The sequence below is a fragment of the Streptomyces sp. NBC_01454 genome (genome assembly GCF_036227565.1).
In the GTDB taxonomy this organism is placed as follows: domain Bacteria; phylum Actinomycetota; class Actinomycetes; order Streptomycetales; family Streptomycetaceae; genus Streptomyces.
This window is the reverse complement of the sequence record NZ_CP109460.1, coordinates 514,489-570,411: the sequence shown is the minus strand read 5'-3', so window position 1 is coordinate 570,411 and position 55,923 is coordinate 514,489. Positions and strand designations below refer to the sequence as shown.

Genomic DNA, 55,923 nt, shown 5'->3' with positions numbered 1-55,923 from the left:
GGGGCTCTTGATGGCCAAGTGCTGGAAGTCGGTTTGCTCCTCCTTTAATTGCTGCGTGGTACATCTATCGACACGGGTGTGTCCACGCCTGTGACCTGGGCGGATGTGTCCGGGCAGGAAGACCGTGAGGTGGAACGTATGCAACTGACCCCGCATGAACAGGAGCGCCTGATGATTCATGTGGCGGCCGACGTGGCTGAAAAGCGCCGCTTGCGGGGAGTCAAGCTGAACCACCCGGAGTCGATCGCGCTGCTGACCGTGCACATCCTCGAAGGTGCCCGGGACGGCCGTACGGTCGCCGAGCTCATGTCCTCCGGCCGCAAGGTGCTCACCCGCGACGAGGTCATGGAGGGCGTCCCCGAGATGATCCACGACGTGCAGGTCGAGGCCACCTTCCCCGACGGCACCAAGCTCGTCACCGTTCACGAACCCATCAACTGACTGCGGGAGAGCCGAAGATGATCCCGGGACAGATCCTGCACGCCGACGAGCCGGTGCGCCTCAACGAAGGCCTCCCCCGCACGCGGATGACCGTCCTCAACGCCGCCGACCGCCCCGTGCAGGTCGGCTCCCACTACCACTTCGCCGAGGCCAATCCCGGACTCGACTTCGACCGTGCGGCCGCGCACGGCAAGCGGCTGAACGTCGCGGCCGGCTCCGCCGTGCGCTTCGAACCCGGCATCCCCACCGAGGTCGAACTCGTTCCCCTCGGGGGCAAGCGGATCGTCGAGGGCCTGCGCGGCGAGACCGGAGGCATTCTCGATGGCGTCTGAGCTGACCCGTCAGGCGTACGCCGACCTCTTCGGCCCCACCGCCGGCGACCGGATCCGGCTCGCCGACACCGACCTGCTCATCGAGATCACCGAGGACCGCTCGGGCGGGCCCGGCCGGGCCGGTGACGAGGCGGTCTTCGGCGGCGGCAAGGTGATCCGTGAGTCGATGGGGCAGTCGTGCGCCACCCGAGCCGAGGGCACCCCCGACACCGTGATCACCGGCGCGGTCGTGCTGGACCACTGGGGCATCGTCAAGGCCGACGTCGGCATCCGCGACGGGCGGATCACCGCCCTGGGCAAGGCCGGCAACCCCGACACCATGGACGGCGTCCACCCCGACCTGGTCATCGGCCCCGAGACCGAGATCATCGCCGGCAACGGAAAGATCCTGACGGCCGGCGCCATCGACACCCACGTCCACTTCATCTGCCCCCAGCAGGTGGACGAGGCGCTGGCCTCCGGAGTCACCACGCTCATCGGCGGCGGCACCGGACCGGCCGAGGGCAGCAAGGCCACCACCATCACCCCCGGTGCCTGGCACGTGGCCCGGATGTTCGAGGCGATGGACTCCCTGCCGGTCAACGTCGGGCTGCTCGGCAAGGGCAACACCACCTCGCTCGCCTCGATGCGCGACCAGCTGCGGGCCGGCATCCTGGGCTTCAAGATCCACGAGGACTGGGGCGCGACCCCCGCCGTCATCGACGCCTGTCTGACCGTCTGCGAGGAGAGCGGCGCCCAGCTCGCGATCCACACCGACACCCTGAACGAGGCGGGCTTCCTCGGCGACACCCTCGCCGCCATCGCCGGTCGCTCGATCCACGCCTTCCACGTCGAAGGCGCCGGCGGCGGCCACGCGCCCGACATGATCGCGATGGTCTCCGAGCCGAACGTGCTGCCCGCGTCCACCAACCCCACGCGGCCGCACACCGTCAACACCGTCGAGGAACACCTCGACATGCTGATGGTCTGCCACCACCTCAATCCCGCCGTCCCGGAGGACCTGGCCTTCGCCGAGTCCCGGATCCGGCCCTCCACCATCGCCGCCGAGGACATCCTGCACGACCTCGGCGCCATCTCGATCATGGCCTCCGACGCCCAGGCCATGGGCCGGATCGGCGAGGTCGTGCTGCGTACCTGGCAGACCGCGCACGTCATGAAGCGCCGCCGCGGCAGCCTGCCCGGGGACGGCCGTGCGGACAACCACCGCGCCCGCCGCTACGTCGCGAAGTACACCGTCAACGCGGCCCTCGCCCAGGGCATCGACCACCTCGTCGGCTCCGTCGAGGACGGCAAGCTCGCCGACCTCGTGCTGTGGGACCCGGCGTTCTTCGGCGTCAAACCGCAGCTGGTCCTCAAGGGCGGCCAGATCGCGTACGCGCAGATGGGCGACGCCAACGCGTCCATCCCCACGCCGCAGCCGGTCCTGCCGCGCCCGATGTTCGGCGCCACCGGCAAGGCGCCCGGCAGCAACTCGGTCAACTTCGTCTCCCCGCAGGCCCTCGAGGACGATCTCCCCGGGCGCCTTCCGCTGGCGAAGCGCTACGAGGCGATCCGTTCCACCCGTGGCGTCACCAAGTCCGAGATGCGGAACAACGACGCCCTGCCGCGGGTCCAGGTCGACCCCGACACCTTCACGGTGACCATCGACGGCGAGGTGGTCGAACCCTCCCCGGCCGCCGAACTCCCCATGGCCCAGCGGTATTTCCTCTTCTGATAGGGCGCCGATGAACCTCCCCGTACCCGCCCCGGAGCACCGATGAGCCGCGCCGCGCTGATGGTCCTCGCCGACGGCCGGTTCCCCGCCGGCGGGCACGCCCACTCCGGCGGCGCCGAAGCGGCCGTCGCCGCGGGGCGCCTGACCGACGCCGCCACCCTGGAGACGTTCTGCCGGGGCCGGCTGCACACCGCCGGCCTGGTCGCCGCCGGGCTGGCCGCCGCGGCCGCCGCCGGCCATGACCCGCTCCTCCTGGACGACGCCGCCGACGCCCGGACCCCCGTACCGGCGCTGCGGCACACCGCCCGGCGGCTCGGCCGGCAGATGATGCGGGCCGCCCGGGCGACCTGGCCCGCTGCCGCCCTCGACGCGCTCGCCGCGGCCCGTCCCCGCGGCGCCCACCAGCCCGTCGTGCTGGGTCTGGCGGCCCGGTCCGCGGGCCTGACGCCGCTGGACGCCGCGCACGCCGTGGCCTACGAGAGCATCAGCGGTCCGGCCACCGCGGCCGTCCGGCTGCTGAGCCTGGACCCCTTCGACGCCACCGCCGTGCTCGCCCGCCTCGCCGACGACCTCGACCGGGTCGCCCAGCGGGGCGCCGACGCCGCGGAGCGGGTCACCGCCGAAGGGACCGATGCCCTGCCCGCCGCCTCCGCGCCGCTGCTCGACATCACCGCCCAGCAGCACGCCGCCTGGCCGGTACGGCTCTTCGCGTCCTGACCCGCCGGCCCCACCCCACCGCACCCGCGCGCCCCCGGCCGTACGAATCACGGAGTGACCATGCACCTCGACCACCCGGAAACCTTCCCGGAGCGCCACACCTACGGCGCCGCCCGGGCCGCGCGCCCCGACGGCACCCGGCGCGCGCTGCGCATCGGCCTGGGCGGACCGGTCGGCACCGGCAAGACCGCCACCGTCGCCGCCCTCTGCCGTGCCCTGCGCGACGAACTGTCCATCGCCGTGGTCACCAACGACATCTACACCCGTGAGGACGCCGAGTTCCTGCTCCGTGAGGCCGTCCTGCCCGCCGAACGGATCGCCGCCGTCGAGACCGGAGCCTGCCCGCACACCGCCATCCGCGACGACATCTCCGCCAACCTGGAGGCGGTGGAGGACCTGGAGGACGCGGTCGGCCCCCTCGACCTGGTGCTGGTCGAGTCCGGCGGGGACAACCTGACGGCCACCTTCTCCAAGGGCCTGGTCGATGCGCAGATCTTCGTCATCGACGTGGCCGGCGGCGATGACATCCCCCGCAAGGGCGGCCCCGGCGTCACCACCTCCGACCTGCTCGTCATCAACAAGACCGACCTCGCGCCGTACGTCGGTGTCGACCTGGCGGGCATGGCCCGCGACGCCAAGGCGCAGCGCGGGGAGCTGCCGGTGGCCTTCACCGCGCTGAAGACCGAGAACGGTGTCCAGCCGGTCTCCGACTGGGTCCGCGGGATGCTGGCGGACTGGACCGCGGGCCGCGCATGACTCTCGCACCGCCCCCACCGGCCCACCACGAGCGGGTGCCCGCCCCGTCGGCCGCCGGGCTGCGCGCCACCGCCCGTATCCTCGCGCGGGCCGGTGCCGACGGCGTGACCCGGCTGCCGGTCCTCGACGGCGACGGCCCGTTCGCGCTGCGCCGCGTCGGCGCGCACGGCCGGCAGGCCCGGGTCTGCGTGGTGAGCGCGATGAGCGCCCCGCTCGGCGGCGACCGGCTGGGCATCGAGGCCACCGTCGAGGCGGGCGCCGCACTGCGCCTCACGGCCGCCGCCGCGACCGTCGCGCTGCCCGGCCGTACCGGCGAACCCGCCCACTACGACGTGCGGTTGACGGTGGGCGACGGCGCACGGCTGGACTGGCTGCCGGAACCGCTGATCTCCGCCGCGGGCAGCGACCTGCGGATGACCACCACGGTCGAACTCGCCCCCACCGCCCACCTGGTGCTCCGCGAGGAGCAGGTCCTGGGACGCAGCGGCGAGGAGACCGGTGCGCTGCGCAGCCGGCTCACCGTCCGCCGGGCCGGCCGGACCCTGCTCGACCAGGAGACGGCCTACGGGCCCGGCGCCCCTGGCTGGGACAGCTCCGCCGTCCTGAACGGACACCGGGCGCTCGGTCAACTCCTCGTCGTCTCACCGGACTTCGGGGAAGTCGCTGCGGAGGTGCGGTTGCTCGGAGGTGCGGCGGGCGAACGGTCCGCGGCGGACGAGGGGCAGGGTGTGCTCGCGCCGCTCGCCGGTCCCGCGGCGCTGGCCACGGTCGTCGCCCCGGACGCGCTGCGGCTGCGGTGCCTCCTGGACGAGGCCGTGCGGAGCGCCGCCGCCGGGTGACGGCGGCGCCCCTCGTCAGACCTCCAGGTCGGCCTCGACCTTGGCGAGGCGGTGGCGGGCCAGCGCGAGGTTGGCGCGCTTGCGGTCCAGCACCAGATAAAGGAAGAGGCCCTGCCCGCTCTTTCCCGTCACCGGGCGGATGATGTGGTACTGCCCGGTCAGGGTGATGAGCATGTCCTCGATGGAGCCCTGGAGTTCCAGCATCTCCATGGTGCGCATTTTGGCGCGTACGACATCGGTGTTGCCGGCCGCCGCGACATTGAGATCCAGCGCCTGGTTGTCGCCCAGTGCGGCCAGGGCCATCCCGCTGGTGTAGTCGACCAGGGCGACGCCGACGGCGCCCTCGATGCCGGACATCGCGTCGGAGAGGGCGTTTTCCATTTGAGCCATGAGGGGTCAGACCTTTCGATTCTTTGACGGTATTGCCGGGTTCTGGGGAGTACGGGCCGGGTGCCGGTGCCGGTGCGGGGGGCGTTATCGGCGGGGCGGTGCGTCCACGAGGGCGCCGATGCGTTCCGCGGCCTTCCTGGCCTGGAAATGGAGCCGCCCCACATTGGTGGCCGGGCTCGCCACGGCCGTGAGGACCGCGCGGCGTCCGGCCGAATAGGCCGCGATATAGCCGTCGGCGCCCCTGGTCAGGGATTCCTCGAAGGCACCCTGTCCGGTCGCCTCGGTGAGGCGCTGGGCGACCCCGATCGCCGCGGCGGTGAGCGCGGCCAGGCCGTCCGGTTCGATATCCGGCAGATCATGGGCGATGACCATGCCGTCCACGCTCGCCACCATTCCGCCCTGGAAATGGCGGACCTGATCGCGCAACGTATGCAATTCCTCCCGTATCCGGGGTTCGATCGTCATCAGTCTCCTTTTCGTGACGCGCCCTCTGATGACGCGCCTCATGGGGTGCACCGGATTCGCGCGGAAAGGCTCACAGTTCTTCCTCCAGCGCCGTACGCAGTCGGACAAGGAGGGCGATGTTCGGATCGGCGGTGTCGAAGACGTCCGGCACCGGTTGCTGCCAGGCGGGGGCCGGGTGGGCCGCGGCGGCCGGCGCGGGCGGGGCGTCCGGCGCGGGCGGGGCGTCCAGGCAGGCGCCCGGGCGGCGCCGGGGCAGCGGTGCCGGCGGCGGGGGGATCCGGACCAGGCCGGCCGCGGCGAGCAGGCGGATGTCGAGCAGCGTGGCGAACGCCGACTCACCCAGGACACGGGCCAGTTCGTACGGGGTGTGCCGGCCGTCGGCCCGGTCGAGCAGCCGCCGCTGGCGGCGCGTGGTGGCGACCGGTATGCGGGTGCCGGCGGGTATGACGGGGGAGGTGTCGGCCGCCGCCCAGGGCTGCAGCCGGTCGAGCAGCGCCCGGCGGCGGGCCGTCGCCTGCTGGAGCGCGGTGATGCTGACGGGGCGTATGACGCCCAGCCAGTGCGCCGTCCCTGGGGTGAAGGAGGTGGCCTCGGGCGGCAGCGGCAGGGCGAAGAACGCCGCGTCGAGCAGGGCGGCGAGATGGCAGATCTCCAGTTCGCCCTGGGTCAGCCAGCCCTCTTCGACCAGGAACCGGCCGCCGGTCCGCCGGTCCCCGGCCGCCTCGGCGGCGTACTCCCAGCCCTGCGGCGGGACCTTGCCGGCCGCGGTGAGGCGGCTGCCGAGCCCGGGGGCGGCGGTGCTCTCTATGCAGTAGACCGCGCCGTCGAGGAAGTAGAAGCAGCCGTGCGGACCGGAGAGGGCGCCGGTGACGCGTTCGGCGGCGAACCGGTCGAGCAGCCCGGCCGGCGCGGGCGGGGGAGGAGATATGGGCAGGCCCATGGTGGTTCCCTTACCGTTCGTACGAGGTGGCGGAGCGCGCCGTCAGGACGCGACCAGCTCCGCCGCCAGATCGCGCAGCCGTATCCGGGCCACGGCGAGATTGGCCTGGGCGCGGTCCAGCCAGAGGTAGAGGTAGGTCTGGCTGTCGAAGGCCGTGTGCACGAAGCGGATGAGGTGGTAGCTGCCCGCGGCCGTGATGATGAGGTCCTCCAGAGCCGGACCGCCGGCGCCCGCGGTGTCGAAGGTGGCGTTGCGCGTCACGGCCTGCACCACATCGGCGGTGTCGGCGGCGGCCGCGTCGTGGTCACCGTGCGGCGCCTGCCCCGCCGTGCCGAGTGTCAGCCCGCTGGTCCAGTCGATCAGTCCGGCGCCGAGAACGCCCGGGATCCCCATGGCCTGGGACAACACCTGATCGATACCCGGCACTTCGGATCTCCTTCTGGACGACTCGGCTGCGGGGCGAAAACGCCGAAGCCCTCCCGTGGCGGTGAGTGGGAGAGCCTTCACGGAAGGTTACTGAAGGTGTGCGCCTGGCACATGCCTGATGGGCAGGTCTACGGCAATTGACGTATTCTCGCCCCTGCGCGCCCCCTCCGGCAGCCCCCGCGCCGGACGACAACCGGCCAGGTCAGTACGGAGGTTGACGCCCTCCCCCCGCTGTCGACCTTGGTGGCTGCACTGGCGTCGCTCGGTCAATTGCGCGATATTCCCCTCAAGTTGGCGGCTGAGCTGGTAGAGCGCGAGCGCCGGAGGAGTGGGCGCCCTCGGCCGGCGATTCTGGCCGGAAGGGGGAGGTTCCCCCGCGCTGTTCCGGTCGTTCGGCAGCACTCTTCCAGCCGCTCGGGGGCGTATCCCGGTGCGCAGGGGCCCGCCGCCCGCAGTCCGTCGGGGAGTCCACCGGGGAGCCGGTCGGGGAGATATGCGCGGCGCCGAGCGCCCCCGGCGTACACCGGCGGAACGGCTCGCGGGCGGCCGGATACCTACAGCTTGGTAAAGAAATGTGGGTCCAACCTGTTCAACCGGGGACGGCACACGTCAGGATCCCTCTGTAAGCCTGTGATCAACGCCGCCACGAGTGGCGCACCATGCAGGGGGAATTGACCACGTGAGAAAATCAGCAGCGCTCGGCGCCGCCGGCACCCTGGTGACCGGAGCGCTCCTCGCCGGAGCGATATCCGCCACGCCCGCCACCGCGGGTGAGCGGCACCGCAGCGGCTCGGCCGAGTCGCGCGGCGTACAGACCGCCGCCGCGCGCGCCGCCAAGAAGGGCATCAACTGGCAGGAGTGCCCCGCCGACTGGGGCCTCAAGTCACCCGTCCAGTGTGGCTATGTGGCGGTCCCCGTCGACTACGCCAAGCCCAACGGCCGCACCATCAAGATCGCCGTCGACCGGGCCGTCAGCACCGGCGACAAGAAGGAGCGACAGGGCTCCCTCCTGTACAACCCCGGTGGTCCCGGCGGCTCGGGCATGAGGTTCCCGACCCGCATCACCACCAAGAACCCGCTCTGGGCCAAGACCGCGAAGGCCTACGACTTCGTGGGCTTCGACCCCCGCGGCGTGGGGCACTCCGCGCCGATCTCCTGCATGGACCCGCAGGAGTTCGTCAAGGCACCCAAGGCCGACCCGGTGCCGGCCGGCGAGGCCGACAAGCGCGCCCAGCGCAAGCTCGCCAAGGAGTACGCCGAGGGCTGTGCCGAGCGCAGCCGCGGCCTGCTGCCGTACATGACGACCCCGAACACCGCCCGCGACATGGACGTGATCCGCGCCGCGCTCGGTGAGAAGAAGCTCAACTACCTGGGCGTCTCCTACGGCACCTACCTGGGCGCCGTGTACGGGACGCTCTTCCCGGGCCATGTCCGCCGGATGCTCGTCGACAGCGTCGTCGATCCCTCCCGCGAGAAGGTCTGGTACCAGGCCAACCTCGACCAGGACATCGCCTTCGAGACCCGCTGGGGCGACTGGAAGAAGTGGGTCGCCAAGAACGACGCCGCCTACCACATCGGGGACACCCCCCAGAAGGTCCAGGCGGCCTGGGAGAAGCTGCGGGCGACCGCGAAGAAGAACCCCATCGGTGGCGTCGTCGGCCCCGCCGAGCTGACCGGCTTCTTCCAGAACGCGCCGTACTACGACTCGATGTGGACCACGGTCGCCGAGGTCTGGAGCTCCTACCGCTCCGGTGACAGCAAGCCGCTGGTCGAGAACGCCGGTCCGAACCTCAAGGACACGGCGGGCAACATCGCCTCGGAGAACGGCAACGCCGTTTACACGGCCGTCGAGTGCACCGACACCAAGTGGCCCACCAGCTGGCAGAAGTGGGACCGCGACAACACCCGCATCCACGCCAAGGCGCCGTTCATGACCTGGGCCAACGCCTGGATGAACCTGCCCTGCGCCACCTGGCCGGCCAAGCAGCAGCGCGCGATCGACGTCAAGACGGGCAAGGGCCTGCCGAGCGTGCTGATCGTGCAGAGCACCCGTGACGCGGCCACGCCCTACGGCGGCGCCGTGGAGCTGCACCACCGCTTCAAGGGCTCCCGCCTGATCACCGAGCGGGACGCCGGTTCGCACGGTGTCACCGGCCAGGTCAACCCCTGCATCAACGACCGGGTCGACGCGTACTTCCTGGAGGGGAAGACCGACGCCAAGGACGTGACCTGCGCTCCGCACGCCACGCCCCAGCCGGGCAAGGCGACGGCCAAGGCCGCCGCCAAGGGTGCCGCCGACCTTCCGGCCGCTCCCTGATCCCGCACGGCAGAGAGGGGCGGCCGGGATCTTCCCGGCCGCCCCTGTCGCGTCCGCGGACGGCGGCCCGGCCGTCCGCGCCGCTCACACGGCGGCTCCCCCGCACCGCCCCCGCCGCTCACACGGCGAACACCTCGGAGAACGCCGCCCTGGTGGGGGAGTCCTCGCGGCGGTCCAGTACGGCGAACACGATGTGGTCGAACCAGCCGGCGAAGCGGCCACCGGCCAGCAGGGCCCCCGCGAACGCCCCGGCCACCGCGGCAGGATCATTACGGAAGACCCCGCAGCCCCAGGCACCCAGCACCAGCTGACGGTGCCCGCCGGCCGCCGCCACCTCCAGCACCCGCTCCGCACGCGCCGCCAGCGCCGCCGCCACCCGGCCCGTCGCGGCGGGCTGCTGCCTGGCGATCACCCCGGCATTCGGCGCGGCGGCCGTCAGGAATCCGGCCTCGTACGGCACATCGAGCAGCGTGCCGCGGTCGTCGCGGAACACCGGCACACCGGGGGAGAGGATGACCCGGTCGCTGTAGAACGGGCTGGGATCGGCCCGGTGCGCGGCGTAGAACTCCGGGGCCTCGCGCACACAGGTGTACAGCGCCGACCCCCGGCACAGCGCCTCCTCCTGGGCCTGCGCACCGTTGAGATAGCCGCCGCCGGGATTGCGTGCGGAGGCGAAGTTCAGCACGCCGAGCGGGCCCCGGCCCGCCGCGGCCAGCCGCCGCCCCGCCGTGAGGCTGCCTTCCGCCGTCACCTCGAACACCGTGCGCACGTCCGGTGGCGGGCCCGGCACGGCGACCGGCTCCGGCCCGTACAGCCGGGTCCCGGCCCGGGCCCGGGCGACCGCGTCCGCGATCTCCACCCGTCGGCCGTCCGGCGCGCGGTACGCACCCGCCGCGACGATCCGCTCCGTCTCCTGTGCCATGCCACGCAGCCGGGCGCTCATCGTCGGCACCCCCGTATCCGAGTCCACATGGCGATCAAGGTACGGGCGGGGAGCCCGCCCGGCCAGGGAATTCCGGCGCCCCGGCGGGTCCGCCGGTGCCCTCAGCCCTGCCCGCCGCGCCCGGCCAGCCAGCGGTCCTCGGCCGCATAGCCGAACAACTCCTCGTCCGGATAGCGGCGGGCCATGGTCGGGAACGCCTCCCACCAGTTCCGTCCCCGGATCTCGTCGGCCAGCCACGCCACCGTCTCCGGCAGCGACTCCTCGTACGTCGTCACCGCCCGGTAGCCCAACTCCCGCTCCGCCGCCGCCATGTCGTACACGATGGGGTGCGGGGTCGACCACGGTGTGGTGCCGACGCCGGACGGCGCCGGGGCACCGGCCGGCCCCACGATCTCGCTCGGGGGTGCGCCCATCGCCGCATCCACCGCCGCCGAGATCTCGGCGACCGTCGGGGCCTGCGGATCGCCCGCGTTGAGCACCCGCGAACCCGGACGGCGCGCCGCCAGCCGGATCAGCTCGGCGAGGTTGGCCACATGCACCGGATGGAAACGGCTGCTGCCGCCGTAGGCGAGCACCCGCACCCGCCGTCCGTCCAGCACCCGCTTGACGAAGTACAGCTCACGCGGCAGCGGGCTGTAGGGGCCGTGAATCGCACCGGCCCGCAGCAGCGTCACCGGCAGCCGGCCGCCCGGCGCCAGCAGCGCCCGCTCCAGGGCGACCTTGCGGGTGGCGTAGTCCCCGTCGCCGGGAGGCACGGTCGGCTGGGACTCCGGGAGGGGTACCGGATAGTCCGGGTGGCCGCCGGGATCGCCCATGGTGGCGAAGCTGCGCCCCCGGTCGTCCTCGTACACCGCGCCGCTGGAGATCACCACGGCCGAACCGATCCGGTCCGCCAGGCCGGTCAACTGCCGGGCGTGCGCGGCACCGTAGGCCACACAGTCGAGCAGCACCTCACAGCCCTCGCCGACCAGCCCGGCCAGCGCGGCGTCGTCCTCCCGGTCCACCGCCACCGAACGGACCTCCGCGGGCCAGGAGTCGGCACGCCCGCCGCGCCGGGACGCGGCCGTCACCTCCCAGCCGTCCCGCGCCAGGGCCCGCACCGCCGCGCGCCCGATCTGTCCACTCGCCCCGACCACCACTGCCCTGCCTGATGTCATACGGCGACCCTACGAACGGCCGGACGGCGGCCGCGGCACGGTTCGCCCTCGGCGCAAGGTTTCGCGGGGGCGGGACCGGCCGGCCGCTGCGCCTATCCCTTGTCCGTACCCGCGCTCTTCCCCTGCCCCTGCCCCTGGCCCTGCCCCTGGCCCTGCCCCTGGCCCTTCCCCTGCCCCCGCCGCCCCTGTGCGCGCGCCTGGGCCTGTGCCTCGGCCTTGGCCTCGCCCGCGTACCGGTCGACGTACTCCTGCCCGGACAGCGAGAGGATCGCGTACATGATCTCGTCGGTGACGGCGCGCAGGATGAAGCGTTCGTCCTCCATGCCCTCGTATCGCGCGAACTCCAGCGGTGCGCCGAAGCGGATGGTGATCCGCCGCGCGCGCGGCAGCCGCCGGCCCGTCGGCTGTGCCTCGAAGGTGCCGATCATCGCGCACGGCACCACCGGCACACCCGCGATGACGGCCATCGAGGCGACCCCGGTACGCCCCTTGTAGAGCCGTCCGTCGTGCGAGCGGGTGCCCTCCGGGTAGATCCCCAGGAGGTGGCCCTTGCGCAGGACGGAGAGCCCCGAGGACAGGGCCGCCCGTGAAGCGCGGCCCCCGGAACGGTCCACCGGAATCTGCCCCACCCCGCGGAAGAACGCCGCGGTCAGCCGCCCCTTGAGGCCAGGGCCGGTGAAGTACTCGGCTTTGGCCAGAAAGGTCACCCGGCGCGGCACGATCGCGGGCATCACGAAGTGGTCCGCGAACGACAGATGATTGCCCGCGATGATCGCTCCACCCTCTTCCGGGATGTGCTCCAGTCCCTCGATCCGTGGTCGGAACACCAGCCGCAGCAGCGGTCCGAGGAGGAGGTACTTCAGCACCTGGTAGAGCACGGAGCAGCTCCCTCTTTCGGTCGGGTTGCCAAGCGATGAGGCCGCTCAAGGTCACGAGGGCCCGGGACAGTCAGTGAGTTTATGAGCACATGCCGCTACTTGTAACCACCTTCGGCCGGATCGATGCTGACGCCCGCCCGGGTCCGGCGCCCACACCGGAAGGCGTGTCGGCCACACCCCGCCGCCTGGACGCCGGGGCCCTGGTGGACAGCCCAGGGCCCCGGCGGGAACCTGAGGGGAGATACGGACCGATGTGCACGCCCATCTGTGGAGCGAGGGCAACCTCCGGCGTGTGAAGTCGTACGGGCGCCGGGAAGCCGCCGCGCACCGCGGGCCGGCGGAGACGGCCCTTCCCCTACCAGAGCGGTCAGCAGCTGGGCCGGGCGGTCTCGTTCCTCGCCGAGGCCCTCCCGCCGGAGCGGGCGGAAGAGGTCCTGACGGCGGGCGCCCGGCTGATCCTGCGACGCGACGCATGGACCTGCCGCAGTCCGCGGTCCCCAGCCCGCAGCGCGCAGACACGCCGGCCGGAAGGCGTCCCAGGCGCACCCCCGGCCGGCGCCCCGCATCCCCGCACCCTCGCAGACGTACCCGCCGTCCGGAATCCCCTTTGGCATCCGCGGACAACTTTCAACTCCTGCTGAACGACGCCCGGTTGGCGCGTCGTACTGTCCGGCAACCGCGCCTGAATCCACGGTTCCAGGCCGAGAACAGGAGTGCAGAGATGTCCCGGAAGAAAAAAGTCGGCCGGCGCCAGAAGATCGTCGTCTGCGTCAGTGCCGCGGCGCTGGTCGGCGGCATCGCCATCGCCACCACGGGCACCAGCCAGGCATCGGTGGCCTGTGACGGCCTGTCCACCGCCCTGAGCAACAACCAGAAGTTCATCGCCGACCAGCGGGCCCACCCGGACGCCCAGTCGGCGGCACGGATCGCCAACCGGGAAGCCGTGATCAAGGAGATCCAGGTCAAGCAGAAGGCCGCCGGCTGCTCCGCGGAAGGGGGCGGGGACGCGGCCGCCGGCGCTCCGCCGGCGCAGCAACCACCCGCCGGCGACGCCCCGCCCGCCTCCTCGACGGCGCCGCCCGGCTCGGCGGACCCCTCCGCCTCGGGCGACCCCTCCGCCTCCGCGGCCCCGCCCGCCGCGGGTGGTTCGTCGGGCGGCGGTGGCGATGTGGTCTGCCCCGGCTCGACGGTGACCCTGTCCGGCGACGGCGGCGCACCGGCGGCGTCCAGCGGCCAGTTCCCCGCCGGAACCAAGCTGAAGGTGACCAACCTGGACAACGACAAGTCGACGACCGTCTCCGTGACCTCCCCCTCGGGCAGCTGTGTGCTGCTGAACAACGCGGCCTTCGAGCAGGTCCGTGAGGAGGGGAAGAACCTGATCCGGCACGCCCGGATCGAGCGCGTGGGGTGACCCCGGTCCGGTGACCGGCAACGGAGCCGCCTCCTTCGTTGCCGGTCACCTTTTTGTCTCCTGGGCGTGGATCCAGGGCCCGTACGGGCGACTTCACGGCGTGGCCGCTTGCCCGCCGGCGTCCGGCGAGGTGGCCTGAAGCCGCCGGGCGCCACGTCCCTGTCGGGCCCCGCATTCGATCCCGCCGACGTTCCAGGAGACCTCGATGTCCGTGAGCCGTGGACGCCGATCCGCCCGTACCGCCGTGCTCGCCGCCCTCTCCACGGCCCTGCTGGGCATGCTCTGCGCCGGCCCGGCCGGCGCCGATGAGCCGCCCGTGGACCAGGGCCTGCAGCTCACCGTGTCGGGATCCGCCAACACCTGGGTCCGCGGGGTACGGCTCAGCTGCCCCGACGCCTACCGCCGGCATCCGCACGCGCGCGGCGCCTGTGAAGCGCTGACCTGGGCGCACGGGGACCTGGACGCCCTGCCCGGTGAGCCGCACAGCTGCACCCGGGAGTTCGACCCGGTCACCGTCACCGCGACCGGCACCTGGCACGGCAGCCCGGTGAACTGGCGCAAGGAGTTCCCCAACGCCTGCACGATGGACTCCGCCACCGGGCCCGTCTTCCGCTTCTGAGCCGGGCAGCGCTCGGCCCGCCCGGCGCACCGCTCGCCGTCCCGTACGCCGGCCGGGCGGGGCGCTCAGACGGGTCGCGCGGCCACCATCCCGATCGTCACCAGCGCCAGCACCACCCAGGAGAACCAGAGCCAGCCATTGGCGCCCAACGCCACGGTGTAGGCGGTCGCCACCACCAGCCCGCCCACCGTGCACACGGCCATCGTCCTAGCAGATCCGGGCATACCCGCAACCTCCTCACGGCGGTCCGGGCGTCCATGCCACGGGCCGCGGCCATGGGACCATCGTCCCCGGCCGCGGCCCGTACCGCCAGAGTGGCGACCTGCCGTCAACGCCCCCGTGCGTGGAGCGAGGCGAGATAGGCGTTGTACTCGACCAGATCCTTGTCGCCGTTGCGGTCGGCGGCCCGGTCCGCGCGCTGCGACTGCCGCTCGTCGGACCGGTACCACTGGAAGACCAGCGCGATCAGCACCACGACGGACGGGATCTCGCTGAAGGCCCAGGCGATGCCGCCGGCGGCCGTCTGGTCCGACAGCGCCTCGATCCCGAGCGAGGCCGGCGGGTGCACGAAGGTGTCGACCATCGGCTCCGAGGCCATCATCAGCGCGATCCCGAAGAACGCGTGGAACGGCATGCCCGCGAACAGCTCCAGAATCCGCATCACATGGCCCGGCCGGTGCGGCCCCGGGTCGACGCCCATGATCGGCCAGAAGAACACCAGGCCGACCGCGAGGAAGTGCACCATCATCCCGATGTGCCCGGCCCGCGATTCCATCAGGAAGTCGAACAGCGGGGAGAAGTAGAGCCCGTAGAGGCTCGCGATGAAGAGGGGGATGGTGAAGGCGGGGTGCGTGATGATCCGCATGTAGCGGCTGTGCAGCAGCGCCACCAGCAGCTCGCGCGGGCCCTTGCGGCCGCGCCCGGCGGTCGGCAGCGCCCGCAGTGCCAGCGTCACCGGCGCCCCGAGCAGCAGCAGGATCGGCGAGAGCATGCTGATGATCATGTGCTGGACCATGTGGACGCTGAACATCGCCATGCCATAGTCGTTCAGCTTGGTGCACATCACCAGCGCCACCGTCAGGATGCCCAGTGTCCAGGCGACGGTCCGGCCCACCGGCCAGGCATCGCCCCGCCGCCGCAGCCGGAACACCGCCCAGCCGTACAGCCCGAGTCCCAGCAGGCAGCCGACGAGAAAGAACGGATCACCACCGAACTCCAGGCCCCGCCCCAGCGTGAACGGCGGCAGATCCATGTTCATGCCGTCCATGCCGTGCCCGCTGTGATCCATCCGCTCGCTCCTGATTCGTACCGATACTCCGGCCACAAGACTAGAACCGCCCCCGGCCGGAACATCGGCCGGGGGCGGTTCGTGCGACAGGGCGTTGCGGACCCTGCCTAACGTGCAGGGGGTGCGGTGCTCACAGCACGCACTCGGCCTCGTCATAGCGTTCCACGGGCACCGTCTTGAGCGTCTCGACCGCCTCGGCCAGCGGCACCAGGGTGATGTCCGTGCCGCGCAGCGCGGTCATCATCCCGAAGTCGCCGCGGTGCGCGGCCTCGACGGCGTGCCAGCCGAAGCGGGTGGCGAGCACCCGGTCGTAGGCGGTCGGCGTCCCGCCGCGCTGGACATGGCCGAGGATGACCGGGCGGGCCTCCTTGCCGAGGCGGTCCTCCAGCTCCACGGAGAGCTGCCGGGCGACACCGGCGAAGCGCTCGTGGCCGTACATGTCCTTGCCGCCGATGTCGAAGGACATGCTGCCCTCGCGCGGCTTGGCGCCCTCGGCGACCACCACGATCGCGAACTTCTTGCCGGCCTCGAACCGCTCGGCCACCCGTGCGGTCAGCTCGTCGATGTCGAAGGGCCGCTCCGGCACCACGATGGCGTGCGCACCGGCCGCCATCCCCGAGTGCAGCGCGATCCAGCCGGTGTGCCGCCCCATCACCTCGACGATCATCACCCGCTGATGGGACTCCGCGGTGGTCTTGAGCCGGTCCAGCGCCTCGGTGGCAACGCCCACCGCGGTGTCGAAGCCGAACGTCACGTCCGTGACCGCGATGTCGTTGTCGATGGTCTTCGGTACGCCGACGATCGGCAGCCCCGCGTCCGACAGCAGCCGCGCCGCCTTCAGCGTGCCCTCGCCGCCGATCGGGATGATCGCGTCCAGGCCCAGCTCGGCGACGTGGCCGCGGGCCCGCTCCACGCCGTCCCGCAGATGGGCGGGCTGCACCCGTGAGGAGCCGAGGATGGTACCGCCGCGCGCCAGGATGCCGCCGACGGCATCGAGGTCGAGCTTGCGGTAATCGCACTCCAGCAAGCCCTTCCAGCCATCGCGGAAACCGATCACCTCATCGCCGTGATCAGCGGTGGCACGGTGGACGACGGACCGGATGACGGCGTTCAGGCCGGGGCAGTCGCCGCCGGAGGTGAGGACACCAATACGCATTGCTCGAAAACCCTCTGCAACTCAACCGGAGGCCCGGACCCCGTCGTCCGGTTGGATCCCGCTCACCCTACAAGCGCGGAGCCACTGGGCACACGAACGCCCGCAGTGCGGGACTGCGGGCGTACGAAAGGGGTGCAAATCCGGCAAACGTCACATGCGGGCGAATCGCCTGAAGGTGCCGTCAACCGGTATCAAGCGGGCTGGGTGGCCGCCGCGATCCGCTCCTGGCGCAGCGCCTCGTACCAGCGGTCCTCCACCGGAGGCAGTGCGTTGACATCCAGCGCCAGCTTGATCAGCAGATCGGCGATGTGCGGGTTGCGGGCCATCACCGGACCGTGCAGGTACGTGCCGAAGACGGTGTCGCTGTACGCGCCCTCGTAGCCGTCGCCGACGCCGTTGCCGTTGCCGAACCGCACCTTGGCGAACGGCCGGGCCGTCTTGCCCAGGTGGGTGACGCCCTGGTGGTTCTCGAAGCCGGTCAGGGGCGGCAGCCCCAACTGCGGGTCGATGTCGGCGAGGACGTCGCCGACGCAGCGCTCCGCCTCGCCGCGGGTGCTCACCACGTCCAGCAGACCCATGCCCTGCTGCCGCTCCCCGAGGTCATTGACGAACTCGTGGCCCAGGATCTGGTAGCCGGCGCAGACCGAGAAGACGATCGCGCCGTTGGAGACCGCGCGGCCGAGTCCGCCGTCACGGATCAGCCGCTCCGCGGCCAGCCGCTGCGGCCGGTCCTCACCGCCGCCGATCAGATAGATGTCGCCGGAGGTGGGGATCTGCTGGTCGGAGCGTACGTCCAGACGCTGTACGTCCAGACCGCGCTGGCGCGCCCGACGCTCCACCACCAGGGCGTTGCCCTGGTCGCCGTACGTGCTCAGCAGGTCCGGGTAGATCCACACCAGGCGCAGGCTGTTGTCACTCATGCTCGCTCGTCCTTGTCCGTAAGGTCGGTGGACCGCACTCAGTTGCCCACGCGGCGGCGCAGGTCCTGGAAGGCCGTGTAGTTGGCGATGACCTCGATCCGTCCGGGCGGCGCCATCCGTGCCGCCTCGTCGAGGTTCTCGCACACATGGAAGTCGAGTCCCGCGACCTCCAGGCGCACCGCGAGGTCCAGCTTGCGGTCGCCCAGCACGAAGAGCGGGTGCCCGGCCAGCCGGGTGTAGTCGACGTCCCACAGCCACGAGGTGTCCGTGCCGTCCGCGCCCCGCGCGTTCACCGACATGATCACCGGGGTCGGCGGCGGGTCGATCAGCGAGAACGTCTCCAGCCAGCCGGCCGGGTTCTTCGCCAGCAGGAGCCGCAGCTCCCGCTCCATGAACGTGACCACGTCATAGCGGCCGGCCACCGCCTGCACCGAGAACATCCGCTCCAGGGCCACCTGCGGCGGCACCCCGAAGGCGGCGGCGACCGCGGCGGACGTGGTGGCGTTCGCCTTGTTGGCGCGCCCCGGCAGCTGGAGCTTGATCGGCCAGGCGCTGCCGTGCGGATCGAGCACATGATCGCCGGACAGCGCCCAGCTGGGCGTGGGACGGCGGAAGCCGCACTCGCCGCAGAACCAGTCCTCGCCCGGCCGCTGCATCACACCACCGCACGAGGGGCAGGACCAGGCATCGTCCTTCCACTCCTGCCCGGCCGCGACCCACACCACATTCGCGGACGACGAGGCCGCCCACACGATCAGCGGGTCGTCCGCGTTGGCGATGATCAGCGCCTTGGAGCCCGCCAGGCCCTCGCGCCAGTGCTCGGCCAGCATCCGGGTCTCCGCGGCGCGGTCGAGCTGGTCGCGCGAGAGGTTCAGCAGCGCTATGGCCTTCGGCGTCACATCGCGCGCCACACCGGCGAGGTACTTCTCGTCCACCTCGATGACGCCGTACTTGGCGTCCGACCCGCCGGCCAGTGCCGAGGTGATACCGGCCGGCATGTTGGCGCCGAGCGCGTTGGAGACCACCGGGCCGCTGGCCCGCAGCGCCTCCGCGATCAGCCGTGTCGTGGTCGTCTTGCCGTTCGTCGCCGACACCAGGATCACGTCCAAGTGTCCGGCCAGCCGCGCCAGCAGGTCGGGGTCGAGCTTGAGCGCCACCCGGCCACCGATCACCGATCCGCTGCCGCGGCCCGCCGCGCGCGATACCGCCGCCGCGGCCTTGCCCGCCGTCACGGCCAGCTTGGCCCGCGGCGACAGCGGGTCCGTGTTGCCTGCCATCGTCCTTGATCCTCCTTGCATCCGGCGCCCCCCTGCCGTACCGCTGCCGGTGGAACGCCTCCTCCGCAGCCGATGACCGGCCGGGGCTTCGGTCGGGGATCAGCCTATCGAGATCCGGCGGTGGGCCCGAACCCCGCCACCCGTGCGGCGACATCCGGTGCGGGCCGGACCGTACCCTTACCCCCATGCGTTCCCGCACCATCCAGGGCAGTTCCGGACGTGTCCAGCCCCTGCGCCTGCTCGGCGACCCGGCCCTGACCGAGCCCTGCCAGGAGGTCACCGCCTTCGACGGCGTGCTGCGGCGGCTGGTCGAGGACATGTTCGCGACGATGTACGCCGCGCAGGGCGTGGGCCTCGCCGCCAACCAGATCGGCGTGCCGCTGCGCGTCTTCGTCTACGACTGCCCCGACGACGAGGACCGCCGTCACCTCGGTCATCTCGTCAACCCCCGGCTCGTCGAAGCGGACGGCCCGGTCTTCCGCGGCCCCGAGGGCTGTCTGTCGCTCCCCGGCATCGAGGCCGGCACCCCGCGCCACGACCACACCGTCGTGACCGGGGCCGATGTCACCGGTGAGCCCCGGACGGTGACCGGCACCGGCTTCTTCGCCCGCTGTCTGCAGCACGAGTGCGACCACCTCGACGGCGGCCTGTACGTCGACCACCTCACCGGGCTGCGCCGGCGCCGGGCGCTGCGGGCGGCGGCCAGGGCCCCGTGGGCCGCGGCGGCGGGGGCGTCCGGCGGCTGAGCGACGCGCGGCCCGCCGCCGGACGGGTGCTCAGAAGCCGGGGCCGCCCTCACGGTCCTTGACCGCGGCCAGCTGCCCCCAGAGCAGATCGGCCAGCTGCGTGACCAACTGCTCGCGGGTGCACGGGCGTTCGCGCAGCCACCAGTCACCGGCGCCGTGCATCATGCCGACGATGCCGTGTCCCCAGACGCGTGCCGTCAGGTCGCCGCCCGGCCCGAGGTCCAGCCGGTCGGTGATCACCTTGGCCAGCTCCTCGCCGAGCCGGCGCAGCAGCGGGGCGGAGTGCCGTCCCACGTCGAAACCGGTCTCGGACGCGGTGTCCCCGTCGGAGGGGTGCATCAGGAAGCGGTAGACCTGCGGCTGGCTCTCGATCGCGAGCAGGTAGGCGTCGAGGGTGGCCTCGACGCGGTCGCGGCGCAGGACGGGTGCGTCCAGCGCGGTGGCCAGATTGGCCAACAGGGCATCCGTGTGCCGCAAGGCGAGCGCGCGGTAGAGCCCGCCCTTGTCCCCGAAGTGCCGGTAGAGGATCGGCTTGGTGATGCCGGCCTCGGCGGCGATGGCGTTCATCGAGGCGTCCGGGCCGTCGCGCAGCACAATGCGCTCGGCGGCTTCCAACAGCTCCCGCCGCCTGCGCTCGGTCGTCGACTGCTGGCGGCCGCTGCGCTCGGTGCGTTCCATGGTCGTGCTCCCCACCCTTGTGAATCTGTGGCGCTGGCGCAACGTAACACCCGTTCTCCGCGGCGAATTCGTCCGCAGGGGAGTTGACATCCCCTACTGGCGAGTAACACACTGCGGGTTACCGCTAGTAACACCGTACGGCGTGCAGCACTGGAGGGGACATGGCTGAGTTCACCATGGAGCTCAACGACGAGCAGACGGAAGTCCGTGACTGGATTCACGGCTTCGCCGCGGACGTCATGCGCCCCGCCGCCGCCGAATGGGACGAGCGCGAGGAGACCCCCTGGCCGGTCATCCAGGAGGCCGCCAAGATCGGTCTGTACTCGCTGGACTTCTATGCCCAGCAGTTCTTCGACCCCACGGGCCTCGGCATCCCCATGGCCTTGGAGGAGCTGTTCTGGGGCGACGCCGGGATCGGTCTGTCGATCGTGGGCACCGGGCTCGCGGCCGTCGGTGTGCTCGCGAACGGCACCGAGGAGCAGATCGGCACCTGGGTCCCGCAGATGTACGGCGATGTGAACGATGTGAAGGTGGCCGCCTTCTGCTCGTCGGAACCGGACGCCGGCTCGGACGTCTCCTCGATGCGCACCCGCGCGGTCTATGACGAGGCCAAGGACGAATGGGTGCTCAACGGCACCAAGACCTGGGCCACCAACGGTGGCATCGCCGGCGTCCACGTCGTCGTCGCGGTCGTCGACGCCGAGCTGGGCTCCAAGGGCCACGCCTCCTTCATCGTCCCGCCGCAGACTCCCGGCCTCTCCCAGGGGCAGAAGTTCAAGAAGCACGGCATCCGGGCCTCGCACACCGCCGAGGTCGTCCTGGAGGACGTCCGCGTCCCCGGCCACTGCCTGCTCGGCGGCAAGGAGAAGCTCGACGAGCGGCTCGCCCGCGCCCGTGAGACGGCCAAGAGCGACGGCGAGCGCGTGAAGAACGCCGCGATGGCCACCTTCGAGGCCTCCCGTCCCGCCGTCGGCGCGATGGCGGTCGGCACCGCCCGCGCCGCCTACGAAGAGGCCCTGGAGTACGCCAGGACCCGCTCGCAGTTCGGCCGCCCGATCATCGACAACCAGGGCGTGGCCTTCCAGCTCGCCGATATGCGCACCCAGATCGACGCGGCCCGGCTGCTGGTCTGGCGCGCCTCCTGGATGGCCGCGACCGGCAAGCCCTTCACGTCGGCCGAGGGCTCCATGTCCAAGCTCTTCGCCAGCGAGGTCGCCAAGAAGGTCACCGCCCAGGCCGTACAGATCCTCGGCGGCAACGGCTTCACCCGCGAATACCCGGTCGAGCGGATGCACCGCGATGCCGCGATCTACACCATTTTTGAGGGCACGAGCGAGATCCAGCGACTGGTGATCGCCCGGACGCTGGCGGGTATGCCGATTCGCTGACGCACCGTCAATTCTGCTGCGCCGCCGGCGCTCTCGGCCTCGAGGTGAGGTCAGGGGCGCAGGCGGTTTCGTGTGTGCGGGGGCCGGGTGTCCGTCACCGTGCGCCCGCCCCCCCCGACCGGTGGCGTGCACGTCCACCGCTCAGCCGCGTAGCGGGCCTCCGCCCGTACGCGGCTCTCGCGCTTCCGGGGCCGGTCCGTGCGTGCTGCCCATCGGGCACCTCTTGACGGGCGGTACGCCTCACTCTACGTTCCTTCCATAAAGCAAAACATTAATTCCGCTATGCGGAATTGAGAACCTCCGGCCCTGCGCTGGAGCGTGCCCGTGACAGGCCGATGCAGGAGTACGCGATGCCTCGAATGACAGCCGCCCGTGCCGCGGTGGAGATCCTCAAGCGGGAGGGCGTGCGCCACGCCTTCGGCGTGCCCGGTGCCGCGATCAACCCCTTCTACGCGGCGCTCAAGGGCGCCGGCGGGATCGACCACACCCTCGCGCGGCATGTCGAGGGCGCCTCCCACATGGCCGAGGGCTACACCCGGACGCACCCGGGCAACATCGGCGTCTGCATCGGCACCTCCGGCCCGGCCGGGACGGACATGATCACCGGTCTCTACTCCGCGATCGGCGACTCGATCCCGATCCTGTGCCTCACCGGCCAGGCCCCGACCGCGGTGATCCAGAAGGAGGACTTCCAGGCCGTCGACATCGCCGCGATCGCCAAGCCGGTCACCAAGGCGGCGACCACCGTGATGGAGGCCGCGCAGGTCCCCGGCGTCTTCCAGCAGGCGTTCCACCTGATGCGTTCCGGCCGCCCCGGCCCGGTCCTGATCGACCTGCCGATCGATGTCCAGCTGACCGAGATCGACTTCGACCCGGAGACGTATGAGCCGCTGCCGGCCTTCAAGCCGGCCGCGACCCGCGCCCAGATCGAGAAGGCGCTCACGCTGCTCGGCGCGTCCGAGCGGCCGCTGATCGTCGCCGGTGGCGGCGTCATCAACGCCGATGCCGCCGAGCTGCTGGTCGAGTTCGCCGAGCTGACCGGTACGCCGGTCGTCCCCACCCTGATGGGCTGGGGCATCCTCGCCGACGATCACGAGCTGAACGCCGGCATGGTCGGCCTGCAGACCTCCCACCGCTACGGCAACGCGAACTTCCTGGAATCCGACTTCGTGCTGGGCATCGGCAACCGCTGGGCCAACCGCCACACCGGCAAGCTGGACGTCTACACCCGCGGCCGCACGTTCGTCCATGTCGACATCGAGCCCACCCAGATCGGCAAGATCTTCGCTCCGGACTACGGCATCGCCTCGGACGCCAGGGCCGCCCTGGAACTGTTCATCGAGGTGGCCAAGGAGCTCAAGGCGGCCGGCGAACTCCCCGACCGCGGCGACTGGGCCGCCTCCACCCAGGAACGCAAGGCCCAACTGCAGCGCCGTACGCACTTCGACGACATCCCGATGAAGCCGCAGCGCGTCTACGAGGAGATGAACAAGGCGTTCGGCCCGGAGACCCGCTACGTCACCACCATCGGCCTGTCCCAGATCGCCGGGGCGCAGATGCTGCACGTCTACCGGCCCCGCCACTGGATCAACTGCGGTCAGGCCGGCCCGCTCGGCTGGACGATCCCGGCCGCGCTGGGTGTCGCCACCGCCGACCCGGCGGCGCCGGTCGTCGCGCTCTCCGGTGACTACGACTTCCAGTTCATGCTCGAAGAGCTGGCCGTCGGCGCCCAGCACCGGATCCCGTACATCCACGTCCTGGTGAACAACGCCTACCTGGGCCTGATCCGTCAGGCCCAGCGCACGCTCGACATCAACTTCCAGGTGAACCTGGAGTTCGCGAACATCAACTCGCCGGAGCTGGGCGTCTACGGCGTGGACCACGTCAAGGTCGTCGAGGGTCTGGGCTGCAAGGCCATCCGGGTCACCGACCCGAGCGCACTGGGCGCCGCCTTCGAGGAGGCCAAGAAGCTGGCGGCCGAACACCGCGTCCCGGTCGTCGTCGAGGCCATCCTGGAGCGGATCACCAATATCTCCATGGCGGCCGCGGAGATCGACAAGGTGAACGAGTGGGAAGAGATCGCGACCGAGCCGGGCCACGCACCCACCGCGATCAAGCCGCTCAAGGTCTGACGGGGGGTCCGACGCGGTGGGTGGGTGGACCGGGAGGGGGTGGCTGTCGGCTCCCCGCGCCGGTGCGACGCCCACCGGAGTGACCGTCGTCACGTGACCTCCATGGAACGTCCACGCTCTGTTTACCGTTCAATTGTGTGTGGGCGCTGAAGAAGTGCTCACCCGCGAACCGCCCCGACCGGTCCCCCCGTCCGGCCGGGGCTTCCGCGTGTCCAGCCGTCGACGGCCGCTGTCCGCCAGGCCCCGGCCGGCGAGGACTTGCCCCACCGACGGCGGCTGACGCGCCCGGCGACGGGTGACGCCCACGGCGGCCGTCGACGTGCGGGAGCGCGGAGCCCGGCGCACGCTGGAGGCATGACCGAGCATCCGCCTGTCATCGTGCACCCCCCGACGCCGTCCGGTGGCCGGCGGGTGACCGTACGTGGGCAGATCGTCGGCCTGGCCCACGGCCGAGGCGATGTCGCCGAGTTTCTCCGCCGCGCGGGCGTCGCCGGCCAGGCCGACGACATCGCGCTCGACGACCCGGGCCTCGTCGAATGGCGCGGTGGCTCGCTGGACGACTGGCCGATGCCGCCGGCCTGAAGCGGCGCGCCACCGACGATGTCAGCGCGCCCGGCATGCCATGTGCCGGGCAGGTGGGAGACCTTCGCGCTGCTTCTCTTTCAGGTGATCCTCGCGGCGGTCCGCTCCTGACGCGACGTCGAGTCGGTGCGGGCGCCCGGCCGATGGTGAGGGTCCGTCCGGCGGCGGCCACCGCCTCCTGCTGCGGCCCCTCGCCTCCACTGCCAATCGCCCTGCCGATGACCGGTGTTGTCCGCGGATATCGGCCGCCGGCCCGTTCGTGGAGCGGTCCCCGCTCTTGAGCAGGACGGTGCCGGGCCCTCCGGCGTAGCCCGACGCCCGGACGGCAGCCGCGGCGACACCCGGCTTCACCGCGCACGCTCGCCCCCCGAACGCCACGTCCGATTTCCGCCAGCGCCATGCCCTGACCTGCGGCACAGTGGACACCGTGAGCAACGAGGACAGCAGGTACGAGGCGGTGCGCAGCAGGGACGCCAGATTCGACGGCGCCTTCTTCTTCGCGGTGTCCACGACCGGTATCTACTGCCGGCCGAGCTGCCCCGCCACCACGCCCCGCCGCCGTAATGTCACCTTCTTCCCGACCTCCGCCGCCGCCCAGGGCTCCGGCTTCCGTGCCTGCCGGCGTTGCCGCCCCGATGCCGTCCCCGGCTCCGCGGAGTGGAATGCCCGCGCCGATGTCGTCGGGCGGGCGATGCGGCTGATCGGCGAGGGGGTGGTCGACCGGGAAGGGGTCCGCGGGCTCGCGGCCCGGCTCGGCTACAGCGCCCGGCAGGTCCAGCGGCAGCTGAACGCCGAACTGGGCGCGGGCCCCGTGGCCCTGGCGCGGGCCCAGCGCGCCCACACCGCCCGGGTCCTGCTGCAGACCACCGGCCTGCAGGCAGCCGAGATCGCCTTCGCGGCCGGCTTCGCCAGCGTGCGCCAGTTCAACGACACGATCAAGGAGATCTACGCCCTCACCCCGAGCGAACTGCGCGCCGCCCGCCCCGGGAGGACAGCCCGATACGGCCCGGTCGCGACGGGCGTCACGGCGGGAACGCTGCCGTTGCGGCTGGCCTTCCGCGGCCCGTATGCGGCGCGGCAGCTCTTCGACCATCTCCAGCGGCGCGCGATCACCGGCATCGAGGACGTCAGCGGCGAGGCGGGCGCCCGCACCTACCGGCGCACCCTGCGGCTGCCGCACGGCGCCGGAATCGCCGAGGTCGACGAGGCGACCGGCGACGGCTGGCTCGACTGCCGGCTGCGCCTGACCGAGCTGCGCGATCTCACCACCGCCGGCCAGCGGGTGCGCCGCCTCTTCGACCTGGACGCCGACCCCTACGCGGTGGCCGAGCGGCTCGGCCAAGACCCCGTCCTGGCGCCGCTGGTGGCGCAGCGTCCCGGACTGCGGGCGCCGGGCGCACCCGACCCGCACGAACTCGCCGTCCGCGCCGTGCTCGGCCAGCAGGTCTCGGTCGCGGCCGGGCGCACCCTCGGCAGCGCGCTGGTCGCCGCCCACGGCGAACCGCTGCCGGAACCGGCCGGCGCGCTCACCCACCTCTTCCCGCGGTCCGAAGACCTGGCACAGGCCACGCTCGCGGAGCTCGGCATGCCGCAGTCGCGGCGGGCGGCCCTGCGCACCCTCGGCGCCGCACTCGCCGACGGCACCGTCATCCTGGACGCCGGAGCCGACCGTGACCGTACGGAGCACGCACTGCTCGGTCTGCGCGGCATCGGCCCGTGGACCGCCGGCTACATCCGGATGCGCGCCCTCGGGGACCCCGATGTCCTGCTGAGCGGCGATGTGGCCGTACGGGCCGGCATGCGCCGGGCGGGGGTCCCGGCGGACGCTCTGGCGGCGCACGCCCACGGCTGGCGCCCCTGGCGCTCGTACGCGATGCACCACTTCTGGAACATGCCGGCCACGGAGCCGGCCACTGTCCGCCCACCCACTACGGAAGGCACAGGATCATGATGCTCTACACCACCCTCGACAGCCCGCTGGGCGAACTTCTGCTGGTGGGCGAGGAATCGGCCACCGCACCGGGCGGCACCGCGCTCGCCTCGGTGTCCCTGCCCGGCCAGAAGGGCGCTGCCACCGTCCAGGACGGCTGGACGCGCGACCCCGCCGCCTTCGCCGCGATCGTCCAGCAGCTGCGCGCGTACTTCGACGGGACGCTGACCCGCTTCAGCATCGAACACCTCACCCGGGGCACGGACTTCCAGCAGCGGGTGTGGAAGGCCCTGGAGGCCGTGCCGTACGGCACCACGACCACCTACGGGGGGATCGCCGCCGAGATCGGTGCGGCGCGCGGCGCGGTGCGCGCCGTCGGAACGGCGATCGGCGCGAACCCGCTGCTCATCGTCCGGCCCTGCCACCGTGTGATCGCCGCCGACGGATCCCTGTCCGGCTATGCGGCCGGACCCGTGCCCAAGCGGAAGCTCCTCGGCATCGAGGGCGTCGGCCCGGACGCCGCCTGAGCCCGTCCGTGCGCGTCCGCGGCCCCGTCAGCCGCCCCGACGCCCCTTGGAGGACCTCATCATGACCCTCACCACCCCCGAGCGCCGGACCCGTCCCGGCGCGCTCGCCCGGCGCGTCGCGGCCGCCGACTGGCCGGCCCTGACCGGCGAACTCGACGAGCTGGGCTGCGCACCGACCCCACGCCTGCTCGGCTCGGCCAACTGCCGCGCCCTCATCGCGCACTACGACGAGGAGCGGCACTTCCGCTCGACCGTCGACATGGCGCGGCACCGCTTCGGCTCGGGCCGCTACCGCTACTTCGCCGACCCGCCGCCCGCCCCGGTCCAGGCCCTGCGCGAGGCGTTCTACCCGCACCTGCTGACGATCGCCCGGGACTGGGCGGACAAGCTCGGCCGGCCGGCGCCCTGGCCGGACACCCTGGAGGAGTGGCTCACCATGTGCCACCAGGCCGGACAGCGCAAGTCCGCCCAGATCCTGCTGCGTTACGGGGCGGGCGACTGGAACGCGCTGCACCGCGACCTCTTCGGGGAGATGGTCTTCCCGCTTCAGGTCGTCATCGGCCTGAACGAGCAGGGCACCGACTACACCGGCGGCGAGTTCCTCCTCGTCGAGCAGCGGCCGCGCGCACAGTCCCGCGGCACCGCCACCGTCCTGCCGCAGGGCCACGGCCTGATCTTCACGACCCGCGACCGCCCCGTCCGCTCGGCCCGCGGCTGGTCGGCCGGTCCCGTACGCCACGGTGTGAGCATCGTCCGCTCGGGCCACCGGCACTCCCTGGGCCTGGTCTTCCACGACGCCTGAAGCCGTTCCGGGCCCGCTGGCGCGGCCCCGGGAGCCCGGGAGCCCGGGAGCCCGGGGCGCCACCGGCCCGGCGGGTCAGAGCATGGAGCCGCCGGTGACGTCGAGGCGCTGGCCGGTGATCCAACGGGAGTCATCCGAGGCCAGAAACGCGGCGACGTCCGCGATGTCCGCCGGGCGGCCGATCCGGTTGAACACCGAATAGGCCGCCAGCGCGGCCCGTCCCTCGGGTGTGGCCCTGCGCGACGCGGTCACATCGGTCTCGACCCAGCCGGGGGCGAGGGTGTTGACCGTGATCCCGCGTGCGCCGAGGTCCTTGGCGAGGGTGCGCGTGAGGGTGTCCAGCCCGCCCTTGGAGACGCTGTACGCGATCTGTGCCGGGTGCGCCGTACTCGTCACCGCCGACGAGATGTTGATGATGCGTCCGCCGTCCCGCATCCGGCGCAGACCGTGCTGGGCGAGGAAGAACGGGGCCCTGATGTTGACCGCGACGGTGCGGTCGAACTCCTCGTACGTCACCTCGTCGATGCGCCCGGGGAAGTTGAGCGCCGCGTTGTTGACGAGGATGTCGAGGCCGGGTTCCGCACCGGCGGCCGCGAGTTCGGCGTCGAAGGCGGCGAAGAGGGCTTCGACAGCACCCGGAGCCCCCAGTTCCGCTCCCACCGTGAAGGCCCGGCCGCCCGCGCTGCTGATGCTTTCGACGGTTTCCTTGGCCGCGGCGTCATTGCTGCCGTAGTGGACGGCGATCAGCGCGCCGTCCCCGGCGAGTCGCTGGGCGATGCCCCGGCCGATGCCACGGCTGGCTCCCGTCACCAGTGCGGTCTTTCCCGTGAGGTCACCCATGATGTGTGAGGGCCTTTCCTGTGCTGAGATGAACATGCTGCCGCCCCCGACGTGGACGGGAGGGGCGTGAGGTGGCTGTCGGTGCCCAGGACGCCCGCGGGCGGTCCGTTCAGGGGCGTGCGTCCAGCGCCGTCAAGGTGGAGATGAACACCGGCTCGCCGTCCTGGGAGCCGGTGACCTGGACGGTCGTGGTGCAGGGGAGCGCGGACGGGACGCGCCGCGCCTCGATGATGCAGGGGGTGCCGTGTTCCGCGTAGCGGCGGAATTCCGTGCCGAAGGCGTAGGGGATCAAAGCCTGGGGAGCGGCCAGCGTGCGGGCGGCCTGCTGTGCGGCATCGAGCAGCAGCATCCCCGGGATGTGGTCGTTGGCCGGGTTGACCATCGCGGCGTGGCCGGGCGGGATGCGCAGCTGCCAGCGATCGGGCCGGCCGGTGGGGGAGAGCAGGACATCGCTGTCATGGGCGCTGCCGGTCAGCTGATGCGGGATGGGTGCGGGGAGCGGGGCGAGGGCGTGGCGCGCGGTCAGCCGCGCACCGCGGATCCGGCGGTAGACGGCCGGGGAGGTGACGGTGACGTCGGAGTGGCCCGTCGCGACGATCCGGTCCGCCCTGCGGATGGTCATGTCGAAGTGGCCACTGGTGAGCGTGCCGGACCGGAAGCGCATCCGGCTGCAGCGGACCTCGACCGTCAGCCGGGTCGGTCCCTGGCCAACGGCCAGATGCTCGGGATGAGTTGTGTATACCAGGTCACCGAGGATGAAATGGTGCCCGACCGGTACGCCCAGCTCGGTGTGGCACAGCAGCAGCCCTGCCTGGCGGATGGTCTCGCCGGTGAGAATGAGGTGATGGCGGCCGTGTACCGGGGTGAAGTACCCGTGGTCGTGCGGCCACTGGGCGGTCAGCGAGAAGTGGGAGGTGTCCCGCCGGCGCCATGAGGTGACCAGAATGTCGTCGACGCGCGGGCGGTGCACGAACTCCCGGGGAATACAAGGGCCTCGGTGGTCCCCGGATGCGGCCTGGTTTCGGTGCAGGGATGACTGATGTGGAGCCCTGGGTGGAACAGTGCCGCTGACGTGCATCGTGTCGCTCATGACTGCCCCCAGGCGTCTCAATGGGATGAGGTCCGGCGCTGTTAAGATACGTACCATCCGGTTTTATTTTCAATGCCGGGCGGCGAAACGGAGCAAGTAGCTGGCTCAGCGGCGACTTGAGCGGTAGCTAACTGATGCGGAACGTGAAAAAACATCAAGAGACAGGAGGCGTCCTGTGGCACAACAGGACCGCGCTATCCGGACCCGGCGACTGATCCTGGAGGCAGCCGCTTCGGTCTTCGACGACCTCGGCTACGACCGTGCGACCATCGCCGAGGTCCTCGAGCGCGCCGGCGTGACGAAGGGCGCCTTGTATTTCCACTTCGCCTCGAAGGAACAGCTCGCCCTGGCCGTGCTCGATGAGCATGTGACGGATATCGCCGTGGAGCCGCAGAAGATCAAACTCCAGGAGTTCGTCGACGCGGGGCAGGTGCTCGCCTACCGGCTGCGCAGTGACCCGATCCAGCGCGGGGCGGCCCGGTTGGCGGTGGAGCAGGGCTCCAACCACCTCGACCGCAAGCAGGGGATGATCGCTTGGACGCGGTTCGTCGAGGATCTGCTGAACCAGGCGAGGGATCGCGGTGAGGTTCTGGAGAGCGTCGTGGTCACCGAGACCGCCGAGCTCTTCGTCGGCGCGTTCGCCGGTCTGCAGCTGATGTCGAACGCCCTGACCAACCAGGCCGACCTCAGTCACCGCCTGACGGTGTTCTTCGAGCACACCCTCCCCAGCATCGCGGTGCCCGCCGTGCTCGCCAAGCTCAAACTGGATCCGGAACGCGGCGCGGAACTCGATGCCGCGCTGCAGCGCAAGGGCCGCGGGGCCGTCGAGGCCGAGATCGCGGTGAGTTGAGCCCCGGCGTCGGCCGGGTGGGGGCGGGGCGACGCGGTTCGGGGCGAGTCGGTCTGACGGGAAGGCTCCGCGTACTCGCGGCAGTTCGGGTCGGTTCAGATCGGTTCGGGTCGGTTCAGGTCAATTCAGTTCAGTTCAGGGTGTGAAGGAAATGCAGCGCATTCAGGGCGGCTGAAAAATACCGCGTAGTCGGTGTTGTATGCCGGGCGCGTGGCCGAGTCGTGTGCGAAGTGTGCAGGTCGGTGGGGTGTGGGCCGGAGTGGGAGGCGTCGCGGAAGAACCGCGGCGCCTCTCGCTGTTGACGGGTGCACCAGTGGGCGCCGCACCCTGCACGCGGGCGCGAGGTGCGGCGATCGCTTTCCGGGCGGACTGTCAGTGGTGTGCGGTTCACTGGATGTGCGGGGTCGGTGGATTCCGCGTTCCCGACGAGGCCGGGGGAGGCCCGATGAACGGGGTGGGGGAGAGCGCGGGGCGCTGTCGCGTGAGGCAGATCACGACCGCGTGGAGGAGAAACCGGCCGGTGTGGCGGAATAGTGCTCCGGGATAACGCGTTCGTCATGCACGTATCAATGGCCTGACCGGGTCGCTGCCCGAGGGCGACGCCCCACACCTCGCACGCCCGCCGCTCCTCCCTGCCCTCCCACCACCGCCACTCGCCCCTGCGCATCCTGCTCACTCCGCTCTGCCACGCCTGATGACACCGCGCTCCTCTCTGCCGCCCTGGAGGCCACCCGCATGACCCGGACGACGACGGACCAGCCAGCCGGAAGGACGGCGACCCTCGCCGCGGCGCCCCCGGTGCCCGCCGACCCGGCCACGGGCGGGCAGCGCAGAGCCGGCGGTGCCATCGTCCCCGTGCTGGCCTTCGCCGGCATCGTCGTCGCGGTGATGCAGACGCTGCTCGTGCCGGTCATCAAGGACCTGCCGGTGCTGCTCAACACGGCACCCAGCAACGCCACGTGGGTCCTGACCGCCACTCTCCTCGCCGGTGCCGTCGCGACGCCGATCATGGGACGCCTCGGCGACCTGAACGGCAAGCGGCGAATGCTGCTGACCAGCCTCGCCATCATGGTCGTCGGCTCGCTCGTCTGCGGATTCACCGACGACCTGGTCACCATGATCGTGGGCCGGGCGCTCCAGGGCTTCGCCATGGGCGCCATACCCCTCGGCATCGGCATCATGCGCGACGAGCTGCCGCGTGAACGGCTCGGTTCGGCGATGGGGTTGATGAGCTCCTCGATCGGGGTCGGCGGCGGACTCGCGCTGCCGGTCGCGGCCCTGGTCGCCCAACACGCCGACTGGCACACCCTGTTCTTCGGCGCCGCCGGGCTCGGTGTGCTGTCGATAGTGCTCACCCTCCTCGTCGTACCGGAGAGCGCGGTACGCGCCCACGGGCGCTTCGACGTGGCCGGCGCCCTCGGACTGTCGGCCGGGCTGGTGGCGCTACTGCTGCCCATCACCAAGGGCGGCGACTGGGGCTGGGGTTCACCCACCACCCTCGGATTGTTCGGCCTCGCCGCGCTGATCCTGGTGCTGTGGGCCGTGATGGAGCTGCGCCTGCCCGATCCGCTGGTCGATCTGCGGACCACCGCCCGGCGTGAGGTGCTGCTGACCAACCTCGCCTCGATCACGGTCGGTGTGGCGTTCTACGCGGTCTCCCTGGTGCTGCCGCAGCTGCTCCAGCTGCCCACGTCCACCGGATACGGCCTGGGCCAGTCGATGGTGGTGGCCGGATTGTGCATGGCGCCGCTGGGTCTGACGATGATGTGCGTAGCCCCGTTGTATGCGCGGATCGCCGCTCGACGCGGCCCCAAGGTCTCGCTGCTGCTGGGCATGCTGGTCATCGCGATCGGCTACGGCGCGGGCATGGGCCTGATGAACGCCGCCTGGCAGACCGTCATCATCGCCGTGGTCCTCGGCGCCGGCATCGGGCTGGCGTACTCCTCGCTGCCCGCACTGATCATCGGCGCCGTCGATCCCTCCGAGACCGGCGCGGCCAACGGCCTGAACACCCTGATGCGTTCGATCGGCACCTCGGTGTCCAGCGCGGTCATCGGCATGGTGCTGGCCCATATGTCCACGAGCGTCGGACGGGTCACGGTGCCCACGATGGCCGGTTTCCGGGTCTCCTTCCTGATCGCCACGGCCGCGGTCCTGGTCGGCGTCGCCCTGGCGTCCTTCCTGCCGTCGCAGCTGAAGACGTCCCGCCCGGCCCTGGTCGCGCAGGGCACGGACGATGCGGTGGGCGCGGAGCACCACGATGTGGTGACCGGCACGCCGCGCCCGCAGGCCGTGACGGCGGTGCCGACGGCGGGCGCCTCGCCCGCGTCCGTGGTCTCGCCCGCATCCGCCGCACCGGCCGCCTCGGCGGGGATTCCGGCGCCGTCCCGGACGCAGACCGCGGACGTCCGGGTGGCCGATCGTGCGTCGGGATTCCACGGGATGGTGGCCGACGCCTCCGGCATTCCGGTCCCGGGCGCGAGCGTCACCCTGATCGACCGTCAGGGCCGCCAGGCCGGCGTCACCACGGCCGGCGCCGACGGCCGCTATGCACTCGACGCCCCCGCGGCCGGCACCTATGTCCTGACCGCCGCCGCGCCCGGCCACGCCCCGCACGCGGCCTCCGCCATCAGCCGCGGCGCGCAGGCCCGGCCCCGGGTCGACCTGACCCTCACCGGCACCGGCCGGCTGCACGGCACCCTGTCCGGCGGCCCGGACGGCAACGCGCTGGACGGCGGGAGCGTCATCGTCACCGACGCCCGGGGCGAGGTGGTGGCCCGTACGACTTCCGGCGCCGAAGGACGCTGGGAGGTCACGCAGCTGCCGCCCGGCTCGTACACCCTGGTCCTCAGTGCCCCGGGGCACCGCCCGCAGGCCCGTGCGCTGCACCTGTCCGGCGGCGCGCCGGATCGGCAGGATGCCCGGCTGCAGCCGGCCGCAACGGTCCGTGGCACGGTGCGGGGCCCGGGCGGCCGGCCACTCGCCGATGCCGCCGTGACCCTCGTCGAGGACGGCACGGTCGCCGGGCACACGGTCACCGGCCCGGACGGCGCCTTCGCCTTCGCCGAGCTGAGCGGCAGTCACTACACCCTCACGGCAGCCGGATATCCGCCGCACGCCGCACCGATATCCCTCGCCGGCGGCGCCGAAGAGTTCCTCGACCTGGACCTCACCCAGCCGCCGGCGGCCACTGCCTGACGCAACCGCTGCCGGATCCGGCCCCCTCCTGCCGGATCCGGGTCGGGCGGTGCTGCGGTCATGGCCCCGCCATCGGAGGGCCGCCCGGGACAGCGGAGACGGGCATGCCGTACCTGCTGCTGATGCAGTGTCAGCGCCGCCCGGCGAGCGCGCCTTCGTCGGGGAGTTCGTCGAGGTGCGGGGGCCGGCGATGCCGGAGACCGCCAAGTCCGCCCGGGCTGCTGCGCCGTCCCCGCGGCACGGCGCGCACCGGACCGGACGGGGGTGCTGGAGCGGATCTCCGGCAATCAGGTGGTCACCCTCAAGCGTGCGGTCGCCGCCGCCATGGTCCATGGGCCGTCCGCCGGGGTAGAGGGGCCACTCGCCGCGCCGCCCCACTCGCCATGCCCCGCCCGGGGACGGCTAGCCGGCGCTCCCGGCCGCCCCACCGTGCGCGGTTGCGCGCCGGCTCTCCGGCTCCGGGGGCGGGCGTACCCGTCCCCGGCGGGGGTGAGTGCGACTTCCGCGGCGATCCGGTTCCCGATCCGCCGAACGCCGGGGCCGGCCGGGGGCAGGGGGCGTAGCGGAACCGGCCACCGGCTGAGCTCCCGGGGCCGATGGGGCGGTCGGGGGTGGTGGGTCGGAGGAACCCGTTCCGCGGAACGGCCGAACCCGGTGGTGCCCTGTCCGCAACTCGGGAGTTTTCTGCGAGTCTGAGCGGCACGCCCGCAATCCGGGCTGGTCACGGCCGGTTGCCGGCGTCATCGGCGTGCCGGGCGCACAGAGTCGTTAGCGGTGTGTTAGTGCCTCGTTAGCGGACCAGCAGTGACCGGGGCCACGCTGGAAAGAGGCAACGGACGGACCGCACACCTTCCACGACCGCTCGCACCTACCAGACGAGGGGGACACTTATGTCGCTCATCATCAAGAAGCCCGGCCGCGGCCGCCGTGTCGCCGCAGGATCGCTGATCGCCGTCGCGGCGCTCGGGCTCACCGCCTGCAAGGGCGGGACCGATGCCGCATCCCACTCGTCGTCGGCCGCCGCCTCCGCCACGTCCAGCGACACCGGTCACGGCAGCGGCGCGCAGGCGTCCGGCAGCGGACACTCGCCCGGCGCCAAGCCGCAGTCCTCCGCGCCGGGCGGCCACCGGCCCTCGGCCGCACCCAGCGTGACCCCGAAGGGCACGGTCCCGCGGACCACCCAGTCCCACAGCTCGGCGATGGCGGCATCGGACCGTTGCACCGCCGCCGCCATGTCGCTGCGGCTGGGCCGCGCCGACATCGGTGCGGGTAACATCCGTTACCCCCTCGTCTTCACGAACAAGGGCAAGAAGGCCTGCTCGCTGCGCGGATTCCCCGGGGTGTCGCTGATCAACCGGGACGGCTCGGCGGTCGGCGAGCCCGCCACCCGCGCGGGCGGCGTCGGCGGTGTCGTCCGGCTCCAGCCCGGGCAGAGCGCACACGCTGTGCTGCACACCGTCAACGAGGGCGTCTCGGACACCCCGTGCTGGGCCAAGTCGCAGATCGTCTACGTCTACCCGCCCGGCTCCAAGGAGTCGATGACCACGGGCAGTGACGGGCTGCGGGTGTGCGGCGGACGGTTCGACGTGACCGCCGTGGAGCCCGGATCCCTGGGCTGACGACCGGAGAGCGGGGCGGACCACGGACCGGACGGCAAACCGGACCGAGGGCGGCCCGCCGGAAGGGAGCGGCCCGCACGCCCGCCACCACGCGGCAGCGCTCCCGCACGACGGCCCTCCCGCACGACGGCCCTCCCCGCACGACGGCACGCCCCCGGCGAACGAACGCCGGGGGCGTGCCGTCGTCCGTCATGCGGCCGGCAGTACGGGCTTCCACGGCGTGCCGAGGGGGGCGGTCACTCCAGGGCGGTCACCCGCCGGCCGGTGATCCACCCCTCGGCGCGGGCGGTCGGGTGGCACGTCACCACAACGGCCCCTTGCGACCGCCCTTTCCCCCGGGATCGGTGTTACCAAGGTGGATGAAAGCCTTGAATGAGTGCTTTCGTTGCATATCTGCCTAGGAGACATTCCCATGTCCGCAGCTTCGCGTGCGGCCACTCAGGTCGCTGCCAACGGAAAGCCGTCCGCCGAGGACGAGTCCCCGATCCACGTCCTTTGGATCAATGCCGGCCTGAGCTGCGATGGTGACTCCGTGGCGCTCACCGCCGCGACCCAGCCGAGCATCGAGGAGATCGCGCTCAGTGTGCTGCCGGGGCTGCCCAAGATCGCCGTCCACTGGCCACTGATCGACTTCGAATGCGGCCCGGTCCAGGGCGCGGACAACTTCATCGAGTGGTTCTTCAAGGGCGAGCGCGGCGAGATCGACCCGTTCGTGCTGGTCATCGAGGGGTCCATCCCCAACGAATCGATCAAGCCGGAGGGCTACTGGTGCGGCTTCGGTGACGACCCCGAGACCGGCCAGCCGATCACCACCAGCGAGTGGATCGACCGCCTCGCCCCCAAGGCCCTGGCCGTGGTCGCGATCGGCACCTGCGCCACGTACGGCGGCATTCACGCGATGGCCGGCAACCCGACCGGAGCCATGGGCGTGCCCGACTACCTCGGCTGGGACTGGACCTCCAAGGCCGGGATCCCGATCGTGTGCGTGCCCGGCTGCCCGATCAAGCCGGACAACTTCTCGGAGACGCTGACCTATCTGCTCTACCAGGCGGCCGGTTCGGCTCCGATGATCCCGCTGGACGACCAGCTGCGGCCGACCTGGCTCTTCGGGACGACCGTGCACGAGGGCTGTGACCGTGCCGGTTACTACGAGCAGGGTCAGTTCGCGACCACCTACGACTCGCCCAAGTGCTCGGTGAAGCTCGGATGCTGGGGTCCCGTGGTCAAATGCAACGTGCCCAAGCGGGGCTGGATGGACGGCATCGGCGGCTGTCCGAACGTCGGCGGTATCTGTATCGCCTGCACCATGCCCGGCTTCCCCGACAAGTTCATGCCGTTCATGGACGAGCCGCCCGGCGGCAGGGTCTCCAGCACCGCCAGCGCCGCGTACGGCAGCGTCGTCCGCCGGCTGCGCGGCATCACGGCCAAGACCGTCGACAGCGAGCCCAAGTGGCGCCATCGCGGCGATCAGCTGACCACCGGTTACCGGAAACCGTGGTGACCGCACACCCGTAGCCGTCCGGACACCCGGACGCCCCCGGACGCCCCGGATTCTCCGTATGACCCCCATTCCCGCGCGCAGAGAAGGGCACGGCATTCACGATGGCACCGACGACAAAGGCGGCCGGTGACGGCAGCGGTCTGACGGAGATGTCCTGGGATCCGATCACCCGGATCGTGGGCAGCCTCGGTATCCACACCAAAATCGACTTCAAGCAGAAGCGGGTCGCGGAGTGCTACAGCACCTCGTCCGTCTTCCGCGGCTACAGCGTCTTCATGCGGGGCAAGGACCCGCGCGACGCCCACTTCATCACCAGCCGGATCTGCGGCATCTGCGGTGACAACCACGCCACCTGCTCGGTGTACGCACAGAACATGGCCTACGGGGTGAAGCCCCCGCACCTGGGGGAGTGGATCATCAACCTCGGCGAGTCCGCCGAGTACATGTTCGACCACAACATCTTCCAGGAGAATCTGGTCGGGGTCGACTACTGCGAGAAGATGGTCCGCGAGACCAACCCCGGGGTCTGGGAACTCGCCCAGCGCACCGAGGCGCCCCACGCGGCCGACCACGGCTACCGCACCATCGCCGACATCATGAGCTCCCTCAACCCTCTCGAGGGCGAGTTCTACCGCGAGGCCCTCCAGGTCAGCCGCTACACCCGGGAGATGTTCTGCCTCATGGAGGGCCGCCATGTGCACCCCTCCACGCTCTACCCGGGCGGCGTCGGCACCGTGGCCAGCGTCCAGCTCTTCACCGACTACATGAGCCGGCTGATGCGCTACGTCGAGTTCATGAAGCGCGTCGTCCCGCTCCACGACGACCTGTTCGACTTCTTCTACGAGGCGCTGCCCGGCTACGAGGAGGTCGGCCGGCGGCGGGTGCTGCTGGGCTGCTGGGGCGCGCTCAACGACCCGGAGCACTGCGACTTCACCTACCGCAACATGACGGACTGGGGACGGAAGATGTTCGTCACCCCGGGCGTCATCGTGGACGGCAAGCTGGTCACCAACGACCTCACCGAGATCAACCTCGGCATCCGCATCCTGCTGGGCAGCTCCTACTACCAGGACTGGGAAGGCCAGGAGCGGTTCGTCACCCATGACCCGCTCGGCAACCCCGTCGACCCGCGCCACCCGTGGAACCAGCACACCATCCCCGCCCCCCAGAAGCGGGACTTCAACGACAAGTACAGCTGGGTGATGTCGCCGCGCTGGTTCGACGGCAAGGAGCACCTGGCGCTGGACACCGGCGGCGGCCCGATCGCCCGGCTGTGGTCGACCGCGCTGTCCGGGCTCGTCGACACCCCGTACGTCAAGGCCACCGGCCAGAGCGTCGTCATCGACCTGCCCCGCTCCATGACCAAGCCCGAGGCGCGCTTCGAGTGGAAGATCCCGAAGTGGAGCAACGCCCTGGAGCGCAACCGGGCCCGCACCTACTTCCAGGCCTACTCGGCCGCCATGGCGCTGCACTTCGCGGAGCAGGGCCTGAACGAGGTCCGCGCCGGACGCACCCAGACCTGGGAGAAGTTCGAGGTCCCCGACGAGTCCATCGGCTGCGGCTTCACCGAGGCGGTGCGCGGCGTCCTCTCGCACCACATGGTCATCCGGGACGGGAAGATCGCCAACTACCACCCCTATCCGCCGACCCCGTGGAACGCCTCCACCCGCGACAGCTACGGCACCCCCGGCCCGTATGAGGACGCGGTCCAGAACACCCCGATCTTCGAGGAGAACTCCCCGGAGAACTTCAAGGGCATCGACATCATGCGCACGGTGCGCAGCTTCGACCCCTGTCTGCCCTGCGGCGTCCACATGTACGTCGGCGACGGCAAGTCCGTACAGAAGATGCATGTGCCCACCGGTCTGAGCGGACTGGGCGGATGACCGCCCGGACCACCGCGGCACCGGCCGCCGCACCGCAGGCCGGGGTCCCCCAGGGCACCGCGTCCCACGGCACCGCGCCGAACGCCGAGGCGACCGGCCGGCGCGTCGAGGACGTCCTGGACCGTCTCGCGCAGCGTGGCGACGGTGAGACCATCGCCGCCGCGGAGGAACTGGTCAGCGTCCTGATGGACTTCTACGGCGCCGGACTCGCCCGGATCATGCACCACCTGGGCGCCGGCGACGACGGCCCGCGGCCGGCACTGCTGCGCGACGAACTGGTCACCAGCCTCCTGGTGTTGCACGATCTGCACCCCGAGGACGCCGCCACCCGCATCGACCGCGCCCTGGACAGCGTCCGCCGTCAGCACGCCGCGCAGGTCGCCGCGTTCGACGCCGGCACCGGGGCGCTGCGCCTGCGGGCGGGCGACTCCGGCGGCTGCGGCTGCCCGAGCACGGCGGACGGGGCCCACCAGGCCGTCGAGGCCGCCGTCGCCTGCTACGCGCCCGAAGTGACCTCCGTGCAGTGGGAGACGGCGGGCGCCGAGCCCGAGCCGGCGCTGCTGCAGATCTCCCGCCGGCCCCCGACCGGCGCCGGCGCCCCGTGAGCGGCCCGGCGCCCACCCGCCTGGGGCCGCAGGCCGCCCACCGCGGCCTGCGCCGCTTCCGCGCACCGACGCCGCCGGCCCCGGAACGCTGCGAACTGTGCGGCGTGGTGCTCGCCGAGCACAACCACCGCCACCTGGTGGACACCAAGCGCCGGGCGCTGGCCTGCGCCTGTACCCCCTGTGCGCTGCTCTTCGACCGGCCGGGCTCCGGCGGGGGACAGTTCCGCACCGTCCCCGCCCGCTACCTCGTCGACTCCGGCCACACCCTGGACGACGCGGCCTGGGAACTGCTCCAGATCCCCGTCGGCGTCGCCTTCTTCCTGCGCAACGCCGACCTGGACCGGCTGGTCGCGCTCTACCCCAGCCCGGCCGGCGCCACCGAGAGCGAACTCGACCCGTCGACCTGGCAGACCGTGCTCGGCGCCAGCCGGCTCTCCGCCCTCCTCGAGCCCGACGTGGAGGCGCTGCTGCTGCGCCGCTTCGAGGGCCGGATCGACTGCTATCTCGTGCCCGTCGACGTCTGCTACGAACTCGTCGGCCGGATGCGGCTGCTGTGGCAGGGCTTCGACGGCGGCGCCGAGGCCCGCGCCGCCCTCGCCGACTTCTTCGCCACGGTCGCCCGACGGGCCCGCGAAGCCAAGGAGGACGACCGGCCGTGACCGAGCTGTCCTTCGAGTGCACCGGGGTGCGGGCGGACCGCTACGCCGCCGCGCCCACCCTCCTCTTCCGCCTGCGCCTGACCGCCCCCGAGGCCACCCGGGTGCACGCCATCGCGCTGCGCTGCCAGATCCGCATCGAACCGGCCCGGCGCGGCTACCGGGCCGACGAGGCCGAGGCGCTGTCCGACCTCTTCGGCGAGCGGGCCCGCTGGGGCAGCACCCTGCACCCGCTGCAGTTCGCCCAGGTCTCCCAGGTCGTCCCCGGCTTCACCGGGGAGACCGAGGTGGACCTCGCCGTCCCCTGCGGCTACGACCTGGAGGTCGCCGCCGGCCGCTACTTCCGGGCGCTGCACGACGGAGAGGTGCCGCTGCTGCTGCTCTTCTCCGGCACGGTGTTCGCCGGCGCCGGCGGCTTCCAGGTCCAGCCGGTGTCCTGGGACAAGGAAGCGGCCGTGCGGATGCCGGTGGCCGTCTGGCAGGAGATGACCGAGGCGCACTTCCCCGGTTGCGGCTGGCTCCGGCTGCCGAACGAAACCCTCGACGCCCTGCTCGCCTACCGCTCCCGCCGCGCCCTCCCCTCCTGGCAGGCCGCCGTCGAGTCCCTGCTGGCATCCGCCGGGGACACCGGGCCGGCCACACCGGACGCCCGGCTGCTGCGCGGCGCCGCCCGTGCCCGTACCGTCAGCGAGAGGACCGCGCCATGACGACCGGTGTCCTGCCCGACGAGACGGCGGACCCCTTCGCCACCGCCCGCCAGGTGGCGGACGCCGTGCTGTTCGAGGGCTATGTCCTCTACCCCTACCGGGCCTCCGCCGCCAAGAACAGACTGCGCTGGCAGTTCGGCGTCCTCGTACCGCCCGCCTGGGGAACGGACAGCGCCGAGCACTCCTTCCAGCGCACCGAATGCCTCATGGAGCCCCGCTCCGGCGCCCGGCTCTCGGCCGAACTGCGGTTCCTGCACGCACAGCGGCGCACCGTCCAACGCCGCTGCCCCGACGGCGGGTTCGAGACCGTCGAGGAACTCGAACTGCCCGACCGGGTGCTCGTCCCCTGGGACGAGGGCGCCGAGGAACGCGTCACGCTGGTGGCCGATGTCTCCAAGCTGACCGGCGAGGGCGTCACCGTGCCCTTCACCCGGCCCGCGCGGGAGGAGACCGAGCCGGTGCACGACGCCGAGGGACGGCTCGTCGGCCGGCTGGTGCGCCGCTGCGCGCCAGTCGACGGCCGGGTGCGGCTGACCGCGCACGCGATCGACGGCCCCTACGCGGCGCTGCGGCTGACCGCGACCGTCGAGAACACCAGCGGCTGGGAACCGGACGCGGCCGGCGCGGATCGCACCGCGGCGCTGCCCCACTGCCTGGTCGGCGCGCACCTCCTGCTCGGCCTGAGCGCGGGGTCGTTCCTGTCCATGACCGACCCGCCGGAGTGGGCCCGGGGCGCCGTCGCGGCCTGCCGCAACGAGCACGCCTGGCCGGTACTGGCCGGCGCCGACGGACGCGGCGACGTCCTGCTGTCCGCCCCGATCATCCTGGAGGACCACCCGGCCATCGCCCCCGAGAGCCCCGGTGCCCTCTACGACGCCCTGGAGATCGACGAGATCCTCGCCCTGCGCACCGCGGCCCTCACCGACCAGGAGAAGCGCGAGGCCCGCGGCACCGACCCGCGCGCCGCCGAGGTCATCGAACTCGCCGACACCATGCCCCCCGAGGTACTGGAGCGCCTGCACGGCGCCGTCCGGGCGTTGCGCGAGGTCACCGGCCCCGGGCCGGCCGCCCCCGACGCCCCCGACGGCCTCGCTCCCGAGGTGCCGGGCACCCGCCCGGACACCCCCTGGTGGGACCCGGAGAGCGACCGCAGCGTCGACCCCGTACGCGACCGGATCACCGTCGACGGGCGGTCGGTCGGCGCCGGCAGCCGGGTGCTGCTGCGGCCGGGCCTGCGGCGCACCGACGCCCAGGACCTCTTCCTCCAGGGCCGCACCGCCCACGTGGAGGCCGTGCTGCACGACGTCGACGGCGGGGTGCATCTCGCGGTGACCGTGGAGGGCGACCCGGGCGCCGACATCCGGCGGGAGCAGGGCCGCTTCCTGTACTTCCAACCCGACGAGATCGCCCCTCTGGAGGACGCGTGAGCGCGACAGCGGCAGGCAAGCCGCCCGTGAAGACGCTGATCGCCGGCGTCGGCAACATCTTCCTCGGCGACGACGGATTCGGCGTCGAGGCCGTTCGCCGGCTCGGGGAGCACGAACTCCCCGAGGGCGTCGAGGTCGTCGACATCGGCGTCCGCGGTGTCCACCTCGCCTACCGGATGCTCGACGGCTACCACACGGTGCTCCTGGTGGACGCCGCCGCGCGCGGCGGCGAACCCGGCACCGTCCACCTCCTCGACGCCACCGACCCGGCCACCGCCCGCCCGCAGGCCACCGCGCTCGATGGCCACCACATGACCCCCGACACCGTGCTCGCGCTGCTCGACACGCTCAGCGCGGGCACCGGCAGCCGGCGCCCGGACCGGGTGCTGGTCGTCGGCTGCGAACCCGCCGATGTCGCCGAAGGCATCGGACTCAGCGCACCGGTCGCCGCCGCGGTCGACGAGGCCGTGGGGCTGATCCTGCAACTCGTCGGCGCGGCGGAGCCGACACCGTCGGCCGCCGGACCGCACACCAGTGAGAGGAACTCGACATCATGCTGAAGCTCGCCATGAGCGGGGTGCTCGCCGCCGCGCTCGCCGTCGTCATGAGGGCCGTACTCCCCGACATCAAGCGCTACATGCGGATGCGCGCCATGTGACCGGGTGGCGCTGCACCGAACGGTGTACGCCGCCGCGCCGCCCCGGCGAGGCACCCCGGCCGGTCTCTGGACGCGCCGTCTAATGAAGCCGAGCGGCCCCGGTCGTCCCCGTACCAGAGAGGGACCGATGCACGAGATGTCCATCGCGCTTGCGGTCGTGGACCAGGTCGCCGGCGCGGCCCGGCCGGACGGGGCCGGCACGGTCCACAGCGTCCGGCTGCAGGTCGGCGAACTGGCCGGCGTGGTCTCCGACGCGCTGGCCTTCTCCTTTTCCCTCGCCTGTGCCGGAACCGTGCTGGAGGGCGCGGAACTGGTCACGGAGCCCGTTCCCGCGCGCGCCCGCTGCGGTCCCTGTGCCGACACCTGGCCGGTGGGCATGCCCCCGCAGCTGAGCTGTCCGGGCTGCGGCGGGGCGAGCGCCGAGCTGCTCTCCGGCCGCGAACTGCAGATCGTCAGCGTGTGCTGGAACGACGCCCCGGCACACCCACCGACTCACGAGGAGCGCTGAACCATGTGCCGTGTCGTCGACCTGCAACAGGCGGTCCTTGCCAAGAACGACGCCTGCGCCCACACCCTGCGCGAGGACCTCGCCGCCCGCGGCACCGCGCTGGTCAATCTGCTCTCCAGCCCCGGAAGCGGCAAGACCGCCCTCCTGGAACGGGAACTCACCCTCGCCCGCAGCCGGGACATCCCGGTCGCCGCGCTCACCGCCGACCTCGCGACGGAGAACGACGCGGTGCGGCTGGCCCGTTCCCGGGTCCCCGTCAAACAGGTGCTCACCGACGGGCTGTGCCACCTGGAAGCGGAGATGCTGGGCGGGCACCTCCACGGCTGGCTCCCCGCCGACACCAGACTGCTGTTCATCGAGAACGTCGGGAATCTGGTCTGCCCGGCCTCCTACGACCTGGGGGAGACGCTGCGCGTCGTGCTGGCGTCGGTCACCGAGGGCGAGGACAAACCGCTGAAGTACCCCACCGCCTTCGGACTCGCGCATCTGGTCGTGGTCACCAAGATGGACATCGCCGGCGCGGTCTCCTTCGACGAGGCGGAGTTCCGCGCCAACGTCGAACGGATCAACCCCGGTGTCGAGGTCGTGCTCACCTCGGCCCGCGGCGGCACCGGCGACGGGGCGCTGCTGGACCGGGCGCTCGCGGCGCGCGACGGAGCGCCGGTCCACATCCCGGTGATGACCCGCAAGTCCCACCATGTGCACGACGTCGAGGACGGCCGGCCGTACGAGGCGGGCCACCCGCACGATCACCCCCACGACGGCGGCCACACCCACGACGAGCACCCCCACGACGGCGAGCACACCCACGCGCCGCGGGCACACGGCGGCCATCCGCACCCGACCGGCTCCGACACCGTGGCGTCGAGCCGCTCATGACCACAGGGCAGGTCGACGGGGCCCTCGCGACGGCCCCCGCGGCAGCCGCCGCCCGCCGCCGGATCACCGTGCGCGGCGTCGTCCAGGGCGTGGGCTTCCGCCCGTTCGTCCACACCCTCGCCACCGAGCTGGGCCTGACGGGCCATGTCACCAACACCGGTGACGGCGTGGTCGCCGAGGTCGAGGGAGACCCCGCCGCGCTCGCCCGCTTCGGGGAACGGATCGGCGCCGAGGCGCCCCCGCTGGCCGTGGTGGAGTCCGTCGACGGCGCGGACATCGCGCTGGCCCGCGACGCCGGGTTCCGTATCCTCCCCTCCCGTGCCGACGGCCCCTCGCGCACCCTGGTCTCCCCGGACGCCGCCACCTGCGCGGCCTGTCTCGCCGAGCTGACCGACCCGGCCGACCGACGCCACCGGCACCCCTTCCTCACCTGCACGCACTGCGGGCCGCGCTTCACCATCGTCACCGCGGTCCCCTACGACCGTGCCCTGACGACCATGGCCCGCTTCCCGATGTGCGCCCGCTGTGCGCGCGAGTACGCGGACCCGGCCGACCGGCGCTTCCACGCCCAGCCCATCGCCTGCCACGACTGCGGCCCCCGGCTGCGACTGCTGACCGCGGATCCCGACGACCGCACCCGCCCCCCGCGCCCGGCGACCGGCCCCGACCCGGTCGCCGACGCCCGCCGGCTGCTCGCCGACGGCGCGATCGTCGCCGTCAAGGGCCTCGGCGGCTACCACCTGGTCTGCGACGCCGCCGATGACACCGCCGTCACCACGCTGCGCCGCCGCAAGTCCCGCGGCGACAAACCCTTCGCCCTGATGGCCCGTCAACTCGCCGATGTCGAGCACCTGGTGCGGCCGGGCGACGAGGAGCGCGCGCTGCTCACCGGGCCGGTACGCCCCATCGTGCTGCTGCGCCGCGCCCCGCACCCCGCCCCGCCCCCCGGCGCGCCCGCGCTCTCGGACGCCGTCGCCCCCGGCAGCCCCGACCTCGGCGTCATGCTGCCGTACACCCCGCTGCACCATCTGCTGCTCGGCCTGCCCGGCGACCCGCCCGGCCCCCGGCTGCTCGTCATGACCAGCGGCAACCTCGCGGGCGAACCGATCGTCACCGACGACGACGAGGCCGTGGCGCGGCTGGCGCGGCTGGCGGACGCCTGGCTCACCCATGACCGGCCGATCCACCTCCCGTGCGACGACTCCGTGGTCCGCATCAGTGACGGGGAGCCGCTGTTCGTCCGCCGCTCGCGCGGCTATGCGCCGTTGCCCGTCCCGCTCCCGGTAGCGGTGCGGCCCGCACTGGCGGCCGGCGGCGACCTGAAGAACGTGCTCTGCGTCGCCGAGGGACGCCGCGCCTGGCTGTCCGCGCACATCGGCGACATGGACGACCTGGCGACCCAGCTCGCGTTCGAGAAGGCCGAGGCGCATCTGGAGACGGTCACCGGGGTGCGCCCCCAACTCCTGGCCGCCGACCGGCATCCCGGCTACCGCTCCGGCCGCTGGGCCGAGGGCCACACCGCCGGCCGGGCGCTGGTACGCGTCCAGCACCACCACGCGCACATCGCCGCGGCCATGGCCGAACACGGACTCGGCGACCGCCGGCCGGTCATCGGCGTCGCCTTCGACGGCACCGGCTACGGCGACGACCACGCCGTGTGGGGCGGCGAGATCCTGCTCGCCGACTACGACGGGTACCGCCGCTTCGGACAGCTCGCCTATGTGCCGCTGCCCGGCGGCGACACCACCGTACGGCGCCCCTACCGGATGGCCCTGTCCCACCTGCGCGCCGCCGGCCTCGACTGGGCCGCCGATCTGCCCCCGGTGGCGGCCTGCCCGCCCGAGGAACGACCACTGCTGGCACGGCAGTTGGAGCGCCACCTCAACTGCGTGCCCACCTCCAGCATGGGCCGGCTCTTCGACGCCGTCTCCTCGCTGGCCGGGATCTGCCACCACGCCGGATACGAGGCCCAGGCCGCCGTCGCCCTCGAGGCCGCGGCGCTCGGCGCGGGCGAGGACCACGGCCCCGGCTACACCTTCGCGCTGCACGACGCGCCGACGGGCCAGGGCGGCGCCGACACCGTCGCCGACCCGGCCCCGGTGTTCACCGCCATCGTCGAGGACCTCCGTGCGGGCACCGCCCCGGCGCTGATCGCGGCCCGCTTCCACACCGCGGTCGCCCACCTCGTGCGGCGCTGCTGTGTGCTGGCCCGGCAGCGTGCCGGCCTGACGACCGTGGCGCTGACCGGTGGTGTCTTCGCCAACACCCTGCTGGCCGAGGCCACCGCCCGCCTCCTGCGGGAAGACGGGTTCACCGTCCTGCGCCACCGCCGCGTCCCGCCCAACGACGGCGGACTGGCGCTCGGCCAGGTCGTCGTGGCGGCCCGCACGGTACCCGTGTTCGGCGGGGTGGGCGTGCCCTGAGCGGTGCCCCGACGAGGCAGACGCAACGCACCCATGACGAGGAGAGGCCCATGTGCCTGGCGGTACCCGGCAAGGTATTGGACATCGAGGAACGGGACGGCACCCGCATGGCCACCGTCGATTTCGGCGGGGTGGTCAAGGAGGTGTGCCTGGAGTACGTCCCCGATCTGCGGGTCGGCGAGTACGCCATCGTCCATGTCGGCTTCGCACTGCAGCGACTGGACGAGGAATCCGCCCGGCACACCCTCGCCCTGTTCGAGGAACTGGGCCTGCTGCAGGAGGAGTTCGGCGACCCCTGGGAGGCGGCTGCCGCCTCCCAGGGCGGTGACGGGGCAGTCGCCGCGGCCGGCGGTGCACCGGCGGCCGCGCTCGGAGACGGCGTGACGGAGGCGAGCCGGTGAAGTACCTCGACGAATTCCAGGACCCCCAGCTGGCCCGCCGGCTGCTCGACGAGATCCGGGCCACGGTGACCCGGCCCTGGGCCCTGATGGAGGTCTGCGGCGGCCAGACCCACACCATCATCCGCCACGGCATCGACCAACTGCTGCCCGACAACGTGGAGTTGATCCACGGACCGGGCTGCCCGGTGTGTGTGACGCCGCTGGAGGTCATCGACAAGGCGCTGGAGATCGCCTCCCGCCCCGACGTGATCTTCTGTTCCTTCGGCGACATGCTCCGGGTGCCCGGCAGTGACCGCGATCTGTTCCAGGTGCGCAGCCACGGCGGCGACGTACGCGTCGTCTACTCCCCGCTCGACGCCCTGAAGATCGCCCAGCAGAATCCGCACCGCGAGGTGGTGTTCTTCGGCATCGGCTTCGAAACCACCGCACCGCCGAACGCCATGACGGTGCATCAGGCCCGCAAGCTCGGCATCCCCAACTTCAGCCTGCTGGTCTCGCACGTCCGGGTGCCGCCCGCCATCGAAGCGATCATGACGTCGCCCAGCTGCCGGGTCCAGGCCTTCCTGGCCGCCGGCCACGTGTGCAGCGTGATGGGCACCCAGGAGTACCCGGAGCTGGCCGAACGGTTCCGGGTGCCGATCGTGGTGACCGGCTTCGAGCCCTTGGACATCCTGGAGGGCATCCGCCGCACCGTGCGCCAGCTGGAGCGCGGCGAGCACACCGTCGACAACGCCTATCCGCGCGCCGTACGCCCCGAGGGCAACCCGGCGGCCCAGGCCATGCTCGCCGATGTCTTCGAGGTCACCGACCGCGCCTGGCGCGGGATCGGCACCATTGCGGCCAGCGGCTGGCGGCTCTCGGAGCGCTACCGCGCATACGACGCCGAGTACCGCTTCTCCGTCGACGGCATCACCACGCGTGAACCCGCCGCCTGCCGCAGCGGGGAGGTCCTCCAGGGGCTGATCAAGCCGCATGAGTGCGAGGCCTTCGGCGCCACCTGCACCCCGCGCAGCCCGCTCGGCGCCACCATGGTCTCCAGCGAGGGCGCCTGCGCCGCCTACTACCTCTACCGCCGACTCGGCACCCCGTCCACCCCGCAGGAGGCGAGCCCCGTTGCCTGACACCACCCGATCCGCCCACGGAGCCCCCACCCCGGCCGACCGCGGCCTGCCCACCGTCGACATCTCCGGCTGGACCTGCCCCACCCCGGTCCGCGACCAGCCCCGGGTCGTCATGGGGCACGGCGGTGGCGGCGCGCTGTCCGCCGAACTCGTCCAGCAGATCTTCGCCCCGGCCTTCGGCGGCGAGATCCTCGCCCAGCTCGGCGACTCCGCGGCGGTCTCCCTCGGCGGCGTACGCCTGGCGTTCTCCACCGACTCCTACGTCGTGCGGCCGCTGTTCTTCCCGGGCGGCTGTATCGGCGATCTCGCCGTCAACGGCACGGTCAACGACCTCGCCATGAGCGGCGCCAGGGCCGCCTATCTCTCCTGCGGCTTCATCCTGGAGGAAGGCGTCGAGATGCCGGTGGTCGCCGGGGTCGCCGACGCCATGGGCGTGGCCGCGCGGGCGGCCGGTGTCGAGGTGGCCACCGGCGACACCAAGGTCGTCGAGGCCGGCCACGGCGACGGCGTCTACCTCAACACCGCCGGCATCGGACTGATCCCGGCGGGCGTCGATCTGCGGCCGCAGCGTGTCGTCCCCGGCGACGTGGTGATCGTCAGCGGTGACATCGGCCTGCACGGCGTGGCGATCATGAGTGTGCGGGAGGGCCTGGAATTCGGCGTGGAGATCGAGAGCGACTGCGCGGCACTCGGCGGCCTCGTCGAGACCATGCTCGCCGTCACCCCCGATCTGCATGTGCTGCGCGACCCCACCCGGGGCGGACTGGCCGCGGCGCTGTGCGAGATCGCCACCGCCTCCTGTACCGGCATCGTCATCGAGGAACGCGCCGTACCCGTCCCCTCGGCCGTCGCCAACGCCTGCGCGATCCTCGGCCTGGACCCGATGTACGTCGCCAACGAGGGCAAGCTCGTGGCGTTCGTCCCGCGTGCCCACGCCGACGCCGTACTGGACGCGATGCGTGCGCACCCGCTGGGCGCCGGCGCCGCGGTCATCGGCGAGACCGTCGAGACCCACCCCGGCATGGTCGTCGCCCGCACCCCGCTGGGCGGCACCCGGGTGGTCGATCTGCCGCTGGGCGAGCAGCTGCCGCGGATCTGCTGAGGGGCGGTCGCACGGTGGCGGTGCCCCGGCGTCACAGGCGCCGGGGCACCGCCACCGCTTCGCTCAGATCTTCTCCAGCAGCCGGGAGCCGAACCAGTCGTCGGCGTCCCGCACCCCGGGCAGGTTGAAGAAGTAGCCGCCCCCGATGGGGGTGACGAACTCGGACAGCGGCTCGTGCCGCAGGCGCCGCTGCACCGTCGCGAACTGCCGCTCCGGGTTCTGCTGGTAGCCGCAGAAGACCAGCCCGAGGTCCATCTTCCCGCTGCGGTCGAAACCGGCGTCATAGTTGTAACTACGGCGCAGAAAGCGGGAGTTGTCGGTCTTCTCGGTGCGGGGGTTGGCCAGCCGGATGTGGGAGTCGAGCGGGATCTTCTTGCCGTTGGGATCGTCGTGGTAGCGCGGCACATCCCTCTCGTTCCGGCCGTCGAGGGGGGCACCGCTCGCCTTGCGCCGGCCGAAGATCCGCTCCTGGCGGTCCACCGGCAGCTTGTCCCACTTCTCGACGTGAAAGCGGATCAGACGCAGCACCTGATAGCTGCCGCCCAGGGCCCACTCCGGCTCGCCGCAGGGCGGGGTCACCCACATCAGCCGGTCCATCTCCCGGGCCGATCCGGTGTCCGGGTTGACGATCCCGTCCTTGAAGCCGATGAAGGTACGGGGCGACCCCGAGGGCCGCGAGGGGTTGAGGAAGGCGTCCGCGCGCCAGCGGGGCCGCAGCAGCCCCTCCGTCTCACGGGTCAGATCGCGCAGCACATGGACGATCGCGTCGGGGTGCTGGGCGCAGATCTGCAGCGACAGATCACCGTGGCAGCGGGCCGGCTCCAGCCGGTCGTCGGGGAAGGCCGGCATGGCCTTGAGATGCCGGGGCTTGTGCCCGGAGAGCCCGAACCGGTCGTCGAAGAGGGAGGCGCCGACCCCGACGGTGATGGTCAGCGAGTCGGGGGTCGGGGCCTCCTTGGCGACCAGCTCGTCCTGCGGCTTCACCCCCGCCGCCAGGATGCGTGACCGCTTGGTGAGCCGCTGCAACAGCTCGCTCAGGCGCTCCCGGTTCTCGGCCAGCACATCGAAGCCGACGAACCCGGCGAAGAGCTGCTGCGGAGTCACGATGCCGGCCTGGTGCTGCCCGTGGAAGGCGATCCGGTCGGGCAGCTGCGGGTCCTCGCGCAGGGCGGTTGCCGGCCGGGACGCGGGGACGGCGGCGGCCTCCCCGCCGAGTCCCACGGCGGCCGCCGCACCCGCCATCCCCGCCGCGCACTTCAAAAAGCCCCGGCGCCCCTCGTCCCGCGTCGGCGCACGCCCGTCGTCGGCCTGGTCACGTCTCATCGTCCCGCCATCCTGACTGCGTCATCCGGCAGCCGCGTGCCTGCACATCCCTGGCCGCGATGCTCGTCGCCCGGGGTGCGAGGGCCGGGAGCAACACGGTCCCGGCCCCGGATATCACGCCTGGGACCGCGGCGGGGTCGTCCGAATGGCGCAGGCGGGGCGCCCCCCGCGCGACACCGCCCCGGAGCGCTCGTAGCGTCGGGACGGTGACCTGTCCGCACGCGGCACCAGCGCGACGCCGGGGCGGCCCGTCATGCGCCACGCACCGTCGCCTAGCCCATGGACCCCAGACATGAGCACCACCACGGACGCGAGCACCGTCACCGGCGAGGCCGGACCCGTCGGCACGGACGTCTCCACCGTCGCCGGCCCCCTCATCGCTGCCACCGCCCCCCTCGTGGAGCACCCACCCACCGCCGCGGGCACGGCCACCGTCGGTGCGGGCACTCCCACGGTCGAGCGCACGCCCCGTGACGGGAGCCCGGCCGCCGGCATCGCCGTGCCGCCCGCCGACGGCTGTCCGGTGCCCGAGGAGGTGCCCGAGTCCTGGCTGCGCATCGAGAAGGGCAGTGCCGGGCCGGAAGAGATCGCCGCCCTCAGCGTCGTGCTGTGCGAGCGGATCGCCGCGCTGCGCGCCCTCGCCGCGCCCGTCGACGCGGACGAACGGCCCGCCGGCCGGCTCCACGCACGGCGTCACCGCCCCCACCGGTCGGCCTGCTGGTCGGGCTGCTGGAGCTGCTGAACGGGCGTGGCCGTGGCGGGTCTTGGGGCACTCCCGGGCTCCCCGGCGGACGGTTCCCGCGGGCCGGCCGTCCGCTCCCGGACCGTCCGTCGGCCGGTCAGCCGAAGAGGGCCAGCAGGACCGCCCCCACGGCGACCGCGACCGCGCCGATGACGAACCCGGCGATCACCTTCCGCTGCCAGGACGACAGCGCGCCACCGCGCAGCGCGCTCCCCATCCGGCCGTACTGGTCGACTCGTCCCATGGGCGTCAGCGGATCCGTCGGCCCCTGCGGCATGCCCTGCGTCCAGTCGGGACCGGGCTGCGGATACCGGCGGCGCCAGTCCTCGTTCTCCCGCCACGGCAGTGTCATACGTCCGCTCCTCGCCTCGTTACAGCATGCCCGGGGACGCCGGCACTCCCGTGTGCCGATGCGGCCTCCCCGGGCGACTCCTACCCCGCCCCGGCGAAAGATGCCTACGGGCCTGCCGGTGCGGACGCCGGGCGCGTGGTCACCCCCGGTCCGCCGCGCCCGCCCGGCCGCTGCCCGGGATCCGGCGTGCGGCGAGCGCCGCCGCGGTGAGGAAGCCCGCGGCGCCGATCAGCACCGAGAGATGCAGGCCCGGTACGAGCCCGGGGGCCACCAGCGTGCCGAAGAGCGCGACGCCCAGGGCGCTGCCGGTCTGCCGTGCGGCGTTGAACACCGCGGCCGCCACGCCACCGCGTTCGCCGGGCGCGGCCTCCATCACCGCCGCGGTCGAGGCCGGCATGGTCAGCGCGGTACCGAAACCGACGCAGGCCATGGGGGCCGCCAGCGCGGCCCAGGGCGTGTCCGGGCCCGCCGCCAGCCAGCCGAGGAGCCCGGCCGCGCCCACCAGCAGCCCGGCCACCATGGGCAGCCGCGGTCCGGTGCGCGCCGTGAGCCGTCCGGCCAGCGCGGAGCCGAGGGCCACCACTCCCACGGCCGGCAGCAGCGCACAGCCCGTGCGCAGTGCGCTGTAGTGGTGCACCTGCTGGAAGTACAGCGGGGCGAGGAACAGCAGCCCGTAGAAACCCGCGTTGAGCAGGACGCCGATGACCGCGGAGGCCGAGAAGGCGCGGACGCGGAAGAGCGCGAGCGGCAGCATCGGCGCCCGGGCACGCCGCTCCAGGACCAGGAACGCGAGGGCTCCGCACACGGAGGCCGCGAAGGCGCCGAGAACGGCCGGACGGGTCCAGCCCAGCGCCCCGGCCTCGATGCACCCCGTGGCCAGGGCGGCCAGCGCCACCGCCGCCGCGGCCTGCGCCGGCAGGTCCAGGCCGCGGCGGGCGCGGCCGGCGGGGGAGTGCGGTACGTGACGCACGGTCAGGAGCAGCGCGGCGAGGCCGACGGGCAGATTGAGGAGGAAGACCGACCGCCAGCCGAGACCGGTGACCAGCACGCCGCCCAGGACCGGCCCGGCCCCGGCGGCCAGGCCCGCGACGGTGCCCCAGACGCCGAACGCCCGGGCGCGCGCGGCCCGTTCGGGATACGCCGTCCGCAGCAGCGCCAGCGAAGCCGGCACCATCAGCGCCGCCCCCAGGCCCTGCACCAGCCGCGCCACGACCAGCACCGTGACGGTGGGGGCGAGTGCGCACCCCGCGGAGGCGAGGGTGAACACCAGCAGCCCGCCCAGGAACACCGCCTTGCCGCCCAGCCGGTCGCCGAGCCCGCCGCAGAACAGCAACAGCCCCGCGCACACCACGGTGTAGCCGTCCACCACCCACTGGAGTCCGGTCACCCCGGCGTGCAGGGAGGTGCCGATCACCGGGAGGGCCACCGTGACGACGGTGACGTCCAGAATGACCATGAAGTAGCCCAGGCAGAGGGCCACCAGCGGCAGTGTCGGGCTCCGGCTCGTGGTCCGTGGGGGCGCGGCGGGCGGGCAGATCGTCGGCATACGGCCAGTGTCGAGCCGGGTCGGTACGGCGGCGGCCGAAGCGTGCTCGCCGTACGGGACCCGGGTGGGAGCCGGGGGGAGCCGGGGGGCGGGACCCGTACGGCGACCTTTCGCTGTCTGCCGAAGCATCCCCGGCGTACCGTCGAAATCATGGATGTGCGCAGCGAAGCCGATATAGCCCAGGTCGCGGCGGTGATCGGCGACCCCTCCCGGGCCAGGGTGCTGCTGGCGCTGGCCGGCGGCGGTGCGCTGCCGGCCAGCGCCCTGGCCGCCGAGGCCGGCGTCAGCAACTCCACCATCAGCGGACATCTCGCCAAGCTCCTCGACGCCCGGCTGCTGACCGTCGAACTCGACGGCCGCCACCGCTACTACCGGCTCGCCACGACGGACGTCGCCCGCGCCCTGGAACAACTCGCCCTGATCGCCCGCCCGCTGCCGGTCCGCTCGCTGAACGCCGACACCCGCGCCAAGGCCCTGCTGCGCGCCCGGCTCTGCTACGACCACCTCGCGGGCCGGCTGGGCGTCGCCGTGATGAGCGCCCTCCAGGTGCAGGGCATCCTCACCGCCGAGCCGGCCGGGGACGACGCCGTCGATCCCGCCGACCCCGTCTACGTGCTCACCCCGCACGGCCACACGGAGCTGACCGCCTTCGGTGTCGACACCGAACGGCTCCCGCGCCGCCGGGCGTCCGTCCGCTACTGCGTCGACTGGGCGGAGCGGCGCCACCACCTCGCCGGCGGGCTCGGTGCCGCGCTCACCGCTCGGATGTTCGCCCTGGAGTGGCTCCGCCACGGGAAGTACCGCCGCGTCGTCCACCTCACCGAGGCCGGCCGGGCGGGGCTGGCGGCGACCTTCGGCATTCCGGCGGATCGGCTGGCGTGAGTGCCGCCGCGGTCCGCTGCGGTCCGCCGGGTGTCGCTCGCCATATGAATTCTTTGTGTCGGCTGCGCCCCGCGCGGCCGTGCGCTCCCGCGTTCCCCTGCGTCCGGTCGCTGCCCTCCCGGCCGGACGCCGCACGCTCCGGCGCCGTGGCGGCACGCCGTGTGGAGGAAGTGTCCGCTGGTGGAGCGGGACATTTCCGCTCGCCGCCGGTCGAGTAGGGTCCGGCGAGCCGGAACAGTGAATCAAGGAGGCCGTTTTCCGTGACGGAGCGTCAGGTATCAGCCGGGGGAGAGGGCGCCGGCGCGCCGGAAGTGCAGGCGCAGGAGCGCCGATTGCGCCGTGACCTGGGCTTCTGGGGGCTGACGGGCATCGGCTTCTCCAATATCGTCGGCTCCGGCTGGCTGTTCGCCGCCATGTACGCGGCACAGACCGCCGGCCCCGCCGCACTGCTGTCCTGGGTGGGCGCCGGCGTGCTGTGCGCACTGGTCGCCCTGGTGATGATCGAGCTCGGCGCGTCCCGGCCGGAGGGCGGCGGCACGGTCCGCTGGCCGCTGTTCGCCAGCGGCCGGCTCGTCGGCACCCTCATCGGCTGGTCCACGCTGCTGTCGGTGGGCGGCACCGCGGCCGAGATCAGCGCGATCATGCAGTACGCCGCGCACTACCTCCCGGGCCTCTACAACGGCCACACCCTCACCCTCTCCGGGCTGGCCCTGGCCGCCGGGCTCAGCGTGCTGCTGACGGTGCTGAACTGGTTCGCGGTGCGGATGTTCGCCACGCTCAACAACCTGGTCTCGGTGTTCAAGATCGTCGTCCCGGTGGTCACCGTGATCGCGCTGATCGCCTCGGGCTGGCACTCCGGCCGGCTGACGGACCACGGCGGATTCGCGCCGTACGGCTATGTCGCCTGCCTGACCGCGCTGGCCGGCGGCGGCATCGTCTACTCCGTCAACGGCTTCCAGGCGCCGCTGGACTTCTCCGGCGAGACCCGCAACCCCCGCCGGACCATCCCCGGCGCCGTCCTCAGCGGGATCGGCCTCGCCGTCCTGATGTACCTGGCCCTGCAGCTGGCGTTCCTCTTCACCGTCCCGGAGAACCTGCTCGGCCACGGCTGGCAGGGGGTCTCCTTCGACTCGCCGTTCGGACAGCTCGCCCTGATCCTCAACCTGCACTGGCTGTCCAGCCTGCTCTACGCGGACGCGGTGGTCTCGCCCGGCGGCTCGGCGTACGTGGGCGTGGCGATCGACGCCCGGCACACCTACGCGCTCGCCAAGAACGGCACCATTCCCCGGTACTTCATGAAGGTCAACCAGCGGTTCGGCATCCCGCGCCGGGCCCTGGTGATCAACCTCGTCGTCATCGTGGTCTTCCTGCTGCCGTTCGGCGGCTGGCAGGACATCGTCAGCGTCATGGGCGACATGTATCTGCTGATCTACGCCGCCTCCGCGGTCGCGGTCGCCGTCTTCCGCGCCGAGCCGGGCGGCCACACCGCGGGCTGGGTCCCGGGGCTGCGCTGGATCGCGCCGCTCAGCTTCGTGGTGTCCAGCGAGTTCGTCTACTGGTCGGGCTGGCAGGACCTGCGGCTCGCGCTGCCGCTCGTCCTCGGCGGCCTGCTGATCTTCCTGGCCATGCGCCGCCCCGCCGCCCGGGCCGACCAGGACGCCCCGGAGGCCGACGGCGCCGGCCCGCGCCGCCCGCTCGGTGCCGAACTCCGCACCGGCGCCTGGCTGGTGGTCTACCTCGTCGCCCTGACGCTGCTCTCCTGGCTGGGCACCTTCGAGGGCTCCGGCCGGCTGCCCGCCCCGTACGACTCCCTCACCGTCGCCGCCCTCGCGCTCG

54 protein-coding genes (1 of these 54 only partly in view) are annotated in these 55,923 nt (G+C 72.4%); 36 read left to right on the top strand and 18 right to left on the bottom strand.

The window, feature by feature from the left end:
* Positions 1-138: 138 nt before the first annotated feature.
* From OIU81_RS02060 to OIU81_RS02035, 6 genes are read left to right on the top strand one after another with little or no spacing between them, the layout of a single operon-like run.
* Entirely contained in the window at positions 139-441 is a 303-nt protein-coding gene (locus tag OIU81_RS02060; RefSeq protein WP_329142438.1) for an urease subunit gamma, read from the top strand.
* A gap of 17 nt (positions 442-458) precedes the next feature.
* The gene (locus OIU81_RS02055; RefSeq protein WP_329142437.1) at positions 459-773 is read left to right on the top strand and encodes an urease subunit beta; all 315 of its coding nucleotides are present in this window, start codon (positions 459-461) and stop codon (positions 771-773) included.
* On the top strand, positions 763-2,487 hold the full coding sequence (locus tag OIU81_RS02050) for an urease subunit alpha (protein WP_329142436.1): 1,725 nt from the start codon (positions 763-765) through the stop codon (positions 2,485-2,487). The genes OIU81_RS02055 and OIU81_RS02050 overlap by 11 nt, the downstream gene beginning before the upstream one ends.
* 42 nt (positions 2,488-2,529) lie before the next feature.
* Positions 2,530-3,204 carry an urease accessory protein UreF gene (locus tag OIU81_RS02045; RefSeq protein WP_329142435.1) on the top strand — a complete coding sequence of 225 codons (675 nt, stop codon included), beginning with the start codon at positions 2,530-2,532 and terminating at the stop codon, positions 3,202-3,204.
* 60 nt (positions 3,205-3,264) lie between these two features.
* Positions 3,265-3,960 (top strand): urease accessory protein UreG, encoded by a 696-nt coding sequence (gene ureG / locus OIU81_RS02040; RefSeq protein WP_329154801.1) that lies wholly within the window; start codon positions 3,265-3,267, stop codon positions 3,958-3,960.
* Positions 3,957-4,799, top strand: a complete 843-nt coding sequence (locus OIU81_RS02035) for an urease accessory protein UreD (protein WP_329142434.1) — start codon at positions 3,957-3,959, stop codon at positions 4,797-4,799. Before ureG ends, OIU81_RS02035 begins: the two co-directional genes overlap by 4 nt.
* 15 nt (positions 4,800-4,814) lie before the next feature.
* On the opposite strand, the gene OIU81_RS02030 is transcribed toward OIU81_RS02035, so the two are convergent.
* From OIU81_RS02030 to OIU81_RS02015, 4 genes are all read right to left on the bottom strand, one after another.
* Positions 4,815-5,189, bottom strand: a complete 375-nt coding sequence (locus tag OIU81_RS02030; RefSeq protein WP_329142433.1) for a hypothetical protein — start codon at positions 5,187-5,189, stop codon at positions 4,815-4,817.
* An 84-nt stretch (positions 5,190-5,273) separates the two neighbouring features.
* On the bottom strand, positions 5,274-5,654 hold the full coding sequence (locus tag OIU81_RS02025) for a roadblock/LC7 domain-containing protein (protein WP_329142432.1): 381 nt from the start codon (positions 5,652-5,654) through the stop codon (positions 5,274-5,276).
* A 70-nt stretch (positions 5,655-5,724) separates the two neighbouring features.
* On the bottom strand, positions 5,725-6,594 hold the full coding sequence (locus OIU81_RS02020; RefSeq protein WP_329142431.1) for a hypothetical protein: 870 nt from the start codon (positions 6,592-6,594) through the stop codon (positions 5,725-5,727).
* A gap of 42 nt (positions 6,595-6,636) precedes the next feature.
* Positions 6,637-7,020 (bottom strand): hypothetical protein, encoded by a 384-nt coding sequence (locus OIU81_RS02015; RefSeq protein WP_329142430.1) that lies wholly within the window; start codon positions 7,018-7,020, stop codon positions 6,637-6,639.
* A gap of 679 nt (positions 7,021-7,699) precedes the next feature.
* Between OIU81_RS02015 and OIU81_RS02010 the strand changes: the two genes are divergently transcribed.
* Positions 7,700-9,337, top strand: a complete 1,638-nt coding sequence (locus OIU81_RS02010; protein WP_329142429.1) for an alpha/beta hydrolase — start codon at positions 7,700-7,702, stop codon at positions 9,335-9,337.
* Between the two features lie 118 nt (positions 9,338-9,455).
* Here OIU81_RS02010 and OIU81_RS02005 read toward each other — a convergent pair whose 3' ends face one another.
* The 3 genes from OIU81_RS02005 to OIU81_RS01995 form a co-directional block, all read right to left on the bottom strand.
* The gene (locus OIU81_RS02005) at positions 9,456-10,280 is read right to left on the bottom strand and encodes a TIGR02452 family protein (RefSeq protein ID WP_329142428.1); all 825 of its coding nucleotides are present in this window, start codon (positions 10,278-10,280) and stop codon (positions 9,456-9,458) included.
* A 101-nt stretch (positions 10,281-10,381) separates the two neighbouring features.
* Entirely contained in the window at positions 10,382-11,437 is a 1,056-nt protein-coding gene (locus tag OIU81_RS02000) for an NAD-dependent epimerase/dehydratase family protein (protein WP_329142427.1), read from the bottom strand.
* Positions 11,438-11,529: 92 nt separating this feature from the next.
* Positions 11,530-12,315 (bottom strand): lysophospholipid acyltransferase family protein, encoded by a 786-nt coding sequence (locus OIU81_RS01995; protein ID WP_329142426.1) that lies wholly within the window; start codon positions 12,313-12,315, stop codon positions 11,530-11,532.
* 721 nt (positions 12,316-13,036) lie between these two features.
* On the opposite strand from OIU81_RS01995, the gene OIU81_RS01990 reads away from it, so the two are divergent.
* A complete protein-coding gene (locus OIU81_RS01990) occupies positions 13,037-13,726 on the top strand; it encodes a hypothetical protein (protein WP_329142425.1) in 690 nt (229 codons plus the stop codon).
* Positions 13,727-13,931: 205 nt separating this feature from the next.
* Positions 13,932-14,345 carry an SSI family serine proteinase inhibitor gene (locus OIU81_RS01985; RefSeq protein WP_329142424.1) on the top strand — a complete coding sequence of 138 codons (414 nt, stop codon included), beginning with the start codon at positions 13,932-13,934 and terminating at the stop codon, positions 14,343-14,345.
* Between the two features lie 65 nt (positions 14,346-14,410).
* Here OIU81_RS01985 and OIU81_RS01980 read toward each other — a convergent pair whose 3' ends face one another.
* From OIU81_RS01980 to OIU81_RS01960, 5 genes are all read right to left on the bottom strand, one after another.
* Positions 14,411-14,569: a hypothetical protein gene (locus OIU81_RS01980; RefSeq protein WP_189096154.1), complete on the bottom strand. Its 159-nt coding sequence runs from the start codon at positions 14,567-14,569 to the stop codon at positions 14,411-14,413.
* 104 nt (positions 14,570-14,673) lie between these two features.
* Positions 14,674-15,633 (bottom strand): cytochrome c oxidase assembly protein, encoded by a 960-nt coding sequence (locus tag OIU81_RS01975; RefSeq protein WP_329142423.1) that lies wholly within the window; start codon positions 15,631-15,633, stop codon positions 14,674-14,676.
* A gap of 130 nt (positions 15,634-15,763) precedes the next feature.
* The gene (locus OIU81_RS01970; RefSeq protein WP_329142422.1) at positions 15,764-16,789 is read right to left on the bottom strand and encodes a 6-phosphofructokinase; all 1,026 of its coding nucleotides are present in this window, start codon (positions 16,787-16,789) and stop codon (positions 15,764-15,766) included.
* Between the two features lie 191 nt (positions 16,790-16,980).
* On the bottom strand, positions 16,981-17,709 hold the full coding sequence (locus OIU81_RS01965) for a type 1 glutamine amidotransferase (RefSeq protein WP_189096157.1): 729 nt from the start codon (positions 17,707-17,709) through the stop codon (positions 16,981-16,983).
* A gap of 38 nt (positions 17,710-17,747) precedes the next feature.
* The gene (locus OIU81_RS01960; RefSeq protein WP_329142421.1) at positions 17,748-18,986 is read right to left on the bottom strand and encodes a Mur ligase family protein; all 1,239 of its coding nucleotides are present in this window, start codon (positions 18,984-18,986) and stop codon (positions 17,748-17,750) included.
* A 185-nt stretch (positions 18,987-19,171) separates the two neighbouring features.
* On the opposite strand from OIU81_RS01960, the gene def reads away from it, so the two are divergent.
* Positions 19,172-19,732, top strand: coding sequence for a peptide deformylase (gene def / locus OIU81_RS01955; protein ID WP_329142420.1), 561 nt, complete (start codon positions 19,172-19,174; stop codon positions 19,730-19,732).
* A 30-nt stretch (positions 19,733-19,762) separates the two neighbouring features.
* Here the strand turns inward: def and OIU81_RS01950 are convergent, their stop codons facing one another.
* Positions 19,763-20,410 carry a TetR family transcriptional regulator gene (locus OIU81_RS01950; RefSeq protein ID WP_329142419.1) on the bottom strand — a complete coding sequence of 216 codons (648 nt, stop codon included), beginning with the start codon at positions 20,408-20,410 and terminating at the stop codon, positions 19,763-19,765.
* A gap of 161 nt (positions 20,411-20,571) precedes the next feature.
* Between OIU81_RS01950 and OIU81_RS01945 the strand changes: the two genes are divergently transcribed.
* From OIU81_RS01945 to OIU81_RS01920, 6 genes are all read left to right on the top strand, one after another.
* Positions 20,572-21,798, top strand: coding sequence for an acyl-CoA dehydrogenase family protein (locus tag OIU81_RS01945; protein WP_329142418.1), 1,227 nt, complete (start codon positions 20,572-20,574; stop codon positions 21,796-21,798).
* A 350-nt stretch (positions 21,799-22,148) separates the two neighbouring features.
* On the top strand, positions 22,149-23,930 hold the full coding sequence (gcl, locus tag OIU81_RS01940) for a glyoxylate carboligase (protein WP_329142417.1): 1,782 nt from the start codon (positions 22,149-22,151) through the stop codon (positions 23,928-23,930).
* Between the two features lie 354 nt (positions 23,931-24,284).
* Positions 24,285-24,512 (top strand): hypothetical protein, encoded by a 228-nt coding sequence (locus OIU81_RS01935; RefSeq protein WP_329142416.1) that lies wholly within the window; start codon positions 24,285-24,287, stop codon positions 24,510-24,512.
* Between the two features lie 427 nt (positions 24,513-24,939).
* A complete protein-coding gene (locus tag OIU81_RS01930) occupies positions 24,940-26,463 on the top strand; it encodes an AlkA N-terminal domain-containing protein (protein WP_329142415.1) in 1,524 nt (507 codons plus the stop codon).
* Positions 26,460-26,969, top strand: coding sequence for a methylated-DNA--[protein]-cysteine S-methyltransferase (locus tag OIU81_RS01925; RefSeq protein ID WP_329142414.1), 510 nt, complete (start codon positions 26,460-26,462; stop codon positions 26,967-26,969). The genes OIU81_RS01930 and OIU81_RS01925 overlap by 4 nt, the downstream gene beginning before the upstream one ends.
* Positions 26,970-27,030: 61 nt before the next feature.
* Complete coding sequence (locus tag OIU81_RS01920) at positions 27,031-27,771, top strand: 2OG-Fe(II) oxygenase (protein WP_329142413.1); 741 nt, start codon at positions 27,031-27,033, stop codon at positions 27,769-27,771.
* 75 nt (positions 27,772-27,846) lie between these two features.
* Here the strand turns inward: OIU81_RS01920 and OIU81_RS01915 are convergent, their stop codons facing one another.
* Positions 27,847-28,611 carry an SDR family NAD(P)-dependent oxidoreductase gene (locus OIU81_RS01915; protein WP_329142412.1) on the bottom strand — a complete coding sequence of 255 codons (765 nt, stop codon included), beginning with the start codon at positions 28,609-28,611 and terminating at the stop codon, positions 27,847-27,849.
* A 109-nt stretch (positions 28,612-28,720) separates the two neighbouring features.
* Positions 28,721-29,689: a ScbA/BarX family gamma-butyrolactone biosynthesis protein gene (locus tag OIU81_RS01910; RefSeq protein WP_329154799.1), complete on the bottom strand. Its 969-nt coding sequence runs from the start codon at positions 29,687-29,689 to the stop codon at positions 28,721-28,723.
* A gap of 187 nt (positions 29,690-29,876) precedes the next feature.
* Here OIU81_RS01910 and OIU81_RS01905 point away from each other — a divergent pair, with 187 nt between their 5' ends.
* The 17 genes from OIU81_RS01905 (at position 29,877) to hypE (ending at position 49,242) form a co-directional block, all read left to right on the top strand.
* Positions 29,877-30,551 carry a ScbR family autoregulator-binding transcription factor gene (locus OIU81_RS01905; RefSeq protein WP_329142411.1) on the top strand — a complete coding sequence of 225 codons (675 nt, stop codon included), beginning with the start codon at positions 29,877-29,879 and terminating at the stop codon, positions 30,549-30,551.
* Between the two features lie 735 nt (positions 30,552-31,286).
* Positions 31,287-33,749 (top strand): MFS transporter, encoded by a 2,463-nt coding sequence (locus tag OIU81_RS01900; RefSeq protein ID WP_329142410.1) that lies wholly within the window; start codon positions 31,287-31,289, stop codon positions 33,747-33,749.
* 890 nt (positions 33,750-34,639) lie between these two features.
* Positions 34,640-35,368 (top strand): DUF4232 domain-containing protein, encoded by a 729-nt coding sequence (locus OIU81_RS01895; protein WP_329142409.1) that lies wholly within the window; start codon positions 34,640-34,642, stop codon positions 35,366-35,368.
* 412 nt (positions 35,369-35,780) lie between these two features.
* The gene (locus OIU81_RS01890) at positions 35,781-36,869 is read left to right on the top strand and encodes a hydrogenase expression protein HypE (RefSeq protein ID WP_329142408.1); all 1,089 of its coding nucleotides are present in this window, start codon (positions 35,781-35,783) and stop codon (positions 36,867-36,869) included.
* Between the two features lie 101 nt (positions 36,870-36,970).
* Complete coding sequence (locus OIU81_RS01885) at positions 36,971-38,755, top strand: nickel-dependent hydrogenase large subunit (RefSeq protein ID WP_329142407.1); 1,785 nt, start codon at positions 36,971-36,973, stop codon at positions 38,753-38,755.
* Positions 38,752-39,360 carry a hypothetical protein gene (locus tag OIU81_RS01880; RefSeq protein WP_329142406.1) on the top strand — a complete coding sequence of 203 codons (609 nt, stop codon included), beginning with the start codon at positions 38,752-38,754 and terminating at the stop codon, positions 39,358-39,360. The genes OIU81_RS01885 and OIU81_RS01880 overlap by 4 nt, the downstream gene beginning before the upstream one ends.
* A complete protein-coding gene (locus OIU81_RS01875; protein WP_443073893.1) occupies positions 39,357-40,019 on the top strand; it encodes a DUF5947 family protein in 663 nt (220 codons plus the stop codon). Before OIU81_RS01880 ends, OIU81_RS01875 begins: the two co-directional genes overlap by 4 nt.
* A complete protein-coding gene (locus OIU81_RS01870) occupies positions 40,016-40,723 on the top strand; it encodes a DUF6084 family protein (protein ID WP_329142405.1) in 708 nt (235 codons plus the stop codon). The genes OIU81_RS01875 and OIU81_RS01870 overlap by 4 nt, the downstream gene beginning before the upstream one ends.
* Positions 40,720-42,150, top strand: a complete 1,431-nt coding sequence (locus OIU81_RS01865) for a hypothetical protein (protein WP_329142404.1) — start codon at positions 40,720-40,722, stop codon at positions 42,148-42,150. Before OIU81_RS01870 ends, OIU81_RS01865 begins: the two co-directional genes overlap by 4 nt.
* Complete coding sequence (locus OIU81_RS01860; RefSeq protein ID WP_329142403.1) at positions 42,147-42,710, top strand: hydrogenase maturation protease; 564 nt, start codon at positions 42,147-42,149, stop codon at positions 42,708-42,710. Before OIU81_RS01865 ends, OIU81_RS01860 begins: the two co-directional genes overlap by 4 nt.
* Positions 42,704-42,808 carry a DUF6893 family small protein gene (locus OIU81_RS42205; RefSeq protein ID WP_372509262.1) on the top strand — a complete coding sequence of 35 codons (105 nt, stop codon included), beginning with the start codon at positions 42,704-42,706 and terminating at the stop codon, positions 42,806-42,808. The genes OIU81_RS01860 and OIU81_RS42205 overlap by 7 nt, the downstream gene beginning before the upstream one ends.
* Positions 42,809-42,935: 127 nt before the next feature.
* Complete coding sequence (locus tag OIU81_RS01855) at positions 42,936-43,316, top strand: hydrogenase maturation nickel metallochaperone HypA/HybF (RefSeq protein WP_329142402.1); 381 nt, start codon at positions 42,936-42,938, stop codon at positions 43,314-43,316.
* Positions 43,317-43,319: 3 nt separating this feature from the next.
* The gene (hypB, locus tag OIU81_RS01850; protein ID WP_329142401.1) at positions 43,320-44,195 is read left to right on the top strand and encodes a hydrogenase nickel incorporation protein HypB; all 876 of its coding nucleotides are present in this window, start codon (positions 43,320-43,322) and stop codon (positions 44,193-44,195) included.
* Positions 44,192-46,618, top strand: a complete 2,427-nt coding sequence (gene hypF / locus OIU81_RS01845; protein ID WP_329142400.1) for a carbamoyltransferase HypF — start codon at positions 44,192-44,194, stop codon at positions 46,616-46,618. Before hypB ends, hypF begins: the two co-directional genes overlap by 4 nt.
* Positions 46,619-46,668: 50 nt before the next feature.
* Positions 46,669-47,019, top strand: a complete 351-nt coding sequence (locus OIU81_RS01840) for a HypC/HybG/HupF family hydrogenase formation chaperone (protein WP_329142399.1) — start codon at positions 46,669-46,671, stop codon at positions 47,017-47,019.
* The gene (gene hypD, locus OIU81_RS01835; protein WP_329142398.1) at positions 47,016-48,140 is read left to right on the top strand and encodes a hydrogenase formation protein HypD; all 1,125 of its coding nucleotides are present in this window, start codon (positions 47,016-47,018) and stop codon (positions 48,138-48,140) included. Before OIU81_RS01840 ends, hypD begins: the two co-directional genes overlap by 4 nt.
* On the top strand, positions 48,133-49,242 hold the full coding sequence (gene hypE, locus OIU81_RS01830) for a hydrogenase expression/formation protein HypE (protein ID WP_443073892.1): 1,110 nt from the start codon (positions 48,133-48,135) through the stop codon (positions 49,240-49,242). The genes hypD and hypE overlap by 8 nt, the downstream gene beginning before the upstream one ends.
* 63 nt (positions 49,243-49,305) lie before the next feature.
* Here hypE and efeB read toward each other — a convergent pair whose 3' ends face one another.
* On the bottom strand, positions 49,306-50,565 hold the full coding sequence (gene efeB / locus OIU81_RS01825; protein WP_329142397.1) for an iron uptake transporter deferrochelatase/peroxidase subunit: 1,260 nt from the start codon (positions 50,563-50,565) through the stop codon (positions 49,306-49,308).
* A gap of 292 nt (positions 50,566-50,857) precedes the next feature.
* Between efeB and OIU81_RS01820 the strand changes: the two genes are divergently transcribed.
* A complete protein-coding gene (locus OIU81_RS01820; protein WP_329142396.1) occupies positions 50,858-51,307 on the top strand; it encodes an acyl-CoA carboxylase epsilon subunit in 450 nt (149 codons plus the stop codon).
* 97 nt (positions 51,308-51,404) lie between these two features.
* On the opposite strand, the gene OIU81_RS01815 is transcribed toward OIU81_RS01820, so the two are convergent.
* Both OIU81_RS01815 and OIU81_RS01810 read right to left on the bottom strand, forming a co-directional pair.
* Complete coding sequence (locus OIU81_RS01815; protein ID WP_329142395.1) at positions 51,405-51,659, bottom strand: hypothetical protein; 255 nt, start codon at positions 51,657-51,659, stop codon at positions 51,405-51,407.
* A 139-nt stretch (positions 51,660-51,798) separates the two neighbouring features.
* Complete coding sequence (locus OIU81_RS01810) at positions 51,799-53,205, bottom strand: MFS transporter (protein WP_329142394.1); 1,407 nt, start codon at positions 53,203-53,205, stop codon at positions 51,799-51,801.
* 150 nt (positions 53,206-53,355) lie between these two features.
* Here OIU81_RS01810 and OIU81_RS01805 point away from each other — a divergent pair, with 150 nt between their 5' ends.
* Positions 53,356-54,087 carry an ArsR/SmtB family transcription factor gene (locus OIU81_RS01805; protein ID WP_329142393.1) on the top strand — a complete coding sequence of 244 codons (732 nt, stop codon included), beginning with the start codon at positions 53,356-53,358 and terminating at the stop codon, positions 54,085-54,087.
* 260 nt (positions 54,088-54,347) lie between these two features.
* On the top strand, positions 54,348-55,923 hold the 5' portion of the coding sequence (locus OIU81_RS01800) for an APC family permease (protein ID WP_443073891.1). It continues 71 nt past the right edge of the window; only the first 1,576 of its 1,647 coding nucleotides appear in the window; the start codon lies at positions 54,348-54,350; its stop codon lies beyond the right edge, outside the window.

Excerpts from the sequence above, each read along its gene's own strand:
- gcl (WP_329142417.1), top strand. The coding sequence starts at position 22,149 with ATGCCTCGAATGACAGCCGCCCGTGCCGCGGTGGAGATCCTCAAGCGG.
- OIU81_RS01915 (WP_329142412.1), bottom strand. The coding sequence starts at position 28,611 with ATGGGTGACCTCACGGGAAAGACCGCACTGGTGACGGGAGCCAGCCGT.
- OIU81_RS02000 (WP_329142427.1), bottom strand. The coding sequence starts at position 11,437 with ATGACATCAGGCAGGGCAGTGGTGGTCGGGGCGAGTGGACAGATCGGG.
- OIU81_RS01900 (WP_329142410.1), top strand. The coding sequence starts at position 31,287 with ATGACCCGGACGACGACGGACCAGCCAGCCGGAAGGACGGCGACCCTC.
- ureG (WP_329154801.1), top strand. The coding sequence starts at position 3,265 with ATGCACCTCGACCACCCGGAAACCTTCCCGGAGCGCCACACCTACGGC.
- OIU81_RS01840 (WP_329142399.1), top strand. The coding sequence starts at position 46,669 with ATGTGCCTGGCGGTACCCGGCAAGGTATTGGACATCGAGGAACGGGAC.
- OIU81_RS01805 (WP_329142393.1), top strand. The coding sequence starts at position 53,356 with ATGGATGTGCGCAGCGAAGCCGATATAGCCCAGGTCGCGGCGGTGATC.
- OIU81_RS01980 (WP_189096154.1), bottom strand. The coding sequence starts at position 14,569 with ATGCCCGGATCTGCTAGGACGATGGCCGTGTGCACGGTGGGCGGGCTG.
- hypF (WP_329142400.1), top strand. The coding sequence starts at position 44,192 with ATGACCACAGGGCAGGTCGACGGGGCCCTCGCGACGGCCCCCGCGGCA.
- OIU81_RS01950 (WP_329142419.1), bottom strand. The coding sequence starts at position 20,410 with ATGGAACGCACCGAGCGCAGCGGCCGCCAGCAGTCGACGACCGAGCGC.
- OIU81_RS01965 (WP_189096157.1), bottom strand. The coding sequence starts at position 17,709 with ATGAGTGACAACAGCCTGCGCCTGGTGTGGATCTACCCGGACCTGCTG.
- OIU81_RS01810 (WP_329142394.1), bottom strand. The coding sequence starts at position 53,205 with ATGCCGACGATCTGCCCGCCCGCCGCGCCCCCACGGACCACGAGCCGG.
- OIU81_RS01885 (WP_329142407.1), top strand. The coding sequence starts at position 36,971 with ATGGCACCGACGACAAAGGCGGCCGGTGACGGCAGCGGTCTGACGGAG.
- OIU81_RS02050 (WP_329142436.1), top strand. The coding sequence starts at position 763 with ATGGCGTCTGAGCTGACCCGTCAGGCGTACGCCGACCTCTTCGGCCCC.
- OIU81_RS02005 (WP_329142428.1), bottom strand. The coding sequence starts at position 10,280 with ATGAGCGCCCGGCTGCGTGGCATGGCACAGGAGACGGAGCGGATCGTC.
- OIU81_RS01855 (WP_329142402.1), top strand. The coding sequence starts at position 42,936 with ATGCACGAGATGTCCATCGCGCTTGCGGTCGTGGACCAGGTCGCCGGC.
- OIU81_RS02030 (WP_329142433.1), bottom strand. The coding sequence starts at position 5,189 with ATGGCTCAAATGGAAAACGCCCTCTCCGACGCGATGTCCGGCATCGAG.
- OIU81_RS01925 (WP_329142414.1), top strand. The coding sequence starts at position 26,460 with ATGATGCTCTACACCACCCTCGACAGCCCGCTGGGCGAACTTCTGCTG.
- def (WP_329142420.1), top strand. The coding sequence starts at position 19,172 with ATGCGTTCCCGCACCATCCAGGGCAGTTCCGGACGTGTCCAGCCCCTG.
- OIU81_RS01820 (WP_329142396.1), top strand. The coding sequence starts at position 50,858 with ATGAGCACCACCACGGACGCGAGCACCGTCACCGGCGAGGCCGGACCC.
- OIU81_RS01990 (WP_329142425.1), top strand. The coding sequence starts at position 13,037 with ATGTCCCGGAAGAAAAAAGTCGGCCGGCGCCAGAAGATCGTCGTCTGC.
- OIU81_RS01935 (WP_329142416.1), top strand. The coding sequence starts at position 24,285 with ATGACCGAGCATCCGCCTGTCATCGTGCACCCCCCGACGCCGTCCGGT.
- OIU81_RS02035 (WP_329142434.1), top strand. The coding sequence starts at position 3,957 with ATGACTCTCGCACCGCCCCCACCGGCCCACCACGAGCGGGTGCCCGCC.
- OIU81_RS01985 (WP_329142424.1), top strand. The coding sequence starts at position 13,932 with ATGTCCGTGAGCCGTGGACGCCGATCCGCCCGTACCGCCGTGCTCGCC.
- OIU81_RS01865 (WP_329142404.1), top strand. The coding sequence starts at position 40,720 with ATGACGACCGGTGTCCTGCCCGACGAGACGGCGGACCCCTTCGCCACC.
- OIU81_RS01970 (WP_329142422.1), bottom strand. The coding sequence starts at position 16,789 with ATGCGTATTGGTGTCCTCACCTCCGGCGGCGACTGCCCCGGCCTGAAC.
- OIU81_RS01895 (WP_329142409.1), top strand. The coding sequence starts at position 34,640 with ATGTCGCTCATCATCAAGAAGCCCGGCCGCGGCCGCCGTGTCGCCGCA.
- OIU81_RS02045 (WP_329142435.1), top strand. The coding sequence starts at position 2,530 with ATGAGCCGCGCCGCGCTGATGGTCCTCGCCGACGGCCGGTTCCCCGCC.
- OIU81_RS01890 (WP_329142408.1), top strand. The coding sequence starts at position 35,781 with ATGTCCGCAGCTTCGCGTGCGGCCACTCAGGTCGCTGCCAACGGAAAG.
- OIU81_RS01960 (WP_329142421.1), bottom strand. The coding sequence starts at position 18,986 with ATGGCAGGCAACACGGACCCGCTGTCGCCGCGGGCCAAGCTGGCCGTG.
- OIU81_RS02025 (WP_329142432.1), bottom strand. The coding sequence starts at position 5,654 with ATGACGATCGAACCCCGGATACGGGAGGAATTGCATACGTTGCGCGAT.
- OIU81_RS02060 (WP_329142438.1), top strand. The coding sequence starts at position 139 with ATGCAACTGACCCCGCATGAACAGGAGCGCCTGATGATTCATGTGGCG.
- OIU81_RS01815 (WP_329142395.1), bottom strand. The coding sequence starts at position 51,659 with ATGACACTGCCGTGGCGGGAGAACGAGGACTGGCGCCGCCGGTATCCG.
- hypB (WP_329142401.1), top strand. The coding sequence starts at position 43,320 with ATGTGCCGTGTCGTCGACCTGCAACAGGCGGTCCTTGCCAAGAACGAC.
- OIU81_RS01920 (WP_329142413.1), top strand. The coding sequence starts at position 27,031 with ATGACCCTCACCACCCCCGAGCGCCGGACCCGTCCCGGCGCGCTCGCC.
- OIU81_RS01945 (WP_329142418.1), top strand. The coding sequence starts at position 20,572 with ATGGCTGAGTTCACCATGGAGCTCAACGACGAGCAGACGGAAGTCCGT.
- OIU81_RS02055 (WP_329142437.1), top strand. The coding sequence starts at position 459 with ATGATCCCGGGACAGATCCTGCACGCCGACGAGCCGGTGCGCCTCAAC.
- OIU81_RS02020 (WP_329142431.1), bottom strand. The coding sequence starts at position 6,594 with ATGGGCCTGCCCATATCTCCTCCCCCGCCCGCGCCGGCCGGGCTGCTC.
- OIU81_RS01910 (WP_329154799.1), bottom strand. The coding sequence starts at position 29,689 with ATGCACGTCAGCGGCACTGTTCCACCCAGGGCTCCACATCAGTCATCC.
- efeB (WP_329142397.1), bottom strand. The coding sequence starts at position 50,565 with ATGAGACGTGACCAGGCCGACGACGGGCGTGCGCCGACGCGGGACGAG.
- OIU81_RS01975 (WP_329142423.1), bottom strand. The coding sequence starts at position 15,633 with ATGGATCACAGCGGGCACGGCATGGACGGCATGAACATGGATCTGCCG.
- OIU81_RS42205 (WP_372509262.1), top strand. The coding sequence starts at position 42,704 with ATGCTGAAGCTCGCCATGAGCGGGGTGCTCGCCGCCGCGCTCGCCGTC.
- OIU81_RS01880 (WP_329142406.1), top strand. The coding sequence starts at position 38,752 with ATGACCGCCCGGACCACCGCGGCACCGGCCGCCGCACCGCAGGCCGGG.